The organism is Blattabacterium cuenoti (assembly GCF_014252035.1).
Classification (GTDB): Bacteria; Bacteroidota; Bacteroidia; order Flavobacteriales; family Blattabacteriaceae; genus Blattabacterium; species Blattabacterium cuenoti_Z.
The window spans coordinates 399,578-457,248 of record NZ_CP059207.1; the positions used below are offsets into that span (position 1 = coordinate 399,578).

The 57,671-nt window shown below is 24.2% G+C and carries 63 protein-coding genes, 1 tRNA gene and 1 other RNA gene (1 of these 65 cut by a window edge); 25 read left to right on the forward strand and 40 right to left on the reverse strand.

What is annotated here, in order from left to right; all coding sequences use genetic code 11:
- Window positions 1-64: 64 nt before the first annotated feature.
- From rplP to rplM, 18 genes are all read right to left on the reverse strand, one after another.
- The gene (gene rplP, locus H0H49_RS01910) at window positions 65-487 is read right to left on the reverse strand and encodes a 50S ribosomal protein L16 (RefSeq protein ID WP_185864285.1); all 423 of its coding nucleotides are present in this window, start codon (window positions 485-487) and stop codon (window positions 65-67) included.
- Window positions 488-513: 26 nt separating this feature from the next.
- Complete coding sequence (gene rpsC, locus H0H49_RS01915) at window positions 514-1,215, reverse strand: 30S ribosomal protein S3 (protein ID WP_185864286.1); 702 nt, start codon at window positions 1,213-1,215, stop codon at window positions 514-516.
- Window positions 1,216-1,217: 2 nt separating this feature from the next.
- Window positions 1,218-1,592, reverse strand: a complete 375-nt coding sequence (rplV, locus tag H0H49_RS01920) for a 50S ribosomal protein L22 (protein ID WP_185864287.1) — start codon at window positions 1,590-1,592, stop codon at window positions 1,218-1,220.
- Window positions 1,593-1,599: 7 nt separating this feature from the next.
- Window positions 1,600-1,884, reverse strand: coding sequence for a 30S ribosomal protein S19 (gene rpsS / locus H0H49_RS01925; protein WP_185864288.1), 285 nt, complete (start codon window positions 1,882-1,884; stop codon window positions 1,600-1,602).
- 14 nt (window positions 1,885-1,898) lie between these two features.
- Complete coding sequence (gene rplB, locus H0H49_RS01930; RefSeq protein ID WP_185864289.1) at window positions 1,899-2,723, reverse strand: 50S ribosomal protein L2; 825 nt, start codon at window positions 2,721-2,723, stop codon at window positions 1,899-1,901.
- Window positions 2,689-3,045, reverse strand: a complete 357-nt coding sequence (gene rplW, locus H0H49_RS01935) for a 50S ribosomal protein L23 (protein ID WP_185864290.1) — start codon at window positions 3,043-3,045, stop codon at window positions 2,689-2,691. The genes rplB and rplW overlap by 35 nt, the downstream gene beginning before the upstream one ends.
- A gap of 4 nt (window positions 3,046-3,049) precedes the next feature.
- On the reverse strand, window positions 3,050-3,682 hold the full coding sequence (gene rplD / locus H0H49_RS01940; protein ID WP_185864291.1) for a 50S ribosomal protein L4: 633 nt from the start codon (window positions 3,680-3,682) through the stop codon (window positions 3,050-3,052).
- On the reverse strand, window positions 3,664-4,305 hold the full coding sequence (gene rplC / locus H0H49_RS01945; protein WP_185864292.1) for a 50S ribosomal protein L3: 642 nt from the start codon (window positions 4,303-4,305) through the stop codon (window positions 3,664-3,666). The genes rplD and rplC overlap by 19 nt, the downstream gene beginning before the upstream one ends.
- A 4-nt stretch (window positions 4,306-4,309) precedes the next feature.
- Window positions 4,310-4,615 carry a 30S ribosomal protein S10 gene (gene rpsJ / locus H0H49_RS01950; protein WP_185863634.1) on the reverse strand — a complete coding sequence of 102 codons (306 nt, stop codon included), beginning with the start codon at window positions 4,613-4,615 and terminating at the stop codon, window positions 4,310-4,312.
- A gap of 14 nt (window positions 4,616-4,629) precedes the next feature.
- Window positions 4,630-6,741 (reverse strand): elongation factor G, encoded by a 2,112-nt coding sequence (gene fusA / locus H0H49_RS01955; RefSeq protein ID WP_185864293.1) that lies wholly within the window; start codon window positions 6,739-6,741, stop codon window positions 4,630-4,632.
- Between the two features lie 5 nt (window positions 6,742-6,746).
- The gene (gene rpsG, locus H0H49_RS01960) at window positions 6,747-7,223 is read right to left on the reverse strand and encodes a 30S ribosomal protein S7 (protein WP_185864294.1); all 477 of its coding nucleotides are present in this window, start codon (window positions 7,221-7,223) and stop codon (window positions 6,747-6,749) included.
- A gap of 24 nt (window positions 7,224-7,247) precedes the next feature.
- Window positions 7,248-7,634, reverse strand: a complete 387-nt coding sequence (gene rpsL / locus H0H49_RS01965; RefSeq protein WP_185864295.1) for a 30S ribosomal protein S12 — start codon at window positions 7,632-7,634, stop codon at window positions 7,248-7,250.
- A 76-nt stretch (window positions 7,635-7,710) separates the two neighbouring features.
- Window positions 7,711-8,529, reverse strand: a complete 819-nt coding sequence (gene map / locus H0H49_RS01970; RefSeq protein ID WP_185864296.1) for a type I methionyl aminopeptidase — start codon at window positions 8,527-8,529, stop codon at window positions 7,711-7,713.
- A gap of 20 nt (window positions 8,530-8,549) precedes the next feature.
- On the reverse strand, window positions 8,550-10,097 hold the full coding sequence (gene gpmI / locus H0H49_RS01975; RefSeq protein WP_185864297.1) for a 2,3-bisphosphoglycerate-independent phosphoglycerate mutase: 1,548 nt from the start codon (window positions 10,095-10,097) through the stop codon (window positions 8,550-8,552).
- Window positions 10,097-10,927: a translation elongation factor Ts gene (tsf, locus tag H0H49_RS01980; protein ID WP_185864298.1), complete on the reverse strand. Its 831-nt coding sequence runs from the start codon at window positions 10,925-10,927 to the stop codon at window positions 10,097-10,099. Before tsf ends, gpmI begins: the two co-directional genes overlap by 1 nt.
- A 9-nt stretch (window positions 10,928-10,936) precedes the next feature.
- Window positions 10,937-11,662: a 30S ribosomal protein S2 gene (rpsB, locus tag H0H49_RS01985; protein ID WP_185864299.1), complete on the reverse strand. Its 726-nt coding sequence runs from the start codon at window positions 11,660-11,662 to the stop codon at window positions 10,937-10,939.
- A 29-nt stretch (window positions 11,663-11,691) separates the two neighbouring features.
- The gene (gene rpsI, locus H0H49_RS01990) at window positions 11,692-12,069 is read right to left on the reverse strand and encodes a 30S ribosomal protein S9 (RefSeq protein ID WP_185864300.1); all 378 of its coding nucleotides are present in this window, start codon (window positions 12,067-12,069) and stop codon (window positions 11,692-11,694) included.
- 7 nt (window positions 12,070-12,076) lie between these two features.
- Window positions 12,077-12,520, reverse strand: a complete 444-nt coding sequence (gene rplM / locus H0H49_RS01995) for a 50S ribosomal protein L13 (RefSeq protein WP_185864301.1) — start codon at window positions 12,518-12,520, stop codon at window positions 12,077-12,079.
- A 196-nt stretch (window positions 12,521-12,716) separates the two neighbouring features.
- On the opposite strand from rplM, the gene dnaK reads away from it, so the two are divergent.
- Entirely contained in the window at window positions 12,717-14,609 is a 1,893-nt protein-coding gene (gene dnaK / locus H0H49_RS02000; RefSeq protein ID WP_185864302.1) for a molecular chaperone DnaK, read from the forward strand.
- Between the two features lie 47 nt (window positions 14,610-14,656).
- On the opposite strand, the gene H0H49_RS02005 is transcribed toward dnaK, so the two are convergent.
- From H0H49_RS02005 to rsfS, 4 genes are all read right to left on the reverse strand, one after another.
- Window positions 14,657-15,289 (reverse strand): phosphatidylserine decarboxylase family protein, encoded by a 633-nt coding sequence (locus H0H49_RS02005; protein WP_317168693.1) that lies wholly within the window; start codon window positions 15,287-15,289, stop codon window positions 14,657-14,659.
- 171 nt (window positions 15,290-15,460) lie between these two features.
- Entirely contained in the window at window positions 15,461-16,267 is an 807-nt protein-coding gene (locus H0H49_RS02010; RefSeq protein ID WP_185864303.1) for a phosphatidate cytidylyltransferase, read from the reverse strand.
- 64 nt (window positions 16,268-16,331) lie between these two features.
- Window positions 16,332-18,248, reverse strand: coding sequence for an ATP-dependent zinc metalloprotease FtsH (ftsH, locus tag H0H49_RS02015; protein ID WP_185864304.1), 1,917 nt, complete (start codon window positions 18,246-18,248; stop codon window positions 16,332-16,334).
- 45 nt (window positions 18,249-18,293) lie between these two features.
- Window positions 18,294-18,611: a ribosome silencing factor gene (rsfS, locus tag H0H49_RS02020; protein WP_185864305.1), complete on the reverse strand. Its 318-nt coding sequence runs from the start codon at window positions 18,609-18,611 to the stop codon at window positions 18,294-18,296.
- 144 nt (window positions 18,612-18,755) lie between these two features.
- On the opposite strand from rsfS, the gene H0H49_RS02025 reads away from it, so the two are divergent.
- Entirely contained in the window at window positions 18,756-19,502 is a 747-nt protein-coding gene (locus H0H49_RS02025; RefSeq protein WP_185864306.1) for a biotin--[acetyl-CoA-carboxylase] ligase, read from the forward strand.
- Here H0H49_RS02025 and H0H49_RS02030 read toward each other — a convergent pair.
- The gene (locus tag H0H49_RS02030) at window positions 19,492-21,291 is read right to left on the reverse strand and encodes a YidC/Oxa1 family insertase periplasmic-domain containing protein (protein ID WP_185864307.1); all 1,800 of its coding nucleotides are present in this window, start codon (window positions 21,289-21,291) and stop codon (window positions 19,492-19,494) included. The genes H0H49_RS02025 and H0H49_RS02030 overlap by 11 nt on opposite strands.
- Window positions 21,284-22,918, reverse strand: coding sequence for a CTP synthase (pyrG, locus tag H0H49_RS02035; RefSeq protein WP_185864308.1), 1,635 nt, complete (start codon window positions 22,916-22,918; stop codon window positions 21,284-21,286). Before pyrG ends, H0H49_RS02030 begins: the two co-directional genes overlap by 8 nt.
- A 115-nt stretch (window positions 22,919-23,033) precedes the next feature.
- On the opposite strand from pyrG, the gene ffs reads away from it, so the two are divergent.
- Together ffs and clpX are read left to right on the forward strand one after the other, a co-directional pair.
- Window positions 23,034-23,134: signal recognition particle sRNA small type (gene ffs / locus H0H49_RS02040), an RNA gene on the forward strand.
- Between the two features lie 43 nt (window positions 23,135-23,177).
- A complete protein-coding gene (clpX, locus tag H0H49_RS02045) occupies window positions 23,178-24,389 on the forward strand; it encodes an ATP-dependent Clp protease ATP-binding subunit ClpX (RefSeq protein WP_185864309.1) in 1,212 nt (403 codons plus the stop codon).
- A 56-nt stretch (window positions 24,390-24,445) separates the two neighbouring features.
- On the opposite strand, the gene obgE is transcribed toward clpX, so the two are convergent.
- The 3 genes from obgE to lpdA all read right to left on the reverse strand — a co-directional run bounded on the left by obgE (window position 24,446) and on the right by lpdA (window position 27,557).
- Window positions 24,446-25,447, reverse strand: a complete 1,002-nt coding sequence (gene obgE, locus H0H49_RS02050; protein ID WP_185864310.1) for a GTPase ObgE — start codon at window positions 25,445-25,447, stop codon at window positions 24,446-24,448.
- Window positions 25,448-25,476: 29 nt separating this feature from the next.
- A complete protein-coding gene (locus H0H49_RS02055; protein WP_185864311.1) occupies window positions 25,477-26,058 on the reverse strand; it encodes an adenylate kinase family protein in 582 nt (193 codons plus the stop codon).
- Between the two features lie 98 nt (window positions 26,059-26,156).
- Window positions 26,157-27,557, reverse strand: coding sequence for a dihydrolipoyl dehydrogenase (gene lpdA / locus H0H49_RS02060; RefSeq protein ID WP_185864312.1), 1,401 nt, complete (start codon window positions 27,555-27,557; stop codon window positions 26,157-26,159).
- Window positions 27,558-27,739: 182 nt separating this feature from the next.
- Between lpdA and fsa the strand changes: the two genes are divergently transcribed.
- Window positions 27,740-28,399, forward strand: a complete 660-nt coding sequence (gene fsa / locus H0H49_RS02065) for a fructose-6-phosphate aldolase (RefSeq protein WP_185864313.1) — start codon at window positions 27,740-27,742, stop codon at window positions 28,397-28,399.
- On the opposite strand, the gene H0H49_RS02070 is transcribed toward fsa, so the two are convergent.
- From H0H49_RS02070 to rbp, 5 genes are all read right to left on the reverse strand, one after another.
- Window positions 28,396-28,710, reverse strand: coding sequence for a hypothetical protein (locus tag H0H49_RS02070; RefSeq protein ID WP_185864314.1), 315 nt, complete (start codon window positions 28,708-28,710; stop codon window positions 28,396-28,398). The genes fsa and H0H49_RS02070 overlap by 4 nt on opposite strands.
- Window positions 28,707-29,261, reverse strand: coding sequence for an outer membrane protein assembly factor BamD (locus H0H49_RS02075; RefSeq protein ID WP_185864315.1), 555 nt, complete (start codon window positions 29,259-29,261; stop codon window positions 28,707-28,709). Before H0H49_RS02075 ends, H0H49_RS02070 begins: the two co-directional genes overlap by 4 nt.
- Complete coding sequence (locus tag H0H49_RS02080) at window positions 29,262-29,771, reverse strand: ferritin (protein ID WP_185864316.1); 510 nt, start codon at window positions 29,769-29,771, stop codon at window positions 29,262-29,264. It lies immediately after the preceding gene.
- Window positions 29,772-29,820: 49 nt separating this feature from the next.
- Window positions 29,821-30,705: a 4-hydroxy-tetrahydrodipicolinate synthase gene (dapA, locus tag H0H49_RS02085; RefSeq protein WP_185864317.1), complete on the reverse strand. Its 885-nt coding sequence runs from the start codon at window positions 30,703-30,705 to the stop codon at window positions 29,821-29,823.
- A gap of 163 nt (window positions 30,706-30,868) precedes the next feature.
- Window positions 30,869-31,141: an RNA-binding regulator gene (gene rbp, locus H0H49_RS02090; RefSeq protein ID WP_185864318.1), complete on the reverse strand. Its 273-nt coding sequence runs from the start codon at window positions 31,139-31,141 to the stop codon at window positions 30,869-30,871.
- Between the two features lie 219 nt (window positions 31,142-31,360).
- On the opposite strand from rbp, the gene pncB reads away from it, so the two are divergent.
- The 7 genes from pncB to groL all read left to right on the forward strand — a co-directional run bounded on the left by pncB (window position 31,361) and on the right by groL (window position 38,050).
- Window positions 31,361-32,539: a nicotinate phosphoribosyltransferase gene (gene pncB / locus H0H49_RS02095; protein ID WP_185864757.1), complete on the forward strand. Its 1,179-nt coding sequence runs from the start codon at window positions 31,361-31,363 to the stop codon at window positions 32,537-32,539.
- A 105-nt stretch (window positions 32,540-32,644) separates the two neighbouring features.
- Window positions 32,645-33,949 carry a tRNA (N6-isopentenyl adenosine(37)-C2)-methylthiotransferase MiaB gene (gene miaB, locus H0H49_RS02100; RefSeq protein WP_238784934.1) on the forward strand — a complete coding sequence of 435 codons (1,305 nt, stop codon included), beginning with the start codon at window positions 32,645-32,647 and terminating at the stop codon, window positions 33,947-33,949.
- Window positions 33,950-33,974: 25 nt separating this feature from the next.
- Window positions 33,975-35,258 (forward strand): sigma-54 interaction domain-containing protein, encoded by a 1,284-nt coding sequence (locus H0H49_RS02105; protein WP_185864320.1) that lies wholly within the window; start codon window positions 33,975-33,977, stop codon window positions 35,256-35,258.
- Window positions 35,248-35,718, forward strand: a complete 471-nt coding sequence (locus H0H49_RS02110; protein WP_185864321.1) for a hypothetical protein — start codon at window positions 35,248-35,250, stop codon at window positions 35,716-35,718. The genes H0H49_RS02105 and H0H49_RS02110 overlap by 11 nt, the downstream gene beginning before the upstream one ends.
- Window positions 35,719-35,726: 8 nt before the next feature.
- Complete coding sequence (gene secG / locus H0H49_RS02115) at window positions 35,727-35,972, forward strand: preprotein translocase subunit SecG (RefSeq protein WP_185864322.1); 246 nt, start codon at window positions 35,727-35,729, stop codon at window positions 35,970-35,972.
- Between the two features lie 99 nt (window positions 35,973-36,071).
- Complete coding sequence (locus H0H49_RS02120; RefSeq protein WP_185864323.1) at window positions 36,072-36,350, forward strand: co-chaperone GroES; 279 nt, start codon at window positions 36,072-36,074, stop codon at window positions 36,348-36,350.
- 59 nt (window positions 36,351-36,409) lie between these two features.
- Complete coding sequence (gene groL, locus H0H49_RS02125) at window positions 36,410-38,050, forward strand: chaperonin GroEL (protein ID WP_185864324.1); 1,641 nt, start codon at window positions 36,410-36,412, stop codon at window positions 38,048-38,050.
- A 158-nt stretch (window positions 38,051-38,208) separates the two neighbouring features.
- Here the strand turns inward: groL and H0H49_RS02130 are convergent, their stop codons facing one another.
- The 3 genes from H0H49_RS02130 to H0H49_RS02140 form a co-directional block, all read right to left on the reverse strand.
- Window positions 38,209-38,688 carry a KdsC family phosphatase gene (locus H0H49_RS02130; protein ID WP_238784935.1) on the reverse strand — a complete coding sequence of 160 codons (480 nt, stop codon included), beginning with the start codon at window positions 38,686-38,688 and terminating at the stop codon, window positions 38,209-38,211.
- 143 nt (window positions 38,689-38,831) lie between these two features.
- The gene (locus H0H49_RS02135; RefSeq protein WP_185864326.1) at window positions 38,832-39,251 is read right to left on the reverse strand and encodes a DUF3276 family protein; all 420 of its coding nucleotides are present in this window, start codon (window positions 39,249-39,251) and stop codon (window positions 38,832-38,834) included.
- A gap of 85 nt (window positions 39,252-39,336) precedes the next feature.
- The gene (locus H0H49_RS02140; RefSeq protein ID WP_185864327.1) at window positions 39,337-41,070 is read right to left on the reverse strand and encodes an ABC transporter ATP-binding protein; all 1,734 of its coding nucleotides are present in this window, start codon (window positions 41,068-41,070) and stop codon (window positions 39,337-39,339) included.
- 108 nt (window positions 41,071-41,178) lie between these two features.
- On the opposite strand from H0H49_RS02140, the gene nusB reads away from it, so the two are divergent.
- The 5 genes from nusB (at window position 41,179) to H0H49_RS02165 (ending at window position 44,749) form a co-directional block, all read left to right on the forward strand.
- Complete coding sequence (gene nusB / locus H0H49_RS02145; RefSeq protein ID WP_185864328.1) at window positions 41,179-42,114, forward strand: transcription antitermination factor NusB; 936 nt, start codon at window positions 41,179-41,181, stop codon at window positions 42,112-42,114.
- Window positions 42,115-42,146: 32 nt separating this feature from the next.
- On the forward strand, window positions 42,147-42,458 hold the full coding sequence (gene yajC, locus H0H49_RS02150; RefSeq protein ID WP_185864758.1) for a preprotein translocase subunit YajC: 312 nt from the start codon (window positions 42,147-42,149) through the stop codon (window positions 42,456-42,458).
- The gene (coaE, locus tag H0H49_RS02155; protein ID WP_185864329.1) at window positions 42,459-43,106 is read left to right on the forward strand and encodes a dephospho-CoA kinase; all 648 of its coding nucleotides are present in this window, start codon (window positions 42,459-42,461) and stop codon (window positions 43,104-43,106) included.
- Entirely contained in the window at window positions 43,090-43,230 is a 141-nt protein-coding gene (locus H0H49_RS02160; RefSeq protein ID WP_185864330.1) for a 30S ribosomal protein THX, read from the forward strand. Before coaE ends, H0H49_RS02160 begins: the two co-directional genes overlap by 17 nt.
- 223 nt (window positions 43,231-43,453) lie before the next feature.
- Window positions 43,454-44,749: an NAD(P)/FAD-dependent oxidoreductase gene (locus H0H49_RS02165; RefSeq protein ID WP_185864759.1), complete on the forward strand. Its 1,296-nt coding sequence runs from the start codon at window positions 43,454-43,456 to the stop codon at window positions 44,747-44,749.
- Here H0H49_RS02165 and H0H49_RS02170 read toward each other — a convergent pair.
- Window positions 44,731-45,852, reverse strand: coding sequence for a chorismate-binding protein (locus H0H49_RS02170; protein ID WP_185864331.1), 1,122 nt, complete (start codon window positions 45,850-45,852; stop codon window positions 44,731-44,733). The two genes, H0H49_RS02165 and H0H49_RS02170, sit on opposite strands and share 19 nt — an antisense overlap.
- Window positions 45,810-46,259: a PaaI family thioesterase gene (locus H0H49_RS02175; RefSeq protein WP_185864332.1), complete on the reverse strand. Its 450-nt coding sequence runs from the start codon at window positions 46,257-46,259 to the stop codon at window positions 45,810-45,812. The genes H0H49_RS02170 and H0H49_RS02175 overlap by 43 nt, the downstream gene beginning before the upstream one ends.
- A 131-nt stretch (window positions 46,260-46,390) precedes the next feature.
- Here H0H49_RS02175 and H0H49_RS02180 point away from each other — a divergent pair, with 131 nt between their 5' ends.
- The 7 genes from H0H49_RS02180 (at window position 46,391) to miaA (ending at window position 53,594) form a co-directional block, all read left to right on the forward strand.
- Window positions 46,391-46,942 carry an isopentenyl-diphosphate Delta-isomerase gene (locus H0H49_RS02180; RefSeq protein ID WP_185864333.1) on the forward strand — a complete coding sequence of 184 codons (552 nt, stop codon included), beginning with the start codon at window positions 46,391-46,393 and terminating at the stop codon, window positions 46,940-46,942.
- Window positions 46,920-47,333, forward strand: coding sequence for a 6-pyruvoyl trahydropterin synthase family protein (locus H0H49_RS02185; RefSeq protein WP_185864334.1), 414 nt, complete (start codon window positions 46,920-46,922; stop codon window positions 47,331-47,333). Before H0H49_RS02180 ends, H0H49_RS02185 begins: the two co-directional genes overlap by 23 nt.
- A complete protein-coding gene (gene gcvT / locus H0H49_RS02190; RefSeq protein ID WP_185864335.1) occupies window positions 47,323-48,435 on the forward strand; it encodes a glycine cleavage system aminomethyltransferase GcvT in 1,113 nt (370 codons plus the stop codon). Before H0H49_RS02185 ends, gcvT begins: the two co-directional genes overlap by 11 nt.
- Before the next feature lie 127 nt (window positions 48,436-48,562).
- The gene (locus tag H0H49_RS02195) at window positions 48,563-49,822 is read left to right on the forward strand and encodes an MATE family efflux transporter (protein ID WP_238784936.1); all 1,260 of its coding nucleotides are present in this window, start codon (window positions 48,563-48,565) and stop codon (window positions 49,820-49,822) included.
- A 72-nt stretch (window positions 49,823-49,894) separates the two neighbouring features.
- A complete protein-coding gene (locus H0H49_RS02200; RefSeq protein ID WP_185864336.1) occupies window positions 49,895-51,535 on the forward strand; it encodes a DEAD/DEAH box helicase in 1,641 nt (546 codons plus the stop codon).
- An 11-nt stretch (window positions 51,536-51,546) separates the two neighbouring features.
- The gene (gene aroC, locus H0H49_RS02205) at window positions 51,547-52,635 is read left to right on the forward strand and encodes a chorismate synthase (protein ID WP_185864337.1); all 1,089 of its coding nucleotides are present in this window, start codon (window positions 51,547-51,549) and stop codon (window positions 52,633-52,635) included.
- Window positions 52,632-53,594 (forward strand): tRNA (adenosine(37)-N6)-dimethylallyltransferase MiaA, encoded by a 963-nt coding sequence (gene miaA / locus H0H49_RS02210; RefSeq protein WP_185864761.1) that lies wholly within the window; start codon window positions 52,632-52,634, stop codon window positions 53,592-53,594. Before aroC ends, miaA begins: the two co-directional genes overlap by 4 nt.
- Here the strand turns inward: miaA and H0H49_RS02215 are convergent.
- Both H0H49_RS02215 and H0H49_RS02220 read right to left on the reverse strand, forming a co-directional pair.
- Window positions 53,554-53,629: transfer RNA gene (locus H0H49_RS02215), tRNA-Val, on the reverse strand. The genes miaA and H0H49_RS02215 overlap by 41 nt on opposite strands.
- A 32-nt stretch (window positions 53,630-53,661) precedes the next feature.
- Window positions 53,662-54,903 (reverse strand): bifunctional folylpolyglutamate synthase/dihydrofolate synthase, encoded by a 1,242-nt coding sequence (locus H0H49_RS02220; protein ID WP_185864338.1) that lies wholly within the window; start codon window positions 54,901-54,903, stop codon window positions 53,662-53,664.
- A gap of 128 nt (window positions 54,904-55,031) precedes the next feature.
- On the opposite strand from H0H49_RS02220, the gene glnS reads away from it, so the two are divergent.
- Window positions 55,032-56,699, forward strand: coding sequence for a glutamine--tRNA ligase (gene glnS / locus H0H49_RS02225; protein WP_238784964.1), 1,668 nt, complete (start codon window positions 55,032-55,034; stop codon window positions 56,697-56,699).
- 6 nt (window positions 56,700-56,705) lie between these two features.
- Here the strand turns inward: glnS and rpoC are convergent, their stop codons facing one another.
- A protein-coding gene (gene rpoC, locus H0H49_RS02230; RefSeq protein ID WP_185864339.1) for a DNA-directed RNA polymerase subunit beta' crosses the window boundary here: on the reverse strand, window positions 56,706-57,671 show its 3' portion. Its footprint extends 3,273 nt past the window's final position; the window shows 966 of its 4,239 coding nt (coding positions 3,274-4,239); its start codon lies off the right edge, out of view — the gene reads right to left on this strand; its stop codon occupies window positions 56,706-56,708.

Below are 57,671 nucleotides of genomic sequence, written 5' to 3' on the forward strand. Positions count from 1 at the left end.
GTCTTCTTTCTTATCACTTTTATTCTGATCAGAAACAGATTTCATACCTACGTCTTCTTTCATTTCATAATAAATTAACTTCATTAGAAAAAACAAATTTCATTTTTATTGGAAGTTTTTGAGCCGCTAATCTTAAAGCTTCCATTGCGATTTTCATTTCTACTCCATCTATTTCAAATAAAATCCTACCAGGTTTTACTACTGAAACCCAAAATTCTACAGGTCCTTTTCCTTTTCCCATACGTACTTCTTGAGGTTTTTTTGTAGCAGGTTTATCCGGAAAAATATTGATCCATAATCTTCCCTCTCTTTTCATATATCTAGTTGCAGCTACTCTTGCAGCTTCTAATTGCCTAGAAGTAATCCAAGCAGGCTCCAAAGCTTTTATACCATATAATCCTCTTGAAAGAAGGAATCCTTTTTTGGAATTTCCACGTATTCTACCTTTTTGTTTTTTTTTATATTTTGTTCTTTTTGGTTGTAACATAAATTATAAATTCTAATAAATAATTTTTATTTTTTTTTTCTAGAATATTTATTATATATTCTTTGTTTTCTTTGTATGCTACTTCCTAATAACGGATATAATTCCCTCTTACCATATATTTCTCCTTTCATAATCCAAACTTTAATTCCTATACTTCCATAAACAGTATTAGCTACAGCCATATAATAATCGACATCAGCTCTAAAAGTGCCTAAAGATATCCTTCCTTCTTTATAAGTTTCACATCTAGCCATTTCTGATCCATTTAGTCTTCCAGATATTTGAATTTTTATACCTTGAGCATTCATTCTCATAGCAGATAATATTGATGATTTTATATATTTTTTATAAGACATACGATTTTCTAACTGCCTCATCAAATTCTTTGCTATCAAAGGAGCATCCAACTCTGGACGTTTTACTTCAGATATATTAATCTGAACTTCTTTTTTAGTAAGTTTCTTTAATTCTTTTCTAACAGTATCTACTTCATCTCCTCTTTTTCCTATAACTAAAGCAGGTCTAGAAGTTCTAATAGTAATAGTTATAAACTTTAAAGTTCTTTCTATAAATACACGAGAAACTATTCCTTTTGGAAGTCTTGCTTCTATATACCTTCTTACTTTAAAATCTTCTTGGATTCTATCCTTATAATTATTACACCAACTAGATTGCCAACCTATTATAATTCCAAGACGATTAACTATTGGATTTGTTTTATGTCCCATAATCACATTTTTTTTATTTTATGTAAAAAAATAGTTACATGACTTGATCTTTTTCTTATTCTATGTCCTCTACCTTGAGGAACAGGGCGTAATCTTTTTAATGTTTTACCTTGATCAACTCTTATTTCCTTTATGTATAAAAAGTCATCAATTTCAACAGAATTATACTTTTTTTTCCAATTAGATATTGAAGACAATAGCAGTTTTCTCAAAAAAATAGAAATTTTTTTCTTACTACTATACAAAAGTATATCCAATGCCTTTTTAACTTTTTTATATCGTATCAAATTTGTTACCAATCTTATTTTTCTAGGAGAACTTCTTACTCCATTTAAGGAAGCTGAAACAATATCATTATTATGTGTTAATTGTTCCATTATAATTTCAATTTTTTACCTTAATTTTATTCTTAGAACCAGAATGTCCCTTAAAATTTCTAGTAGGTGCAAATTCTCCAAGCTTATGCCCTATCATATTTTCTGTAACATATACATTAATAAATTGTCTTCCATTATGAACAGCAAAAGTTTGACCTACAAAATCTGGCAAGATTACCGATGGCCTAGACCAAGTTTTAATAATAGTCTTTTTTGAATTTTCTATATTTTTTAGAACTTTTTTATATAATTTTTGAGATACATATGGTCCTTTTTTTAAAGATCTTGGCATATAATTTAATTAATTTATTTTTTTCTTCTTTGTATGATGTATTTGTTAGAATATTTTTTTCTTGAACGAGTTCTAAATCCTTTAGATGGATTTCCTTTTCTATCTCTAGGGATACCTCCAGAAGCCTTGCCTTCACCACCACCCATTGGATGATCTACAGGATTCATAGCTACACCTCTAGTTCTAGGTCTTTTTCCTAAATGCCTATTTTTTCCAGCTTTACCATACTTTTCTAATTGATGATCAACATTAGAAACTATTCCTATTGTTGCCATACAATTTATCATCACCATTCTAGTTTCACCAGAAGGAAATTTTATAGTAGCATATTTTCCATCTTTTGCAAATAATTGAGCAAAAGAACCTGCACTCCTAGCTATTTTAGCACCTTGACCTGGATTAATTTCTATACAACAAATATTAGTTCCAAGAGGGATTTCACTTAAAAAAGTAGAGTTTCCTATACCAAAAGGAATTTTTTTACCAGAAATCACTTTTTGTCCAATTTTAAATCCATTCATTGCAATAATATACCTCTTTTCTCCATCTTTATAATGAATTAAAGAAATAAAAGAAGATCTATTTGGATCATATTCTATAGATTTTATAGTAGCATATATTCCAAATTTTCTTCTTTTAAAATCAATAACTCTATATTTTTTTTTATGACCCCCTCCAGAATATCGTACTGTCATTTTTCCATAATTATTTCTACCACCAGATTTTACCTTCCCTTTTATCAAATTTTTACTAGGTTTAGAAATAGTTATTTCACTAAAATCATTTTTTATTCTAAAACGTTGACTAGGTGTTGTTGGTTTCAGTTTTTTTATTGACATTTAATAATGGATTTATTTTATCTTTTTCTTTTTTTAAATCAAGTAAATTAAGATCAATTTTTTGATTTTCTTTAATTTGAACCATAATTTTTTTCAATTTATTAGTCTTACCATATAAAAAACCTTTTTTCGAAGATCTAGACTTTATTTTTCTAAAATAAATCATAGTTCTAATAGCTATCACAGTACAACCAAAAAATTTATTGATTTCTTCTTTTATTTGAATTTTATTATAAGATGTATTATATATATAGAAAGTATATACTTTTTTTTTACCTTTTTCTGATCCTCTTTTTGTAACAATAGGTCTTATAATAAACATAAACTTATGAAATAATTAAAAATTTATACATTTTTTCTATAGAATCTTCAGACAATATGATATCTGAAAAATTTAATAAAGAAAAACAATCCAGTTCATTAATATTTAATAATCTAAAATTTCTTATATTTCTGGAAGATAAATATAAATTATTATTCATTTTTCCAATAATCATTAATGATTTCTTATTTTTCAATTGCAAAGATTCCAATAATTTTACTATAAATTTAGTTTTTGGAACATCTAATACTATATTTTCTACAATTTTTACTTTATTCTTTTTCAATTTATCTTCAAAAAGATATTTTCTAACCATACTTTTAGTATGTTTATTTATTTTCGTAAAATATTTTCTGGGTTTTGGTCCAAAAATTCTACCTCCTCCTCTAAATATAGGATTTTTTATATCTCCTTTTCTGGAACCTCCGGTACCTTTTTGTCTATGCAATTTTCTCCTACTACCAGATAAATCTCCTCTACTTTTAGATTTATGAGTACCTTGTCTTTGAGCAGATAAATATCTCTTAATTTCTAAATATACAGAATGACTATAAGATTTTCTAGATAAAAATTTATCTTCGAATTGGATTTTTTTATCTGTTTTATTTCCATTTATATCTAAAACTTTGAATTCCATTTTTTTTTCTTAATCATTAAATATGAATTTTTATTTCCTGGAACAGATCCTTTTAAAATAATAAAATATTGATGAATATCCAATTTTAAAATTTTTATATTTTTAATAGTAACACTTTTATACCCCATTCTTCCTGCCATTTTTTTTCCTTTGAAAACACGTGAAGGATCAGACCCAGCCCCTATTGAACCAGGTGCTCTTAAACGATTATGTTGACCATGACTACTTTCCCCTACTCCTGAAAAATTATGTCTTTTTACTACACCCTGAAAACCCTTTCCTTTCGAAATACCTTTGACATCAACTAATTCTCCTTCCTTGAACAAATCTACTTTAATTATAGAACCTGCTTTGAATAAAGGAGTAGATTCACTTCTAAATTCTAATAATTTTCTTTTTGGAGAAATCCCCGCCTTTTTAAAATGACCAACTAAAGACTTAGTCGTTTTTACAATTTTTTTTTCATCTACCCCTAATTGAATAGAAAAATACCCATCATTTTCAATTGTTTTAACTTGTACAACATAACATGGAGGACTATATATAATAGTACATGGAACATTTTCTCCATTATCTAAAAATATACTTGTCATTCCCATATTTTTTCCTATTATTCCACACATATTCTTATACTTTTATTTCAGCTTCAACTCCACTTGGTAATTCCAATTTCATCAATGCATCTACTGTTTTAGATGAAGCATTATGAATTTGCAATAATCTTTTGTGTGTAGGAAGAAAAAATTGTTCTCTTGATTTTTTATTTACATGAGGTGAACGCAACACCGTAAATATTTTTTTTTCTGTGGGCAATGGGACTGGCCCATTTAATATAACACCTGTAGGTAAAACAGAATTTACAATTTTTTCTGCTGATTTATCTAATAAATTATAATCATAAGATTTCAATTTTATTTTTATGTCATGACCCATGGTATAAATTAATTTTAACTATTTCTTTTTGTTTTTTTTCCTGTAATAATGATATCATTTTTAATAATTTCTGGAACAACATCATAATGAGAAAATTCCATAACAGAAGTCCCTCTTCCGGAAGAAAGAGTTCGTAAAACTGTGACATATCCAAACATTTCAGATAACGGAACTATAGCTTGAATAACTTTTACATTATTCCTATTACTCATATTTTGTACTATTCCTCTTCTACGATTTAAATCACCTATTACATCTCCCATATTTTCTTCTGGTATGAGAACTTCTAACTTCATAATTGGTTCTAATAAAACTGGATTAGCTTTTTTTGCAGCTTCTCTAAATCCAAATTTACCCGCAATTTCAAAGGAAATCTGATCAGAATCAACTGGATGATATGATCCATCTAAAATCGTTATTTTAGCATTATCTATTTCATATCCAGAAAGAGGTCCATTTTTCATCATTTCTTTACATCCTTTTTCTATAGAAGGAATATATTCTTTTGGAATGTTTCCTCCCTTTACTTTATTAACAAAATCCAATCCAGATTTTCCTTTTTCTCCAGGTTCTAATCTAAATAAAATATCAGCGTATTTTCCTCTCCCTCCAGTTTGTTTTTTATAAACTTCCCTATGTTCAACTGATCTTGTTAAAGCTTCTTTATATTCTACTTGTGGTTTACCATGATTAACTTCTACTTTAAATTCTCTTTTCATTCTATCTATAATTATTTCTAAATGTAATTCCCCCATTCCAGAAATAATAATTTGTCCAGTATAATTATCTGTTCTTACCTGAAAAGTTGGATCTTCCTCCATTAATTTAGATAAAGCTAAACTCATTTTATCAATATCAGATTTGTATTTAGGTTCAATAGCTAATCCTATTACAGGATCTGGAAATGATATATTTTCCAATAAAATTGGAAATTTTTGATCACATAATGTATCTCCTGTTTTAATATCTTTAAATCCAACAACAGCCGCTATATCTCCTGCTACAATTTCTTCTATTGGATTTTGTTTATTAGCATGCATTTGATATATTCTAGAAATCCGTTCTTTATTACCAGATCTTGTATTATAACTATAAGATCCGGATTTTATCTTTCCAGAATATACTCTAAAAAAAGCTAAACGACCTACAAATGGATCACTCGCTATTTTAAAAGCTAAAGCAGAAAAAGGTTCTTTTTCGTCTGGTTTTCTTATTTCTTTTGTTTGGTACATAGGATGAATCCCTACTATATTTTTAACATCGAGAGGAGACGGTAGATAAGAGCATATAGCATCTAACATTGCTTGTACTCCTTTATTTTTAAATGAAGAACCACAAATAATAGGAATTATCTTCATTTTTATTGTATTTCTTTGTAGAGAATCAATTATATCTTTTTCAGATATAGAAGAAGAGTGATCATCATATAAAAATTTTTCCATTATTATATCATCTATCTCAGATAAAGTTTCAATTAACTTATTTTTATGATCATATACAACATCTTTCATATCTAATGGGATAGAAGTTTCTTTATATGTCATTCCATAATTATTTTCATCCCATATTATTGCTTTATCAGATATTAAATCTACAACTCCAACAAAATCGTCACCACTTCCAATAGGAATTTGTAATGGTATAGAATTAGCTCCTAACATTTTTTTGATTTGAGAACAAACATTAAAAAAATCAGCCCCTTGTCTATCCATTTTATTAACAAAAGCAATTCTAGGTATTTCATATTTGTCAGCTTGTCTCCAAACTGTCTCTGATTGAGGTTCTACGCCATCTACAGCACTAAATAATACTACCATCCCATCTAAAACCCTCATAGATCTTTCTACTTCAACTGTAAAATCTACATGACCAGGAGTATCTATAATATTTATTTGATATTTTTTACCTTTATGAATCCATTCACAACATGTAGCTGCAGAAGTAATAGTAATTCCACGTTCTTGTTCCTGTAACATCCAATCCATAGTAGCAGCGCCATCATGAACTTCCCCAATTTTATGATTTATTCCTGTATAAAATAATATTCTTTCAGTTGTAGTAGTTTTTCCTGCATCAATATGTGCTGCTATTCCTATATTCCTTGTATATTTTAAATCTTTCCCCATAATAATTAAAATCTAAAATGTGAGAATGCTTTATTAGCTTCTGCCATTTTATGAATATTTTCTTTTCTTTTAACAGCTTCTCCTTGTTCTTTAAAAGCATCCCATATTTCAGATGCCAATTTATCCGACATAGTTTTTTCTTTTCTAATAATAGCACAATCTATTAATAGCTTCATAGCTTTTGTTATTTTATTATTAGAAGAAATTGGAATAGGTACTTGTATGTTTGCTCCGCCCATTCTACGACTTTTTACCTCTATATGAGGCATAACATTTTTTAATCCTTCTTTCCAAATTTCTAATGAAGTTTTCTCCTCTCTCTCTTTTATTAAATCTATTTTTTTCATAGCATTATAAAATATTCTATATGCTACGCTTTTCTTTCCATTTTTCATTAAATGATTTACAAATCTACTAACAAGAGAATCATTAAATTTTGGATCAGGCAAATATATTTTATTTTTTTTTTTTGTTTTTCTCATGTAGATGTTATAATAATTTAATCATTATTTCGCTTTTTTTTCTTTATTCATTTTTGCCCCATATTTACTTCTACTTTTTTTTCTTCCATTTACACCAGCAGTATCACGGGCTCCTCTGACTATTTTATATTTTACTCCAGGTAAGTCTTTTACTCTGCCTCCTTTAACCAGTACTATTGAATGTTCTTGTAAATTATGACCTTCTCCTGTTATATAACTAATAACTTCTCTTCCATTCGTAAAACGAACACGCGCTACTTTTCGCATAGCAGAATTTGGCTTTTTTGGCGTTGTTGTGTAAACTCTAGTGCATACTCCTCTTTTTTGAGGACACAATTCCAATGCAATAGATTTTCTTTTTTTATATGGAGAAGACCGTCCTTTTCTAATTAGTTGTTGTATAGTAGGCATATTATATATTTAGAATGAGAATAATATATACTATTTAATAAAAATTCCAAAATTAAAAATGAATTTTCATAAAATTTTATATATGAATTTTTTCATTTTGAAAAATATCTTCTTCTAAAGAATTAATATTAAGTTCTTTATAAATATAACTAAAAGTAGAAAGTAAACAAGGTTTTCCATCTACAATAGCTACATTATGTTCGTAGTGAGAAGAAATTTTTTTATCAAAAGTAGTGATAGTCCATCCATCTTTGTGAAAGATTACTTTTGAAGAACCTTTATTTACCATTGGTTCTATAGAAAGAACCATACCTTCTTTTAATTTCAAACCTTTTCCTTTTTTTCCAAAATTTGGGACATGTGGTTCTTCATGCATTTTTCTTCCTATACCATGTCCTACAAGATCTTTTACTACACTATATTTATTTTTTTCAATAAAAGATTGTATTGAAAATCCTATATCTCCAATATGATTATTTTTTTTACATTTAGAAATACCTAGATATAAAGATTTTTTTGAACAATAAAGAAATTTTTTGATTTCATCAGAAACTTCACCTACTTCAAAAGTATAAGCATGCTCTCCATAAAATCCATTCATATAAACTCCACAATCTATAGATATTATGTCACCTTCACATAAAGGTTCATAATTAGGAAGACCATGAACTACCTGGTTATTTGGAGAAACACATAAAGTATTAGGAAAATTATATAAACCAAGAAATGCAGGAATTCCTCCATGATCACGAATAAAAGATTCCGCTAATTTATCTAAATAAATAGTATTTACACCAGGTTTTATTTCTTTAGATAACATTCCTAATGTTTTTGAAGCTAAAATTGCACTTTTTTTTATTAAAATTATTTCATCAATACTTTTCAAAAATACCAAAATCGTAGTTATTTATTTTATTAATTATTTATTATAGTTATAATAGAAGATCCACTCATAACATGAGGAATAGGTAAATCCATTAGTTGTAGTATGGTAGGTGCAACATCTGATAATGTTGCTGTTTTTTTTAGTATCATATTTTTTTTGTTAATATTTTTATCTACTATTATAAATGGAACAAGAGATGTACTATGAGTAGTATTTGGGGATCCATCAAGATTAATCATTAAATCTGCATTTCCATGATCTCCAACTATAACAACTGTATATGAATTTTCTAATGCTTTTTCAGAACAAATTTTTGAATAATAATCAACAAATTCACAAGCTATAATAGTTTCCTTCATTTTTCCAGTATGACCTACCATATCTGGATTAGCAAAATTTAAACAAATAAAGTCTGCTGTTTTATTATTTAATTCTGGAATAATTTTTTTAACAATATTTTTTGCACTCATTTCCGGTTTCATATCATAAGTAACAACTTTAGGAGAATTACATAATATTCTAGTTTCTTTTTCAAAAGGATTTTCACGTCCTCCTGAAAAAAAATAAGTTACATGTGGATATTTTTCTGTTTCAGCAATACGAATTTGTTTTTTATTTTCTGCTTCTAAAACTTCTCCCAAAGTATTTTTTATATATTCTTGATCAAAAACAGAATAAATATTCTGATATCTTTTTTTTTCATAAGAAGTCATTGTTATGTAAGAATCTAATTTTATAAATTTAGTATTACTACTCATTCCTTCTTTTATTAATAACTTTTTTATTTGCTTGGTTCTATCTGAACGGAAGTTAAAACAAAATACAACATCTCCATTCTTAATTCTAGTTATATCTTTATCATGGTTAACTATTAATGGTGGTAAAAATTCGTCTGTTATTCCTTTATTATATAGTTCTTTCATGGAAGAAATAATATTGTCACTACCATATCCTATACCAAATACCATGGCATCATATGCTTTTCTAGTTCTTTCCCATTTGTTATCACGATCCATAGAATAATATCTACCAATAACAGAAGATAATTTGCCAGTATTTTCTTCGATAACTTTCAAAAGTTTTTTCATATATGTAACTCCCATTATTGGAGAAGAATCTCTTCCATCTGTAAAAACATGTATAAATACATTTTTTATTTTCTTTTCATATGCTATTTTTAATAAATGAAAAAGATGATCCATATGTGAATGAACTCCTCCATCAGATAGTAATCCTATAAAGTGAATTCTCTTTTCAAAAATTGAAATTTTATTAAATAAAAAATTTATTTTTTTATAGAAAGAATTATTTTTAATAGAAATATTTATTTTTTCCAAATTTTGAATTATTCTTCTACCGGATCCTAAATTAATATGACCTACTTCAGAATTACCCATTTGTCCTTTAGGTAGTCCTACAAAAGTACCTGAAGCATGTAAAGTACTAAAAGGATAATTATTTAAACAATAATCTATAAAGGGTGTAGATGCATTTTGAATAGCAGAAGAATATTTATTATTAGATAAACCCCATCCATCAAGAATTATCAACATCAATTTTTTATTATTCTTATTCATTAAATGCTAATTCTTTTAAAATTATTTATTTTTAATTTTTTATCAAATTTATTTAAATATTCACGTACAGTAATTTTATTATTTTTTATGAATTTTTGATTAAGAACTGTATTTTCAGATATGAATTTATCAAGTTTTCCTTTTATTATTTTTTCCATTATGTTTTTTGATTTACTATCAAAAAATTTTTTTTCTGTTTCTAACTGATTTTTAATAATTTCTATTTCTTTTTTTATTAAAAAATTAGGAAAATCTTTCCTATCTATTGATATAGGATTCATTGCTGCTATTTGCATAGCAACATCCTTTGCATAAAAAAGATCTACCTTTTTAGAAAAACCAACTAAAACTGAAATTCTATTATTATGTGTATAATCCACTACAAATGGTGATTCTAATCTCTCAAATATTTTCAATTCTATATTTTCTTTTGCCACTGATATTTTTTGATCAATCATTTCTTTAATACTTGTATTATCATTATACAATCCCATCAAAAAATTATTTTTTGATAGATATAAAATAGATTTTTTTGATAATACTGATAAAAAATTTAAAAAAATATCACTTTTAGAAAGAAAATCAGTTTCACAACTGATACCTATAATTGTACCAAAAGAATAATCAGAATTAACAGTAGAAATAATCGCACCTTCTTTCATTTCTGATGAAGAATGATTTATAGAAATTTTTTTTCCTATTTTTTTTAAAAAAGAAATGGCATTTTCTATATTACCATCAGTTTTTTCCAATGCTTTTTTGCAATCCATTATTCCAATTCCCGTAACTTTCCTAAGTTTATTAATTTGATGTAAAAGTATTTTGTTCATTTTTTGTATTTAATTAACTTTTTTTTCCTTATTATCTACATCATTTTTTTCATTTTTTAAAGAATATCCTTTTTGAATAGCTTCTGTTACATATTTTAAAATTATATCTATAGATTTTGATGAATCATCATTAGATGGTATAGGGTATTCTATTTCATTAGGATTAGTGTTAGTATCTACCATAGCAAAAATGGGAATTTTCAACTTTTTAGCTTCAGTAAATGCTATTTTTTCTTTATTTGGATCTACTAAAAAAATGCCTCCTGGTATATGATTCATATTTGAAATACTTCCTAAATTTTTATATAATTTTGTATAAACTCTATCAATTAATAACCTTTCTTTCTTTAATAAAGTGTTAAAAGTCCCATTTTTTTTCATCTTATCTATATTATTCATTTTTTTTATAGATTTTCGAATGGTGCTAAAATTAGTGAGTAACCCACCTAACCATCTTTCCGTAACACATGGCATACTAACTTTTTTTGCATATAAAAAAACTTTTTCTTTTGCTTGATCTTTTGTTCCTACTAGTAGTATTTTTTTTCCAGAAACCACTATATTTTTTAATGCATCACACGCTTGATTTAATTTAATTACCGTCTTATGTAAATCTATGATGTGAATGCCACCTTTTTTCATAAATATAAAAGGTCGCATATTAGGATTCCACTTTCTTGCAATATGTCCAAAATGGACACCAGCTTTTAATAAATCCTGAGTATTAATTTTCATTTATTCTTCATTTTTTTATTTAGTAATTTTTAACGTTTTGAAAATTGATATTTTTTTCTAGCTTTTTTTTGTCCAAATTTTTTTCTTTCTACTTCTCTAGAATCACGTGTTAATAAACCTTCAAATTTTAATTTTTTTCTATTTTTTTCATTTAAAATACAAAGTGCACGAGAAATAGCAAGACGAATAGCTTCTGCTTGACCATTAATTCCCCCTCCAATAACTTTTATAGTTATATCCAATTGATTCAATTTATCTGTAATTTTAATAGGATATAAAATTTTTTGATGAATGTAGTTAGGAAAATATTCTTCTATTTTTTTTGTATTAACAGTTATTAAACCGTTTCCCAATTTTAGATATATACGTGCAAGAGATCTTTTTCTTCTTCCTATGGAATGAATCATTTTTTAATTAATTTTTTAATAAAATAGGTTTTTGGGATTGATGTTTATGATTTTCTTCAGGATATACATAAAGTTTTTTCAACATTAAACGTCCTAAACGACTTTTCGGTAACATACCTCTAACAGATTTATATATTAAAATTCTAGAATCCTTATTTAATAAATCTTTAAATAAAATAATTTTTTTTCCTCCTGGATATCCGGTATATCGAATATATTTTTTGTTATTCCACTTATTTCCTGTTACTAATATATTATTAGAATTTATAACTATAACATAATCTCCGCAATCTATATGTGGTGAATAAAATATTTTATATTTCCCCATTATAACATTTGCAATGTTTGAAGAAAATCTTCCAAGAACTTGATTTTTAGCATCCATAATAAACCATGATCTTATTATAGATTTTTTGTTAAATGAAAGAGTTTTAAAACTTAACGTATTCATAAAAATATAATTCTTTGTTATTATTAATATAAGTATTTTTAAAAATATTACCATTTAATGACTTTTTGTCATATTTATTTGATAAAATTATTGTTATACATCATATTCCTTTATTTCTTTTAATAAAAAGATTTATTTTCATTATGGCATAATGATTGTTGGATATTTATTCATATAACTAGAAATACCTGATAAAATGAGTAAAATTATAGGAATAGATTTAGGAACTACAAATTCTTGTGTCGCTGTAATGGAGATTAATGATCCTGTTGTTATACCAAATTCTGAAGGAAAAAGAACGACTCCATCCATAGTTGCTTTTGTAGAAGGTGGAGAAAGAAAAATAGGAGATCCAGCAAAAAGACAAGCAGTTACTAATCCTAGTAAAACCATTTTTTCTATTAAAAGATTCATGGGAAGAATGTATTCAGAAGTGACAGAAGAACTAAAACATGTTCCTTATAAAGTAATAAAAGGAGGAAATAATACGCCTCGTGTAGACATAGAAGGAAGATTATATGCGCCTCAAGAAATATCTGCAATGATTTTGCAAAAAATGAAAAAAACAGCTGAAGATTATTTAGGAACAGAAATAAATAGAGCTGTAATTACAGTTCCAGCATATTTTAATGATGCACAGAGACAAGCTACAAAAGAAGCTGGAGAAATAGCAGGGTTAAAGGTAGAAAGAATTATTAATGAACCTACTGCTGCTGCTTTAGCTTATGGAATGGATAAAAATAAACAAAACAAAAAAATAGTAGTATACGATTTAGGAGGAGGAACTTTTGATGTTTCCATTTTAGAATTAGGTGATGGAGTTTTTGAAGTTCTTTCAACCAATGGTGATACTCACTTAGGAGGAGATGATTTTGATCAAGTTATCATTAATTATCTCGCTGATGAGTTTAAATATAAAGAAGGATTAGATTTAAGGAAAGACCCTATGGCATTACAACGTTTAAAAGAAGCTTCAGAAAAAGCGAAAATAGAATTATCCTCTTCTAATCAAACGGAAATTAACCTTCCGTATATTACAGCTACAGATTCTGGGCCTAAACATTTAGTCATAACTTTAACTCGTTCTAAATTTGAACAACTATCAGAAAATTTGATTAAAAGATCAATAAATCCATGTTCTAAGGCATTAAAAGATGCAAATTTGACTACTAAAAATATTGATGAGGTTATTTTGGTAGGTGGATCTACTCGTATACCTAAAGTACAAGAAGAAGTAGAAAAATTTTTTAATAAAAAACCATCTAAAGGAGTTAATCCAGATGAAGTAGTAGCTATTGGTGCTGCAATACAGGGAGGAGTTTTAACAGGAGATGTACAAGACGTATTGTTATTAGATGTTACACCTTTATCTTTAGGAATTGAAACTTTAGGTGGTGTATTTACAAAATTAATTGGTTCAAATACAACTATACCAACTAAAAAATCAGAAACATTTTCCACAGCTTCTGATAATCAATCAGCTGTTACTATAAGAGTTGGACAAGGAGAAAGACCTATTTTTAAAGATAATAAAGAAATAGGTAGATTTGATTTAGTAGATATTCCTCCTGCTCCTAGAGGGGTTCCTCAAATAGAAGTAACTTTCGATATAGATGCTAATGGTATACTTAACGTTTCTGCAAAAGATAAAGGTACCGGGAAAGAACAATCAATACGAATTGAAACATCTTCTGGATTAAATCAAGAAGAAATAGAAAAAATGAAAATGGAAGCAAAAGAAAATGCTAAAATGGATGAAAAAATAAAAGAAGAAATCAATAAGTTAAATACTGCAGATAATCAAATATTTCAAACAGAAAAACAATTAAAAGATAATGAAAATAAATTATCTGAAGATAACAAAAAAAATATAAAAAAACATTTAGAAGAATTAAAAAAAGTTCATTCAAAAAAAGATTTTTCCGCTATTGATAATTGTATTAAAAATTTAAATGAAGCTTGGGCAAAAGCATCCCAAGATTTATATAAAACGAAAAACGATAAATCAAATGAAAAAAATACTAATAATAGTCAAAAAGAAAAAGGAAATGAAAATATACAAGATGTTGATTATGAAGAAGTAAAATAAAAATATAATGAAAATGGGAGATGTTATACTATTAAAAAAAACAAAAGTTAAGGAAGTATAGATATGATGGTTATTCCTCCGATAACCTTTTCTCCCTTTTTCACTTTAATTATAGATGTATTAGGAATAAAAATATCAACTCTGGATCCAAATTTAATAAATCCAAATTCTTCTCCCTTTTTTGCAACATCATTAATTTTTGAATATAGCACAATGCGACGTGCTATAAATCCTGCTATTTGCCTAAATAGTATATTTTCTCCTGTTTTTGTCCGTATAACTACAGTTGTATGTTCATTATTTAATGATGACTTTTTTAACCAGGCAATCATATATTTTCCAATATGATATTTTGCATAGACAACTTTTCCAGAAATAGGATATCTGTTAACATGTATATCTAGTGGAGACATGAAAATAGATATGCAAATACAGTTTTTATTTAAAAATTCATTTTCAAACACTTTTTTTATTTCTATTATTTTACCATTGGCAGGAGATACTACTAATTTAGTATATTCTTTTTTATTTATTTCTTTTAAATCTATTTTTGGATTTCTAAAGAAAAAAATAAAAAAAACATAAAACGTGATTAAAAATATAGAAAACAAAAAGTGTAATAATCTAGAAGAAAATAAGAAAAAAAATAAAATTATTAATAATATTAGTATTATTAACATATATATTAATAACGGAAAACCTTCTCTATGAATAATCATAATAAATTATTGAATAACTAACTACTTACTCATTACTATTATAAATAAAATAATTACTAATATAAATAGTAACTTATTATTTAACAACATAATAAATTAATATTAGTATTTATGATAGTTTTTTATTATTTACTATTTAATAATATTTATTATTGTTGTTATAATGGGTATAACAAAAATAAAACTATCTAATCTATCTAAAAAACCTCCATGACCAGGAAACCATATTCCTGAATTTTTTACATGATAATATCTTTTTATAGTAGATTCTACAAAATCTCCAATAGTGGCAAAAAAAGGAATAATAAATGATAAAAAAAGCCAATACTTTTTTCCCCATATATTGAATAGTAAAAAACCTAATACTGAACAAAAAAATAATCCTCCAAAAAAACCTTCTACAGATTTTTTTGGAGAAATAGATATAGATATTTTTATTTTTCCCCATTTTTTTCCTATTAAATAGGATAAAGAATCATTTGTCCATATTAAAATAAAAGTACCCAAAACTAGTCTTTTCCCAATTGTTATGTATATATAATTGACTAAATAAAAAGGAATTATAATATAAACTAAACCAAAAATTAAACGACTTACTTGTTCTATTTTTTCTTTATGAGAAGAATTTTTAGAGAATAACTGAATCATGAAAAAAATTGTAGAATAAGGAATAAAACACATTACATATGAAGTTAATCCTTTTTCAAAAAAAAAATCAATAACAATAGAAAGTACAAAAAAAAATGGGACTATTTGAATTAAAAATTTTTTAGTTTTGGATATCACTAAATATTCAAATAAACAAAAAAAGGATAATAACATCATAATTATTCTAAAAAAAATTCCACCTTGTTCAATAGAAAATAAAATTATAATAACATAAAAAAAACCAGTAATAGATCTTATTAAAAAATTTGAATTTAAATAGTATTTATTCATTAATAATCAATTTTATCAATAAATATATTTTTTATTAATCATGAATTAATATTACTGTATGATATTAATTGAATACTTCATTCATTTCATCAGGGAAAGGTCTTTCTCCAAATATTTGTTTCAAATCTTCTCTGAAAAGAACTTCTTTTTCTAATAATTGATTAGCAAGAATAGATAATTTTTTTTCATTATTTTTCAATATATCTTTTGCTCTTTGAGATTGTTCTTTTATAATTTTTGATATTTCTTCATCTATAATTTGAGCTGTTTTCTCACTATAAGGTTTAGAAAAATTAAATTCATCTTCTCCTGTAGAATCATAATAAGATACATTTCCTATTCTATCATTAAGACCGAAAATAGTTACCATAGATTGAGCTTGTTTAGTAACTCTTTCTAAATCATTTAAAGCTCCTGTAGATATATTTTTAAATATAATTTCTTCAGCAGACCTACCTGCTAACAATGTACATATTTCATCTTTCATTTGTTCAACAGTAGTTAATTGTCTTTCTTCTGGCAAATACCATGCAGCACCTAAAGTTCTTCCTCTTGGAACTATAGTGACCTTAACAAAAGGAGATGAATGTTCTAATAACCAACTTATAGTTGCATGACCAGCTTCATGATAAGCAATTCTTTTTTTTTCATTTGGTTTTATAATCTTATTTTTTTTCTCCAAACCACATACAATACGATCTATAGCATCTATAAAATCTTGATTATCTATTTTTGATCTATTTTTTCTTGCTGCAATAAGAGCTGATTCGTTACAAATATTCGCTATATCAGCTCCACTAAATCCTGGAGTTTGTTTAGCTAAAAAATCTATATCTACGTTATTTGACAATATTAATCTCTTTAAATGAACAAGAAATATTTCTTTTCTCTCATTTAATTCAGGAAGATCTACTATTATTGTTCGATCAAAACGTCCAGGTCGAAGTAATGCTTTGTCCAAAATATCAGATCTATTAGTAGCAGCTAATACAATAACATTAGTATTAGTTTCAAAACCATCCATTTCTGTCAATAGTTGATTTAAAGTATTTTCTCTCTCATCATTTGAACCTGCAATACTACTTTTACCTCTAGATCTTCCTATAGCATCTATTTCATCAATAAAAATTATGCAAGGAGATTTATCTTTAGCTTTTTCAAATAAATCTCTGACCCTAGAAGCTCCTACACCAACAAACATTTCTACAAAATCAGAACCTGATAAAGAAAAAAACGGGACTTTAGCTTCTCCAGCTACAGCTTTTGCTAATAATGTTTTTCCTGTACCAGGAAGACCAATCAATAAAGCTCCTTTTGGTATTTTACCTCCTAATTTAGTATATCTATTTGGACTTTTTAAAAAGTCTACTATTTCTTGAACTTCTTCTTTTGCGCCTTCTAGTCCAGCTACGTCTTTAAATGTAATTTTTACATTATCATTTTCATCAAATAATTTAGCTTTGGATTTTCCTATATTAAATATTTGACTTCCTGGCCCACCACCTGTTGCGCTTATCCTTCGGAAAATGAAAATCCAAAAAATAATTAGAAGTATAAAAAAAATTCCATAATCAAAAAAAAATTTTGTTATAGTGTACTCTTGTTGATTTTTAAAATCTATTGTAGTATTTAAATTATATTTTTTCTTATAATCTTCAAATTTTTTTTGAAAAAATTGTAAATCTCCTATTTCAAATTCATATTTTAATAGAGAAGACGTTAATTTTTTTTCATTATTATATGTATTTGGATTTTTTTGAAAGAAAACGTTTTTTTTTAAATAAACAAGTACAGTTTCTTTATGTTTTACTACAATTTTTTGTACTTCTCCTTTTGATAAAATATCAAAAAAAGTGTCCTGATCTATTTTTTTAGGATTAGAAAGAGAAGATTTAAAAAAAAATATTCCCAAAAATATCGCAAATATAACCGCATATATCCAAAAAAAATTACTCTTACTTTTTATTTTTTTATTTATCATATGACAGGTTTCTTCATTATTGTTTTAAAAAACTAAATTTAATCATCAAATATCTTTCCAAAGGCTTTCTATGTTATAAAAATATCTTTTTTCTTTTTGAAAAATGTGAACAACAATAGAAATATAATCAATTAAAATCCATTCCTTACTTCTTAAACCTTCTATGTGATAAGGTTTTTTATTCATTTTTTCAATTGTAAATTTTTCTATAGATTGATATATAGCAAAAATTTGATTTTTTGAATTACCATTGCAAATCACAAAATAATCACAAATGAAATTTACTTTTTTCCGTAAATTTATTACAGATATATTCTCTCCTTTTACCATTTGAATTCCTTCTATAATATTATATAATAACATAATAACAAAATAAAATTATTTTTTATATTTTTATGTTATATATTAAGTTCAATTAATTTTTATTATTTTTTAACATATAAAACTAAAAAAGATAAATCAATATCGATTTTTTAAATCGATATTCGATAATAAAAATTTATAATTTTGAAAAAATTAATTTGGCCTATACATTTAATTTTATTGAAAAAAATTAATTCTACTAATCAATATGCAAAAAAATACATAAACATTTGGAATAATTGGACTGTTATTTGGACAATGAATCAAACTAACGGAAATGGTGTTGGAAAAAATATATGGCATTCAGAAAAATATAAAAATTTAACATTCAGTATCATATTAAAACCTATTGTGCCATTATCTATAGAAAAAAAATATATCATAAATATTATTATTAGTAATGCTATTCAAAAAATTTTATCTTATCATTATTCTAATGATTTATTTTCAATTAAATGGCCAAATGATATTATACTAGATAATAAAAAAATAGGAGGTATTTTGATAGAAAATAACGTTTTTTCAAAAAAAATTTACTTATCTATTATAGGAATAGGATTAAATATTAATCAGACAGAATTTGATGAAAAATGGAAAGCTACTTCTTTAAAAAAGAATTTAAAAGTAAATTCTAAACTAGATTACTTATTTTATGAAATGATATTATCTATACAAAAAGAATATTTTTTATATATAAAGTTTGGAGAAGTTTTTATAAGAAAATATTATATAAATAATTTATTTTTAAAAAATAAAAGTTCTCTTTTTTACTATAAAAAAAAAATATTTTTAGGAATTATTAAATCTATAACAAATAAAGGTCTTTTAATTATTGAATATAATAAAAAATATTGTTTTTTTTTTGAAAAAGAAATAAAAATTATAATGTAGTGGTATTTTTATTAATTAATTTTTTAATTAAGTTTTTCAAACTGATATGTTTTTTTAATTTTTTTTCTCTAATTCTCATAAGAATTTTATCATCATTTAACATAATCCCTTTAATAAAAAATAAGAATCCAATATTGATTACATTAGAAGTAAAATAATATAAAGAAAGAGCTGATGCATAACTATTTATAAATAATAACATAATAATAGGCATTAAATATAACATGAAATTCATATTTGGAATAATTTCTCCTTTCCCATTATTTTTTTGTATTATGTCATTATCATTTATTCCTATTCCATTATTATTAGTTTTTGTATAAATTAAAAGAGCAATAGAGTATAATAAAGTTAATAAACTTACATGATCTCCATAAAATGGAATATAAAAAGGTAATTTCAAAATAGAATCATATGAAGTGAGGTCTTCTACCCATAAAAAAGATTTACCTCTTAAATTTATTACAGTAGGAAAAAATTTAAATAAAGAATAAAATATAGGAATTTGAAATAGTGCTGACATACATCCAGACATTGGGTTTATTCCAACTTTTTGATACAGCTCCATCAAAGCTTTTTGCTTTATTAATGGTGGATCATTATGATATTTTTTATTTATTTTATCTATTTCTGGACGTATCAATTTCATTATAGCGTTCAGTTTATATTGTCTATACGTAATTGGTGATAGTATAAGTTTAACAACTATAGTCATTAAAATAATAATGATACCATAATTCAAATTTGTTTTTTCTAAAAATTGGAAAATTAATAGAAAAAAATATTTATTAATCCATTTTAAAAAACCCCATCCAAATGGAACAATATTTTCGTAATTATTTTTATATTTTTTTAAAATATTAAAATCTAACGGACCAAAATATAATCTGAAAGAAAAATTTATTTCTTCATTATTTTTTTTATTTATAAATGTTTTCCATTGTATTTTTTTCAAGCATTTTCCTGAAAAAAAGTTTTCAGAACGAACAAAAATATCATCCAAAGGTTTTTTTGGAACAAATATAGAAGTAAAAAACTGTTGTTTGTGAGCTATCCAATTTAAATTGGATATTTTTTTCTCATCTATATTTTTTTCAGAAAGATTTTTTATAAATGTATTAGAAGAGTTATTTTTTTTACTAATAGAATAAGTAACATAAGTGTAGGAATTCTCCCAATTTCTATCTTTCTCAAAAGAAAATATTTTTTGTTCTAAATTAAAAGGAACTCCTTTTTTTATTAGAAAAAGTGAATTTTTTATTCGTATAAAAAAATCAACATGATATTCAGTATTTTTTCCTATAACATAAATATATTCTATAAAGTTTTTTTCATCACCATCAGGTAGGGGTGCTTTCATTATAAGAATTTTTTTACTCTTATCTGAAAATAAAAAAGGACGAAAAATTAAATTTGTTGAATCAATATTATATCCCTTTATATTAGGAATAAATACTTTGTAGTTTAAACTATAATTAGTTATCAAATGAAGATCTTGAGAATGATTTAAAGAAATTGGATCATATTTTTTGTATTTTTTCAATAAAACATCATCTATTTCTCCTCCTTTATTAGATACTTTTATTCTTAAAACTTTATTTTCAATAAAAGTAAATCCCAAATTATGTTTATTATTTTTTTTGAAAAAAAAATCTTTATTTTTTTCTTGTAATTCTTTTTTTAATTCATTTTTTTTATTCCCATTAAAAAAGTATGTAAAAAATATTATTATAAATAATATGAGAAATAATCCTATTATAGAACTACGATCTACATTTTTATTATTCATAAAAAAATGAATTTTTTAATTCCATAATTTTTTTAGATGCTTGAACAAAATGAGTAAATAAAGGATGTGGATTAGTTACTCTACTTTTATATTCTGGATGATATTGTACACCTAAAAAAAATATGTGATTTTCTAATTCTATAGCTTCTACTAAACCTGTATCTGGATTTACTCCTACAACCTTCATACCTGCTTCAGAAAACTTTTTTAAGTAATAATTATTAAATTCATATCTATGCCTATGTCTTTCAATAATTTCTTTTTTTCCTCCATAAATAGAAAATATTTTAGATCCTTCTATAAGAGAACATTTTAAGTCTCCTAATCGCATTGTACCTCCTTTACAAGACAAATTTTTTTGCTTATCAATTAAATTTATAATTGGATCAGAAACATATGGATTATTTTCATAACTACCTGCTTTTTTTAATCCTAAAACATTTCTAGCAAATTCTATAGCAGCTATTTGCATTCCTAAACATATTCCAAGAAAAGGAATTTTATTTTCTCTAGCATATCTTGCAGCTAATATTTTTCCTTCTATTCCTCTATTTCCAAATCCCGGTGCTACTAAAATTCCTGAAATATCTTTGAAAGATGTTTTTATATTTTCTTCTTTTATCATCATGGAACAAATCCATTTTATATCAACATATATTTCATTTTCAGTTCCAGCATGAATCAAAGCCTCTATAATAGATTTATAAGAATCATGTAAATCTACATATTTTCCTACCAATGCTATTTTAATTTCATATTTTGGATTTTTATATTTTTTTATAAAATTTTTCCAATATTTTAAATCAGGAGATCTGACAGTAGATAAATTTAAATGATTAAGTACTACTTTATCAAAATTTTGAAAATGTAATAAACATGGTATATCATAGATTACTTTTGTATCAATTGACTCAATAACATATTCCGGTTTTACATTGCAAAATAACGCTATTTTGTTTCTGATTTCATTAGAAATATGTTTTTCTGTTCTACAAATAATAATATCTGCTTGTATTCCATTTTCCATTAAACTACGTACAGAATGTTGTGTTGGTTTTGTTTTTATTTCTCCAGTTGCTGGTATATATGGAAGTAATGTTAGATGAATTACTAATCCATTAAATTTTCCTAATTCCAGTATTAATTGACGTACTGATTCAATATAGGGAAGGCTTTCTATATCACCAACAGTACCTCCTATTTCAGTAATAATAATATCATAATTTTTACTATTTCCAATTATTTTAATTCTTCTTTTAATTTCATTGGTTATATGAGGAATAACTTGAACAGTTTTTCCTAAATAACTTCCTTTTCTTTCATTATCTATAACAGTTTTATAAATCATTCCCGATGTAACATTATTTTCTTTTGTAGTATTTTGATTTAAAAATCTTTCGTAATGTCCAAGATCTAAATCTGTTTCAGCTCCATCTTTAGTCACAAAACATTCTCCATGTTCATAGGGATTTAATGTTCCAGGATCTATATTAAAATAAGGATCTAATTTTTGTATGGAAACTTTGTATCCTCTAGATTTTAATAACATTCCTAAAGATGCGGATATAATACCTTTTCCTAGTGAAGAAGTGACTCCACCTGTGACAAAAATATATTTTACTACCATTAAAAATAAATCAAAAATGAAATGAAAACTAAAAATTTAATATGAAAATAATTTTCATAAGTAAACAATGAAAAAATAAGAATTTATGATTTTTTTTTTATATTTGCCAAACTAGGGGCAAGTTCTACACAATCAGCTCCCTATTAATTCCTCCAGGGTGGGAACACAGCAAAGGTAATTAGGTTGAGCGATGTGATGTAGTTCAGCTTGCTCCTTATATTATAATAATAAGGAGTATTCCCGAAGTAAATTCATTTTTATGGAAAATTCGTTAATATGTAATTTTTGTGGAAGAAAAAAAAATGAAATCACATTTCTTGTATCGGGTATTGATAGTCATATTTGTAATTATTGTATAGAAAAAACATATTCTATTATTCATAATAGAAAAATTTTAGAGAGAAATAATAAAGAAAGAGTAGTAAGAAATAAGCCTGTACAAATACAAATAAAAAAACCTAAAGAAATAAAATCTTTTTTAGATGAGTATATTATAGGTCAAAATGAAGCAAAAAAAATTATTTCTGTTGCTGTTTATAATCATTATAAAAGAATATCGTTTAATAAAAAAGAAGAAATTGAAATTGAAAAATCAAATGTATTATTAATAGGAAGCACAGGGACAGGTAAAACTTTACTAGCAAAAAGTATTTCAAAATTATTAAAAGTACCTTTTGCTATAGTTGACGCTACTGCTTTAACTGAGGCAGGGTATGTAGGAGAAGATGTAGAATCTATTTTAACAAGATTATTACAATCCGTTAATTATGATATAAATTCTGCAGAAAAAGGAATTATTTTCATAGATGAAATAGATAAAATTTCTAGAAAAAATGATAATCCTTCTATAACAAGAGATGTATCTGGAGAAGGAGTACAACAAGCTTTACTTAAGATACTAGAAGGATCAATTGTCAATGTACCTCCTCAAGGTGGAAGAAAACATCCAGAACAAAAAATGATACAAATGAATACTGAAAATATTTTGTTTATAGCAGGTGGATCTTTTGATGGTATTGATCAAATAATTTTGAATAGAACTAACCAAAATTCAATAGGATATTTTACAAAAAATAAAAAGAATAATTTGAAAAAAAATACTGATCAAAATATTATAGCTGAAGATTTAATAAAATTTGGATTAATACCAGAACTTATAGGAAGATTGCCTATTATTACCTATTTAAATCCATTAGACAAAAATACAATGAAAAAAATTTTGATAGAGCCTAAAAACGCTATAATTAAACAATATAAAAAATTGTTTGAAATGGATAATATATCTATGAATATAACGGATGAAGCTTTAGATATCATTGTAGAAAAAACATTGCAATTAGGATTAGGTGCAAGAGGTTTAAGAACTTTTTGTGAAAAAATATTTCTAGAATATCTATTTAATATAGATGAAACAGATAGTGTTATAAATATAGATAAAAATACTGTTATCAATAAATTATCATCTTATTGATTGATGACAATAACACATCATATATCTCATCATATATAATCATATTTTTTTTCTTATTATTCACTATTTTTTTTTAATGCCTCAAACAGTTTTTCCTTAAGGTAATTTAAACCATCTCCTGTAAAAGAAGAAATAAAAATAATATTTTCTCCTATATCAAAAAATATTTTTTTTATTTTATTTTTTGTTTTATTGTTAATAATTAAATCAGATTTAGAGATAGCTATTAGTCTTTTTTTAGATAATAATTTAGAATTAAATTTTTTTAGTTCATTTAATAAAATGTAATACTCATTTTTCTTATTTTTTGTTTCTGAGGAAATCAATATTAATAGAATAGAATTACGTTCAATATGTCTTAAAAATTGATATCCTAATCCTTTTCCACGAGATGCGTCTTTTATAATTCCAGGAATATCTGCGATTAAAAATGATTCAAAATTAAATTGAACAACACCTAAATTTGGTTTTTTCGTAGTAAATGAAAAATTTCCTATTCTTGGTTTTGCTTTAGTAATGGAAGATAATAAACTAGATTTACCTGCATTAGGAAATCCTATTATACCTACATCTGCTAGAGTTTTTAATTCTAACGTAATCCAACGTCCTTTTGTCTTTATTCCATATTGAGCAGCTTTATAAGGATATTTTTTTGTTAAATTTTTAAAAAAAGCATTTCCTTTTCCTCCCATTCCTCCATAAAATAATATTTTTTTTTGATTATTTTCAATTATTTCTGTTATTATCTTATTATTTTCATCTACTACAACAGTTCCTACTGGAACTTGTATTAGTAAATCTTCTCCATTTGATCCAGTTATATTATTACCTTTTCCTGGATTTCCTGATTTTGCAATCCAGTGTTTATTATATCTTAAATGAAAAAAAGTATTTATATGAGAATTTCCACAAATGATGATGTCCCCACCTTTACCTCCTGTTCCACCGTCAGGAATTCGTTTAATTACATTTTTTGTTTTATGAAAATGAATAGATCCTGCTCCTCCATCTCCACTTTTACAAAAAATTTTTATTAAATCAATGAAATTTTCTTTCATTATTTTTTTTATAACTGTAATTTAATTTTTTATGAAATTTCCTTTATTTTTTTCCCTATAACATGGGATATTTCGTTTATAGATAATGATCCATTTATTTTTGTTAATATATTATTATTCCATTTAGATGAATTCCAAATTAATGATGTTTCTTTCTCATATTCTTTGATTCTTCTTTTAATTGTTATAATGTTTACATCATCATTACGATTACTCGTTTCTCCTCTTTTTAATAATCTGTTAATGATCATGTCTTTTTTTATATAAAAATAAAAAATTTGGTCTATTTTCCCTAAATCGAATTGTTCTAAAATTTTCTCTAAAAAAATAATTTGATTTTTTGTTCTAGGATATCCATCATAAACTATTCCTTTAGCATTAATATGTTTTTCTATTTCAATTTTCAACATATTTGTAGTAATTTTATCAGGAACAAGAACTCCTTTTCTAATATAAAAGCTTGATAAATCTCCCAAATTAGTTTTATTTTTTATATGATTTCTGAATATTATACCAGTAGATAAATGAATAAATCCAAATTTTTTTACTATAATTTTAGCTTGAGTCCCTTTTCCACATCCTGGTGGACCAAATAGTATAATGTGTATCATAAAAAATTTAAAATTTTGAATAATAAATACAGAATTAAATATTCTGATGTTTGGACAGTAGTAAGTAGTATTTTAAAAAAATTTGTAATGATTATTTATTACAAATGAATAGCTTTTCCGTATACATTAGCTATAGCTTCTACAATAGATTCACTTAATGAAGGGTGAGGATGAATGCTATTTAATATTTCATAACTTGTACATTCTAGTTTTCTTGCTACTACTACTTCTGAAATAATATCTGTAACGTTATCTCCTATCATATGACATCCTAGCCATTCATCATATTTATCATCAAAAATTACTTTAACAAACCCCATAGTATTTCCATCAGAAATTGATTTTCCAAGAGAACTAAAAGGAAATTTTCCTACTTTAAATTGAAATCCTTTTTTCTTTAATTCTTTTTCAGTATAACCAACTGATGCTATTTCTGGTGATGAATAGACACATATTGGTATATTATTATAATCTATTTTTTGGTGATTGTTTAATCCTTTTATATTTTCAACACAATTTATTGCTTCATATGAAGCTACATGAGCTAGTGAAGGAGTTTTAATAACGTCACCAATAGCATAATATCCATCTATATTTGTACAATAATTATCATCTACTTCTATGAATCCATTTTCAGTTTGAATTCCAACTTCTTCTATTCCTATGGATTCGATATTTGGAATAATTCCAATGGCAGAAAAAATAATGTCAGAATCTATTGTAATATTTTTTGTAGGTGTTTTTATTTCAATCATAATAGAATTACTAGATGAATGATGAACATTAGTAATAAAAGAAGATGTATAAATGTTAATTCCAATTTTTTTCATTGATAATTTCATATAATCGGATATTTCATCATCTCCATTTGGAAAAATTTTTTCGCATATTTCTATTATAGTTACTTTTGATCCCATAGAATGATAAAAATAAGCAAATTCTAATCCTATAGAACCTGATCCAATAATTGTAATTTTTTTTGGTAATGATAGTATAGATAAAGCTTCTTTATAAGAAATTATTTTTCCAGAAATTTCGTTTTCTATTTCTATTTTTTTAGGTTTGGATCCAGTAGCAATAATAATATGTGAAGCAGATAATTCACTTATTTTTTTATTTTCTTTATTAAAAACACAAACTTTTTTTTTATTCTTTAATACACCATTACCATGGATAAAATGAATTCCATTTTTTTTTAACAGAAAAAGAATACCCTTCTTTATCTTATCTACTGAATTTCTACTTTTAGAAATGATATTTGGTAAATTAATTTTAATATTCTCATTTTTTATTCCAAATAAATCTTTATTTTTTTTGATTAAATGCAATGTTTTTGCACTATTTAAAATAGATTTAGTTGGAATACATCCCCAATTTAGACAAATTCCACCAACAGATTCTTTTTCTATAATAGCAACTTTCATTCCAAGTTGAGCTGCACGTATAGATGCTACATAACCTCCAGGTCCACTTCCCAAAATGATAACATCAAAATGCATAATAATAAATAAAATGAATAAATAACATGTTTTTATTTAATAAAATAAACAGTATAAAATTACGGATTTTTATTACAATAAAAATATCGTATAAATTTTTATAAAAAAGGATTTTTAATATTTTTTGATATTAAGTATATACAATAAAAATATAAATTTGTATTAACAATAATAATATAATTATGAAATTTTTTTTGGATACAGTAAAATTAGATGAAATTAAAAAAGCCAAAGAATTAGGTTTTCTTGATGGAGTAACTACTAATCCATCTTTAATATCAAAAGGGTATTTTTCTAGCAAAAATGAAATATTTAACCATTATATTTCTATATGTAATATTTTAGAAAATGGAGATATCAGTGCAGAAGTAATTGGAAATAATTATGATGATATCATTCAAGAAGGAGAAGAGCTTTCTTCATTAAATCATAAAATTGTAGTAAAAGTTCCAATGACTAAAAATGGTATTAGAGCAATTAAATTTTTTTCAAAAAAAAACATTAGTACCAATTGCACTCTTGTTTTTTCTTTAGGTCAAGCTATTTTAGCAGCAAAAGTTGGAGCAAAATATGTATCTCCATTTGTTGGTAGATTGGATGATATATCCTATAATGGATTGAATCTTATCAAAGAAATAAAAAATGTATACAATAATTATGGTTTTCAAACAAAAATATTAGCTGCTTCTATACGAAATCCTTTACATATTTTAGAATGTTCCAAAATAGGAATATATGCTGTAACATCTCCTATCAATATTATATTATCCTTATTTCATCATCCTATGACAGAAATAGGATTAGATAAATTTATAAAAGATTATAACAAAAAAATAAATTAGATTTTTATCTTTCCATCTAATAAACATTGTATAGATATGGAAGTAGATTTTGGTAATTTTTCATAAAATTTGGACAATTCTATTTGTTCTTTATTTTCAAAAATTTCTTCTAAATTATTTTTATTAACAAAATTAAATTCTTCTAATTTTTTATCCATATCTTCTTTTATTTTTTTATTTATTTCCTGACTTACTTTATCCAAAATACATATAGTTTCATATATATTTCTTCCAGTTTTTTTTTCTAATTCAATACAATTTATTGTTTCTGTATTAATTGGTACGTTATTAATATATTTAAAAAAGTTCATACTTTTTTTGTCAATTCCTTATATAAAATTTTTAATTTCTTTGCATTAGAATATTTAGAATAATATTTCATATATTTTTCATAAGATTTGAAAAAATCTTTTTTCATAGAAATTTTATACTGTGCTACACAAATTTTATACAAAACTTTTTCTTTAAAATGACTATTTGGAAAAACATTTATAAAATCTTTAAAGTATTGTAAAGATACTTTATATCTATGCATTAAAAAATAAGATTCAGCTATGTGATAATTTTTTATTTCTATTTTGAGTAATAAATCATTTAATAATTTCAAAACTTCTTTAAGTTTTATACTATTAGGATGATTTTTAATAAACTGATGAAGTTCTTCAATTGTATAAAAAACTAATTGATTATCTAAATTATCATTTGATGATTTTTCATAATATTTTTTTACATTTTCATTCAGTAAAATAGCTTTATGTAACTGAGATTTTTTTTCATCAGATATATCAATATTTTTTTTTGATAAAAAACAACTGCTGAAAGTGATTAAAAATATTATTAATACAATTCTTCTATAAATCATTTAATTCACATTTTTTGCATAATATTTTTTAATATCTTTATCAAATAAATATAATCCAACATTATTTTCTCCTATCAATTTTATTTTATCCAAAAACATTTTACTTAGTGTTTCTTCTTCAATTTGTTCTTCAATAAACCACTGTAAAAAATGATATGTAAAATAATCTTTTTCTTTCAATGATAATTCTACCAATAAATTTATTTCTTTAGAAATACTTTTTTCATGTTCAAATAATTTTTGAAATAAGTTTTTTAGAGAACTATACGTTTTTTTTAAATTATTACTATTCACTGAAATACTAAATTCTCCATTTCTTTTATTAATGTATCTAATTATTTTAAACATATGATCTCTTTCTTCATCAGAATGATCATATAAAAATTCGCTTATTCCTTTAAGTCCAATTTTATTATCAACCCAAGAAGCCATAGATAAATATAATAAAGAAGATTCTAACTCTTTATTTAATTGATTTACTAATGCTAATTGTATTGTATTGCTAAACATAGTTAATAAAAATTATTATAGTTATAATTGAGTTTTTCTTTGTTAATTATTATTTTTTCATTTTCATTAATGAATCTCTTATCTTCTGTCTTAATGAAAAAGTAGCAGGTAATAAAGGTAACCTTACATAAGGATCACATATTTCAATCAAATTAAGAAAAGTTTTTATTCCAGTAGGATTTCCCTCTTCATAAATAAGATCTGTCATTTTAATAATCTCATAGAAAATAGAAAATGCTATTTTTTCTTCATTATTTCTTGCTAAAGAAACCATTTTTGATATTTTTTTTGGCAGTCCTTGAGCTATAACCGATATTACTCCATCTCCTCCTCCCAGAATAATAGGAAGTGTAATAAAATCATCACCTGATATCACACTAAAATTTTCCGGTTTTTTTTCAATAATCCTGTAAGATTGTAATAAATCTCCAGATGCTTCTTTAATTCCAATTATTTTAGTAAAATCATTTGCCAAACGTAAAACAGTCTCTGGAATAATATTAGTACCTGTTCTTTTAGGAACATTGTAAATGATTATATTAACATCTGTATGATTTACGATAGATTTGAAATGTTCATAAATACCATTTTGAGATGGTCTGTTATAATATGGAGAAACAGAAAGAATAGCATAAAAATCAGATAAATTTTTTATGCTATTTATTTTTTCTATAACATTTTTTGTATCATTTCCTCCTATTCCTAGTACTAATGGTAATTTTTTATAATTTACATTTTGAATACATTTAATAATATTTTTTTTCTCTTCTTCTCTTAAAGTTGCTGTTTCGGCTGTAGTTCCTAATAAAACTAAATAGTCTACTCCATTATCTATTACATATTTTACAAGTTTTTCAAGTCCATTAAAATCAACACTATTATCCTTTTTAAAAGGAGTAACTAACGCTACACCCGTCCCATATAATTTTTTCATATATAACTACATTTAGTTTTCAATGATAATAATAAATATCGTTGTTATTTCAATATTTAATTTATTATAAATATTACTCAGTTATTTTTTGAACTCAGATGTAAACGCATTGTGTTATGAAATGAAAATGATAGTTAAATTAATTAATAAAAACTTAAAAAAACTAATAGTTTCTTTTTGCTCTTGGTTTAGCTGCAGAAACAATAATATTTCTACCCATTAACTCTGTTCCATTTAGTTTTTCTATAGCTTGTTTAGCATTTTCTTCATTAGACATTTCTATGAAACCAAACCCTTTACTCCTTTTATTCGATGTAGATTCATCGAAAATTATTTTTACATGAGTAACTTCTCCTATAGATTCAAAATGTTTTTTTAATTCTTGTTCTGTTATATCGTAAGATAAATTACCTACGTATAATTTCGTATTGTCCATATATAATATTTGTTTTATAAAGCAAATTTAGACAAATATTTTTTCTAAAAATGTATTAATTAATATAGTCCAATAAATTTCAGCAAATAAATTATGTTTTTTTTAAATAAAAATTACATAAAGAATATAATTTATGATTAATAAATCACCATATCTAAACATATCTTAATAAATAAATGATAAGACAAATTTTATATTATAAAAGAATATCTAATGAAAATGAATAATTTTTCCATTATTTCTTCTATACTAGACAATGATTTTTATAAGTTTACTATGCAAAATGCTGTAATAAAATTATTTCCTTCAGTAAAAACTAGATATGAATTAATAAATCGTGGAAATCATTTTTTTCCAAAAAATTTTGCAAATTCTATAAGAGAAAATATTGATAAAATGTCAAATCTTAAACTTTCAAATGAAGAAAAAATATATCTTAAAAAATATTGTACTTGTTTAGATTCTTCATATATAGATTTTTTGGAAAAATATCGATACAATCCAAAAGAAGTTTTTATTTCGCAAAAGGGTGGTAATATAAAAATATATATAGAGGGATTATGGAGTAGAACTATATTATGGGAAGTTCCTATAATGGCAATTATATCAGAATTATATTACAAATTGACAAATTCTAATAATATTTCAAATATCAAAATAATATCTTCTACTAAAAAAAAATTAAATATTTATAAAAAACTAAAAGTTAGAATTGGTGAATATGGTACTAGAAGAAGGTTTTCATATAATGTTCAAAAATTAGTACTAAAAATTATAAAAAAAGAAAAATACCCTTTTTTTACAGGAAGTAGCAATGTACATTTTTCCCATATCTTTTCAAGATCTCCAATAGGTACTCAAGGACATGAATGGATAATGTTACATGCGGCTAAATATGGATTAAACATAGCAGACCGTATAGCAATGGAAAATTGGCTAAATATTTATCAAGGTGAATTAGGAATTGCTTTATCTGATACATACACTTCTTCAATTTTTTTTAAAAATTTTAATAAAAAACTAGCTAATGCTTTTAAAGGGGTAAGACATGATAGTGGAGATCCAGTAATTTTCATTAAAGAAGTAATAAAACATTATAAAAAATTCAATATAAATCCACTAAAAAAAATAATTGTATTTTCAGATAATCTAAATCCAAAAAAAATATCAAATATTACTGCTTTTTGTAAAAAAAAAATTATTCCCTTTTTTGGAATAGGAACAAATTTTACAAATGATGTAGGATTATCTCCTATGAATATTGTTATTAAAATGGTTTCTGCTCTTTTTAAAAAAAAGTGGATTTCTGTAATAAAATTATCTAATGTAAAAGAAAAATCAACAGGAAAAAAAAATATGCTAATTTTAGCTAGAAAAAATATTCATTATATAAAATAAAAAAATCTTTTTAATTAAATAATTATCAAATATAATAATGCAAATTTCATGAAATCCAAAAATAATTTGTACAAATATTTTTACATAGAAAATTATGGTTGTCAAATGAATGTTTCAGATAGTGAAATAATTACTTCTATTTTATTAAATCACGGATTTTTTCTTTCAGAAAAAATTGAAACAACAGACATTGTATTATTAAATGCTTGTTCTATAAGAGAAAAAGCAGAATTAAGTTTAACTAGAAAGTTAGAACAATTAAAATTTTTAAAGAAAAAAAATAAAATTTTATTTGGAATAACAGGTTGTTTTTCTAAAAAACTAAAAGAATTTTTTCTAAAAGAAAAAAAAGTAGATTTTTTTGTTGAACCAGATTTTTATAAAAAAATACCTAATATTATTCAATATATTTCAAATGATAAAATAATACCCCCATCTTTTTTTTCAAAAAACAGAAAAGAAACATATGAAGATATTATTCCATTTTCTGATAATAAAAAAAAGATTACAAAATTTTTAAGCATAACAAGAGGTTGTAATAATATGTGTACATTTTGTATAGTGCCATTTACTAGAGGAAGAGAGAAGAGCAGTAATCCTTATTCTATAATAAAAGAATGTAAACGATTATATAAAATCGGATATAAAGAAATAACTCTTTTAGGACAAAATGTTGATTCATATCAGTATATAATAAAAAATAAATCTATAAAAAAAGATATGATGGTTAAATTTTCTGATCTTTTAAGCTTATTAGCTACAGAAGTTCCTTTTATGAGAATACGATTTTCTACATCCAATCCACATGATATGTCCGAAAGTGTTTTAAACGTTATCTCAAAATATCCTAATATATGCAAACATATACATTTGCCAGTTCAATCTGGAAGTAATAAAATATTAAAATTAATGAATAGAAAATATTCACGTGAAAAATATATTAATTTAATAGAAAAAATTAGAAATATTATTCCTGAATGCTCTATTTCTCATGATATTATGACTGGATTTTGTGGAGAAAATGAAAAAGATCATCAAGATACTATTAGTTTAATGAATGAAATTAAATATAATTATGGTTACATGTTTTCCTATTCTCCAAGACCAGGTACATTTTCTTACAAAAAATTAAAAGATGATGTTCCAAAACATATAAAAAAAGAAAGACTAAAAGAAATTATAGATTTGCAAAGAGAACATTCGTTATTTCGTATGAAAGAATTTATAGGAAAAACGCAAGAAATATTGATAGAAGGAATTTCAAAAAGAAATAACAAAAACTGGTATGGTAGAAATACTCAAAATATAATTGTAGTTTTCCCCAAAAAAAACTTTTTGTCAATAGGTGATACTATTAACGTAAAAATACTAAACAATACATCTGCAACTTTAATAGGTGAAATTGATTAATTTTTTTAATATCAAAAGTCCTAATATGGAATTTATCCAAAGTATCAAACAAAAATTTGGAATTATAGGATACGATTACGCTTTACATAGAGCTATAGAAAAATCAATACAAGTCGCACCTACTGATATTTCGGTATTAGTTCTTGGAGAAAGTGGAGTTGGAAAAGAATTTATTCCAAAAATAATACATCAATTTTCTTCTAGAAAACATAATTCTTATATTGCTGTAAATTGTGGAGCTATACCTGAAGGAACAATTGATAGTGAACTTTTTGGTCATGAAAAAGGGTCTTTTACAGGAGCTACAAGTATGAGAAAGGGTTATTTTGAAGTAGCAAATGGAGGTACAATATTTCTCGATGAAGTAGGAGAACTTCCTTTAACAACTCAAGTACGTTTACTTAGAGTTTTAGAATCTGGGGAATTTATTAAAGTAGGATCTTCAAAAATACAAAAAGTAAATATAAGAATAGTTGCAGCTACTAATTTAAATATGATAGAATCTATACAAAAAGGAAAATTTAGAGAAGATTTGTATTATCGTTTAAATACAGTACAAATAAATGTTCCTACTTTACGTTCTCGTAAAAATGACATAAAATTATTATTTAAAAAATTTTCTAATGATTTTGCTGATAAATATCACATGCCACCAGTAAAATTAACAGAAGAATCTTTAAAATATCTAGAAAATTACTCTTGGCCAGGAAATATAAGACAATTAAAAAATGTTACAGAACAAATTTCTGTAGTAGAAGCAGAAAGAGAAATTTCAATTGAAAAATTGAAAGAATATATTCCAGATAATATTCCTTCAATATCTTCTTTGTCTCGTAATGATTTTAACAATACTTTTATACATGATTTTTCTAAAGAAAGAGACTTTCTTTACAAAATATTATTTGATATGAAAAAAAGTTTAAATGATTTAAAAAATATGGTATTTCAACTAATAAAAGATTATCCGAATAATAAGTTTTTAGAAAAAAATCAACACCTTATAAATAAAATATATGGTCCAATTATTCATCATCAAAGTGCAGAAAGAAAGGATAATTTTTTTCAAATAGAACATTCTTCTGATTCTGAAAAAAGATATTATAATAAAAATTCTAATTGTAATAATAAAGAAATTCATAAAGATTTTATCAAGAAAGAAGAAATACCTTCTTTTTCCTTACGGAAGAAAGAAATAGAGTTTATTCAAAAAGCTTTGAAAAAAAATAATGGAAAAAGAAGCAAAGCTGCTAAAGAACTAGGAATTTCTGAAAGGACATTATATAGAAAAATTAAACAATATGGGTTATAAATACATTTTATTCATTTTTTCTTTTGTATTATCCTCTTGCAATTCACCTTTATTTCCACTTCTTTATAAAAGAAAAACAATAGAGATTGGTAATTTTATAAATACAATGTGTCTTCCTAAAATATGCATTTCTTCTGATTTTAGAAAAAATTTTGAAGAATATATAGAAAGACATAGTCCTTTACAAATAGTTTCTCAAAATGGAGAAATTTTTATAGAAGGAGCTTTTTTAGATTATGTATTAATGTCACAAGTAAATTCTCCAATAAAAAAAATTAAACTAATAATGAAAATATATTATAAAGATAAAATGCATCCTCAAAATAATTCGGTAAAATATTTATCTTCAACAGAATATTTTTCATATAAAAAAGATCCATTTTTAAGAAAATCTGTAAATAAGATTATGAGAAATTTAACAGTAAAAATATTTAATATTATCAGTGATATAAATCAATAAAAATATATATGTATTTAACGATTAGTATATTCGGTTTTTTTATTATTATAGCATGCATTTTATTGATATTAATAATATTAATACAAAATCCAAATAAAGATAGTATATCTCAATCTTTTTTAGATAATAATTTTAAATTTCTTGGTGTAAAAAGAACTAATTCTTTCTTGGAAGGAGTTACATGGTTTTTATCTATTGTTATATTTTTTTTAACTATAGTTTTTAATATTTTTTTGAAATTAAAACAACAGTAAAGTATGTCATTATGACGTTTTATTATAAATTATTATGTCTTTTTCATTGTGGCATGTTTTTGGCTTCTTAGTAATTTAGAATCGTAAAAATTATAAAATATGGTGGAAGTAAAGATAAAACCTTTAGCAGATCGTGTCCTTGTACAACCTGATCCTGCTGAAACAAAAACTTCATCAGGCATTATTATCCCTGATACTGCGAAAGAAAAACCGCAAAAGGGAACTGTAATTGCGGTAGGAAAAGGAAAAAAAAATGAGCCTATGATTTTAAAGGAAGGAGATAGAGTGTTATATGGTAAGTATTCCGGTACAGAATTAAAATGGGAAGGAGAGGAATATCTTATTATGAGAGAATCTGATGTAATAGCTATTATATAATGTAATTTTTCTATATCATATAGAAGAAATATATTCATTCATTAAAATCTAAAAAAATTATGGCAAAAGATATTAAATTTGATATTGAAGCAAGAGATAAATTAAAAAAAGGTGTTGATGCATTAGCTAATGCAGTTAAAGTTACTTTAGGTCCAAAAGGACGTAATGTTGTTTTGCAAAAATCTTTTGGAGGACCACAAGTAACAAAAGACGGTGTTACTGTTGCTAAAGAAATTGAATTAGAAGATCCTATAGAAAATCTTGGTGCACAAATGGTAAAAGAAGTTGCTTCAAAAACTAATGATGTAGCTGGAGATGGAACTACGACTGCGACTGTACTAGCTCAGGCAATTGTTAGAGAAGGATTAAAAAATGTAGCAGCTGGTGCTAATCCAATGGATTTAAAAAGAGGTATAGATAAAGCTTTAGAAACTGTTATACTAGATTTAAAAAAACAATCTAGGGAAGTAGGAGGCAATACAGAAAAAATAAAACAAGTAGCTTCTATTTCCGCAAATAATGACGAAAAAACTGGAGCGTTAATAGCTGATGCATTTGAAAAGGTAGGAAAAGAAGGAGTTATTACGGTAGAAGAAGCAAAAGGTACAGATACATCTGTAGATGTAGTTGAAGGTATGCAATTTGATAGAGGTTATCAATCTCCTTATTTTGTAACAAATACGGAAAAAATGATAACAGAATTTGATCAACCTCAAATTCTATTGTCTGATAAAAAAATAGCGGCAATGAAAGATTTGTTGCCTATATTAGAACCTGTTGCTCAATCAGGAAAACCATTACTTATTATTTCAGAAGAAGTAGAAGGTGAAGCGTTAGCTACATTAGTAGTTAATAAAATACGTGGAACATTAAAAGTAGCCGCTATAAAAGCACCAGGATTTGGGGATAGAAGAAAAGCTATGTTAGAAGATATAGCAATATTAACAGGCGGTACAGTTATTTCTGAAGAAACAGGTAGTAAGTTAGAAGACGTAAAATTGAATATGCTTGGAAAAGCTGAAAGAGTTATCATAGATAAAGATAACACAACAATTGTCAATGGAGGAGGTAGTAAAAGAGATATAAGAGCACGTGTAGATCAAATTAAAGCTCAAATAGAATCTACTACTTCAGATTATGATAAGGAGAAATTACAAGAACGTCTTGCAAAACTAGCAGGTGGTGTCGCAGTGCTTTATGTTGGAGCAGCTTCTGAAGTAGAAATGAAGGAAAAAAAAGACCGTGTAGATGACGCTTTAAATGCTACTAGAGCAGCTGTAGAAGAAGGAATAGTAGCAGGTGGAGGAGTAGCTTTAGTACGTGCGATCAAATCATTAGATAACGTAAGAGGAGATAATTCAGATCAAGATACCGGAATACAAATAGTTAGAAGATCTTTAGAGGAACCTTTACGTCAAATAGTTGCTAATGCTGGAGAAGAAGGATCTGTTGTTGTAGCAAAAGTTGCTGAAGGAAAAGGAGATTTTGGATATGATGCTAAAATCGGAGAATACAAAAATATGATAGTAGAAGGTATTATAGATCCTACTAAAGTAGCTAGAGTAGCATTAGAAAATGCAGCTTCTGTATCTGGTATGTTATTGACTACAGAATGTGTTGTTACAGAAATAAAAAAAGATGAACCTGTTGGAGCACCTCCAATGCCTGGAGCCGGTGGTGGTATGGGAGGTATGATGTAAAATGAATAAATGTAGTAAAGTAGATAAGATTATAATCTTATCTTTTCTTTCTGAACAAAAAAAAATAGTGTCTATGGTTTTTCCATAAGACACTATTTTTTTATAACGAATTTTTTAAACTTTAATGCATTCTATAACATCCTTCTTTTTATATATATTTAAAACCAATTTTTTTGAACTTTCAGAGTTTGTTCTATAACATCTCTTACACATCCTCTACCACCTTTTTTTGGAGAAATATATTTAGATACATTCTTTACTTCTTGAACAGCGTCTATTGGTGAACAAGGTAAGGCTACAGATTTCATAATTTCAATATCTGGAATATCGTCGCCCATATAAAGCACATTTTTTTTGCTTATTTTCAATATTTTACAATACTCATCTAGATATTTTTTTTTATTATTAACTCCTTGATAAATGTAAGGAATATCTAAACTTCTCAAACGACGAAATACCATTAAATCTGAACCTCTTGTTATAACACATATATTATAACCTTTACTTTTTGCTATTTGAATAGCATATCCATCTTTAGCAAACATTTGACGAACCAAATTACCATCTGGAAAAAGATTCAAGTTACAATTTGTTAAAACTCCATCAACATCAAATACAAAAGTATTAATGTTATTCATTATATTTCTATAATTCTCCATAAAAAATAAATCAATACTCTACTATTTTTTACATTTTTTTATTCACATAATTAAAAAAAATAACATTTTTTTTGATTGTTATGTAAATAAAAAAATTCAAATTCAATTAATTATTAAATTAATTAAATATCTTCGAAATTGATATTTGTAAAATTTTTTACTCCCGATGTTTTTTTAATTTTAACTTCTTTAACATCTTGATTTTGATTATGATGATGTGTTTGATAATGAGTTTTAAAATCTTTTTGATGACGTTCTGATATTACTTCACTACCTTTTTCATTGATAATAAATTTAATCATGTCATCAAGTATACTCTGAAATTTAGAAAAATCTTCTTTATACAAATATATTTTATGTTTTTTATACGATATTTCACCTGTTTCAGAATAATTTTTCTTACTTTCAGTAATCGTTAAATAATAATCACCAGCTCTTGTTTCTCTTGCGTCAAAAAAATATGTACGACTACCTGTTTTTAGAGTTTTTGAACAAATTTCGTTTCTATCGTTCCTCTCTTTGATATTTTCTTTTTCATCCATTTCAAAAAAATATTATAATACTGAACAAATCTAAATAAAAAAAATGGTCTATACTATTTTTCTTAAAAAATTATTCGAAATAATTTTAAGAAAAAATGTTTTTTTCTTCTATTATAGAAATTTTTCCATTTTTTAACGAAATAAATAAATCGTAATCTTGAATATAAGAAGTATCATGTGTAATAATAATTATAGTACTATTTTTTAATCCTTTTTTTATATGATAAATCATCAGTTTTCTTGTTTTTTGATCTATAGCAGAAAAACTATCATCAAAAATAATAATTTTTGGTTTTCTGATAATAGCTCTTGCTATACATATTCTTTGTTTTTGACCTCCAGATAAAGTAATACCCCTTTCTCCTATTATTGTATCATATCCATTTTTAAAATTAAGAATATCATTTTCAATCATGGCCATTTTAGCTGCAGAATGCACTTTGTAATGTGTTACACGGCCTATACAACCCAAAGCTATATTATTATAAATTGAATCTGAAAAAAGAAAAGATTCTTGAGGTGCATAACCTATATTCTTTCTAAAAGAAAAAAGATTATGATTTTTTAAATTGACATTATCTACAATGATTTCTCCATGAATAGGATCGTATAAACGTGATATTAATTTTCCAATAGTAGTTTTTCCAGAACCAGTTTCTCCTGTTAAAACTAATGTTTTCCCACTTTTTAATGAAAAAGATATTTTATTTATTGTATAGTTTTTTTTTTCATAAAAAATTTTTTTATCGTAGAAAAAACTAACATTTTTGAAATCTATATTACCAAATATTTTTGTTTTTGTTAAAATATTGTTGTTATATATATTTGGTTTTTCATTCAAAAATTCTTTTATACGAACTTGTGAGACCTTTGCTTTTTCTACAATAGAAACAACCCATCCTAATATGATGAATGGGAAAACTAATACGTTTATATATGTAAAAAATTCTGCAATAATCCCTATTTCTTTTATTTCTCCTAAATAATATTTTTTTCCTCCGAAAAAAATAATCATTAAATAACTTATTCCAATAAAAAATATTATAACGGAAGATAATAAAGTATCAATTTTTGATAATTCTATATTTTTTTTTCGATAATTTTGTACAATTTTTTTGTATTTTTTTTGAAAAATAGATTCGGCTACAAACGATTTTATGATATGTATTCCAGAAAAAGTTTCTTGTATAAAAGAAGACGTAAATGATTGGTAATTTTGAATTTTTTTACTTTTTTTGGAAATAAATATACTTATATAGTAAATCAAAATAAATAAAATAGGGATAGGTGCAATGACATAAAAAGTTAATGTTTTACCTATTTTTAACATTTGTACTATAACCATAAAAAAAAGAATTATTAGGTTAACAAAGTACATTATACCTGGTCCTATGTATTGTCTAATAAAAGAAACGTCTTCTGTAAGACGATTCATGAGATCTCCTGTAGAATTTTTTTTATAGAAAGACAAACTCAATTTTTGATAATGTGTAAAAATTTGATTTTTTATATCAAATTCTATCATTCTAGATGTAGAAATAATACATTTTCTCATATGGTATTTTATTATACCACCTATAATAGGGCCCATTAGTATAATTCCAGTATAAATAAGAATTTTCTTTTTAATATTATAAGAATCCGTTGCATTTGTTGAAAGATTCATGAATAAATTCTTAATGGCATTAATTGATTTTCCTACATAAGGAATAGGAATTAAAGTTAAAATATTGGATATTATAATTAATAAAAAACCTATGCACAGACGTAATTTATATCTTAAGTAATATTTTTTGCTGAAAGCAAATAAACCGTTCATATAACATACAAAAATACAAACTTTTTAAGTTTTGATTTTTTATTTATATAATTGTATGTATAATATATTATTTATATAGATATTAATAATGTTAAATGTTCTAATAAAATGTCCATAAGAAGACACTTTAGAATAAAAAGTTTACAATTTTTATACGCTCAATATTTATCAAAAATAGATTCTAGAGAAGTTGAAAAAAATATGTTGAAAAGTATTGAATATTTACATAGTATGTATATATCACTTCTATATTTAATATTAGAAATAAGAAAAAAAGCTTTAAATTTTGAAAGCATTTATTATAACAATAAACATAAAGAAAAGGATATTAGTTTTATAAGAAAAATTGCATATAATCCTATCATTAAAATTCTTTCAAAGAATAAATATTTAATGAAGTATAATTTTTCTGATAAAAAATTTTTTTGGAAAACTTTAAAGAAAAATGAACATATTTTTATTTCTCTTTTATTAGATAATAAAAAAATTTTTTATCAGAAAACATGTGAATCATTTGAAGAAAAAAAATATTTTTTGATAAAATATTATAAAGAATTTATTATCCCAAACAAAAATATAATAGAATGCATAGAAGATATTCATATAATAAATGGAAAAGAAGATTTAAATATAGCTCATTCAATGGTTTGCAAAACTTTAAAATTTATTAAATATTCTACTCCTTTTGATTTTAAATTATATGATATTTATAAAAATAATGAAAATAAAAAATTTATTATTAATTTGTATAGAAACACTATCTTTTATAAAGATCAACTTAACTATTTAATTAGTAATACATCAAATAATTGGGATATAAACAGAATATCAAAAATAGATTTAATTATATTACAAATGGCTATTTGTGAATTTTTATATTTTCCAAATATACCTCCAAAAGCTACCATTAATGAATATATAGAAATAACAAAAATATTTTGTATGGAAAAAAGCAAAATGTTTATTAATGGGATATTAGATAATATATTTAAACTTTTAAATAAACAGAATAAAATATTTAAAGTTGGAAAAGGTCTTATGTAATAAAGAAAATATATCTTAATTATAAAAAAATAATTTTTATGTTATTACAACAAAATTCTATTGCAAGTACTATTTGTATGTTTGCATTAATTTTTATTATATTTTATTTTTTTATGATACGACCTCAAATACAAAAACAAAAAATTGAAAAAAAATTTCAAGAAGAGTTAAAAATAGGAAATTACATAGTTACAAATTCAGGTATACATGGTAAAATTATCGAACTTAAAAACGATTTTTGTATACTTGAAACTATTATAGGAAAAATAAAACTAGAAAAAAATACAGTTTCTAAGGAATTGACTCAATTACGTTATGGAGAAAAAAACATAAATATATTATAAATGAATCTTATATTGATAGGTTTAACAGGAAAAATGGGGTCTGGTAAAAGTGTATTTTCTTCTTTTTTTAAAAAAAAAGGAATTCCTATTTATTATTCAGATAAAAGAGGAAAAATATTAATGAATAATATTAAAACTATACAAAATAGTATCATTAAAAATTTTGGAAAAAAATCTTATGTAAATAACAAAGTAAATAAGAATTATTTATCTAATATAGTATTCAAAAATCCAGTTGCGTTGAAAATTTTGTGTTCTATTATCCATCCGTGGATATCTTTTGATTTTAAAAAATGGATTATTTCTTTAAAAAAGAAAAAGAATAAAAATGAAAATTTTTATGTAATTAAAGAATCTGCTATTTTATTTGAAAGTGGAAGTTATCAAGAATGTAATAATATTATTACCATAACTTCTCCTTTAAAAAAAATAATAGAAAGAATAATAAAAAGAGATAATTTAAGTGAAAAAGAAATTTTTTATAGATTAAAAAATCAAATTTCTAATAAAAAAAGAAAAAAAATATCTAATATTATTGTAGATAATTCTACGTCTTTTAAGGATTTAAAAGAACAAGCTAATAACATTTATAATAATACTTTTTTGACTATAAATAAAAAAATTTTTTCAAATGGGAAAAGGAGATAAAAAAACTAGAAGAGGAAAAATAATAAGAAAAACTTATGGAAATCTTAGATTAAATCCAAGAAATATTAAAAGAAAAAAAAAAATGAAAATCACAAATAGTAGTAGTAATACTATCAAAAAATAAACTTAACTTCTCATTTATAAAATAAAATTAATTTTACTGTTAATGAATATAATGAATATTATTTTTTATTATCAAATTATCAACATAAAAATTATATACTTACTAATAAAAAATATTCATTAACAAATATTTTTGTTTTCTTAATAAAAAACCAAAATTTTAATTTTTACAATAAAATAAATAATAATAAATTATTAGTTTATTAATGAAAAAAGTTGTTACGATGAATATTCCAACAGTGAAAGATCTAAAAAGAGTTGTTATTATTGGAGCTGGATTTGCTGGATTACAAGTAGCAAAAAAATTAAGAAGGGATAAATTTCAAGTCGTTCTTATTGATAAAAACAATTATCATACTTTTCAACCTTTATTATATCAAGTAGCTACAGCAGGTTTGGAACCAGATTCTATAGCACATTCTATCAGAAATATTATAAAAGACAGAAAAAATTTCTTTTTTAGATTAGCAAATGTTTATTATATAAATATAAATCAACAGAAAATATATACTAATATAGGAGAATTAAATTATGATTACTTAATTATAGCTACAGGTTCTGTTACTAATTTTTTTGGTAAAAAAAATATTGAATATTTTTCTTTACCAATGAAATCTATTCCAGAAGCTTTAGATTTAAGAAGTTTAATATTACAAGATTTTGAATCTGCTTTATTAACAAATGATATAAAAGAAAAAAAAAGACTTATGACTTTTGTTATTGTTGGAGGTGGTCCTACTGGAGTAGAACTTGCAGGTGCATTAGCAGAAATGAAAAGGTATGTATTACCTAATGATTATCCTGATTTAGATATTAAATATATGAATATTCATTTACTACAAGCTTCTTCCAGATTATTAGATGGAATGTCAGAACAATCAGCGAAAGAAGCTTATAAAAATTTGGAAGAATTAGGTGTTATTATTTGGTTAAATTGTTTAGTACAAGATTATGATGGAAAAATAGTATTTACAGAAAATAATAAAAAAATAGAATCTGCTAATGTAATATGGGCAGCTGGCGTAAAAGGAGCAATCATCAAAGGATTTGCAAATGAAGATATCAAACGACAAAGAATTTTAGTTGATGATTATCTTAAAGTTATAAAATATGATAATATTTTTGCCATTGGAGATGTAGCGTACAATGATCAAAATAAATCCTATCCAAACGGATATCCTATGACCGCTCAACCAGCTATACAACAAGGAAATTATCTTGTAAAAAACTTTAATTATTTATTAGATAAAAATGTTATAAAACCTTTCGTATATCTAAATCTAGGATCAATGGCGACAATTGGTAGAAATAAAGCAGTTTGTGATTTTCCTTTTTTTAAATTAAAAGGATTTTTAGCTTGGATAATTTGGATGTTTGTTCATTTAATTAGCTTAGTAGGTTTTAGAAATAGAGTTATAGCTTTAACTAATTGGATTATTCAATATTTGCAATATAATAAAAGCGTTCGTTTGATTATAAGACCTTTTAATAGAAAAAAAAATCATTTAAAAATAAATTGAGAAAGAATATTTTTCATTTTATTTTCTGTTTCTATTAATTCCTGATCTATATCACTATCTATTGTTATCCCACTACCAGCATATAAAGTGATCTCCTTTTTTTCTTTTTTTATTCTTGCACATCTCAAATTCAAATATAATTCCATATATTTTTCATTTACAATCCCAATATATCCTGTATAGAAATTTCTTTTATATCCCTCATTTTTTTTTATAAAATCAAAGGATTGTTCTTTTGGAAATCCACATATAGATGGAGTAGGATATATATGGTTTAATACTTCATTATAATTTGGAGTTTTTAAAAAAGAAAATGAAATTAAAGTTTCTAAATGTTGCAAATGACCCATTCTTTTTATTCCAGTTTTTTTTAAGGTAACAAATCCATTATAGGATCTTAATATTTTTTCAACATATTTAACTACAATATTATGTTCTTTTATTTCTTTTGATGTCCATATTGCATAATCACTCCAAATAGTTCCTGCTAATATAGATATTAATAATTTTTTATTTTGAAATTTTATTAGTAATTCCGGTGTACATCCAATCCAAAAACCATGATGAATATCATACCAAATACTAATTAAAGCATTAGGATAAGATATCATCAACTTTTGAAAAGTTTTTTCCAAAGATATATTATGAAAAGGGATTTTAACATATTTAGATAATACAACTTTTTGAAAAGTTCCTTTTTTTATTTCTCCAATAGCTTTTTTAATTAAATTCTTATACTTTTCTTTATTATAGAATTCATTGAGTAAGAATGAATTATTATTCCAAATAGTATCATTTTTTAATCCCATTTTACTAACAACAGGTAAATTTTTTGGAATGTTTGTGCAATAAATTATATTTGGATTTATTTTTATAGTTTTAGTGTTGTCAAAACTTTTAATTAAGAAATATTTTTCGTTTTTTTTGGGAGAAAATGGTATACTATTATTGTGGTAAAAAAAAATCTTTTTTTCATAAGGTTTTCTAAAAATAACAAAATTTATATTACCATAATAACTTTTTATAATTTTTTTATATAGTTTTATAATACTTATTATTTTCAATTTTTTTTCTTCATTATTATAATATTTGTCATTTTGCATAAACTGATAAGTTTTTTTTCTTCATTGAAGATATTTGCTTGTATAAAATGTATAGTTTTTCCTTTATGAATAATTTTTGCTTTTGCAAGTAAAAATCCTTTTTTTACACATTTTATGTGATTTGCTGAAATTTCAATATTAAAAATATTATATTTGTTATTATCATTAATATTTTTTTTAATATTAATAAGTGATAATGAACTACCAACACTTTCTGCTAGGGTGATTATGGCACCTCCATGAATGAAACCAAATGGTTGAATATTTTTTTTATTTATAGGCATTTTTGCTATTAAACTATCTATACATGGAGATAAGTATATAAATTTAATTTGCATCATATCTATAAACGTATTTTTTTTTAAATGATTTAATTTATTTAGTAATTTTTTTACTTTTTTCTCCATTACATTATTTTAAATTTTAATAAGTTTTAATTATTCAATGCAAAAAATTTATAAAATATAAAAAATAATTTTTATTATACGTCAACGAATCAAAATGATAACATATAAATAAAGAATAATATAATAGTATTATGAATGAAAAAATAAATGATAATGATTTTATTCCTTTAATAGGAAACAATTCAAAAATTATTGGATTTGAAAAAAAACAAAAAATTCATACAGATGGATTGTTACATAGTGCAGTATCAGTATTTATATTTAATAATAAAAATTATTTGATGATGCAAAAAAGATCATATAATAAATATCATTCATCATTATTATGGACAAATACATCTTGTAGTCATCCTAAAAAAAATGAATCATTGTTAATGGCAGCACATCGCTGTTTAATAGTAGAAATGGGTTTTGATTGTTTGTTAAAAGAAAAATTTTGTTTTTCATATTATGAATCATTTAAAAATGGTATAATAGAAAATGAGTTAGATCATGTTTTTGTAGGATATTATGATAAAAATCCAATAATAAATTCTAAAGAAGTTGAAAATTGGAAATGGATGTCTTTAGACAAATTAATTAGTAATATTAATTTTTATCCTAATTTATATACTATATGGTTAAAAATTATTATGAAAAATTATTTAAATAAATTATTATATGACAATAGCCACTATAAGTAAAAAAGGAAGTTTTAGCGCTGCTCATAGACTTTATAATAAACAATGGAATTACGATAAAAATATTGAGGTTTTTGGAAAATGTGCATATTTAAATTATCATGGACATAATTATGAATATGTAGTAAGTCTAACAGGAGAGGTTGATAAAAAAACTGGATTTGTTTTTAATTTAAATGATTTAAGTAAAATATTGCATCATTTAGTTATTAACTTATTTGACCATAAGAATATAAATATTGACATAAAAGAATTTAACTCAATTAATCCTACAATAGAAAATATTTCTATTTTCATATGGAATTTGATAAGAAATCAAATTCGTTTAGATATAGATATTAAAATTACTTTGTACGAAACACAAAACAATTTTGTTGAATATTATGGAAAATAATAATGTTGTAAAGAAAACATATTTGTATAAAAAACATATTGCTTTAGGATCAAAAATGGTTACATATTCTGGGTTCATTATGCCTCTTCAATATAAATCATCTATAGTAGAACATATGCATGTAAGGAATCATTCCGGTATTTTTGATATTAGTCATATGGGAAAAATATTTTTAAAAGGAAAAGATTCAAAAAAAATTATTCAATTTTTAACTACAAATGATATTAATCATATAAAAATAGGACAGGCTCAATATAATTGTATGGTTAATCATAAAGGTGGAATTATTGATGATTTAGTTATTTATAAAATATCAGAAACAGAATTTTTACTGATAGTAAATGCTATTAATACAGAAAAAAACAAAAAATGGATAAATCATTATATACATATAAAAAAATATAAAAATATAAATATAATAGATTACTCTAATGATTATTCTATTTTATCTGTACAAGGACCTAGGTCATTAGATTTAATTCAAAATTTAACCAATATATCGTTAAATATGATAAATTTTTATCATTTTAAAATAGGAAAATTTTCAGGAATAGAAAATTTATTAATATCTAGAACAGGTTATACAGGTTCTAAAGGAGTAGAAATTATAATTCCTAATGAATATGTAGAAATAGTATGGGATAATATTTTGAAAATATCAAATAATATTATTCCTTGTGGAATAGCTAGTAGGGATTCATTAAGGCTAGAAATGGGATATCGTCTATATGGAAATGATATTTCTGATGATATAACTCCTATAGAAGCCGGATTATCTTGGATTATAAAATTTGATAAAGAATTTATTGCAAAAGAAATACTAAAAAAACAAAAAATAGAAGGAGTACAAAAAAAATTACTATCTTTCATAGTAAATAAAACAGGTAAAATTCCTAGAAGTGGATATCCAATAGTGTTATGCAATAATTATATTATTGGAAATGTAACATCTGGCGGTTTTTCTCCTATTTTAAAAAAAGGTATAGGATTAGGTTATGTAAATAAAAATAAATTAACAAAAAATAGCTCTATTTATATATTAATAAGAAATGAAAAAATTCCTATTTCTAAAGTAAAATTACCTTTCATTAACAATCCTTAAAAAAAATTTTTTTATCCAAAAAAATAGCATAACATATATAAAACATATTAAAAATAATTTTTTACTGGCAATACCTGTATGTTTTACTCAATTAGCTATTATATGTATAGGTTTTTTTGACAATATAATGGTTGGTTTTTTAGGAAAAAATGCGTTAGCATCAATATCACTAGCCAATGCTGTATTCTTTATAATAATTATTTTTGGATTCGGAATATCATCAGCAATTTCGACATTAATTGCATCAATAGATGGAAAAAATGAATATAAAAAAGGAGCTACTATATTTTACCATGGATTAATTTTAAATTTTTTTTTATCTATATTTATGTATGTATTAGTACATATTTTTTTTTATATTCTTCCATATTTGGGTCAACCAAAAGAAATATTAAATGATACAATATCCTTTTTAAGAATCACATCTATTTCTTTAATACCATGGATGATATTTGAAATTTTAAGAAAATTTTCTGAAGGATTATCTTTAGTATTTCCTAGTTTATTATCTACTTGGACTTCTGTTATTGTTAATATAACATTGAACTATATATTTCTTCATGGAATATTTGGATTTCCAAAATTGGGAATTACTGGAGTGGCTTACGCTACTTTGATTTCTCGTATAATTATGTTAATATGTATTTCTATTTTACTACTTAAATACGAAAAAATACGAAAATATTACAATAATTTAAAATTTTCAATAAAATTTCAAAAAAAATATTTCAAAAAAATCCTAAACATAGGAATTCCTTCTGGATTACATATGTTATTTGAAATGAGTGCTTTTGCTATTTCTTCTTTTATATCAGGAAGATGTGGAATAAAAGTTTTAGCAGCACACCAAATAGTTATTAGTTTAGTTTCTTCTACTTTCCTTCTAAGTGCAGGATTATCTGTTGCTGCTACTGTTAGAATAGGGAATCAATTAGCTTTGAAAAATTATTATGAATTAAGAAAAGTAGGAAAATCTATATTTTTTATGGGATTTATTTTTATGTTAATATGCAATTTTATATTTATTTTTTTTAGAAAAAATATACCATATATGTATATCAATGATGAAAAAGTAGCCTTTTTTGCAGAAAAAATGATCGTTATTGCTAGTATTTTTCAACTATCAGATGGAATACAAGGAATTATATTAGGAGCTTTAAGAGGATTACAAGATGTTCACATTCCTATGTGGATTAGTCTATTTTCTTATTGGATTGTAGCTATTCCTATGGCTTGGTTTTTATCTATAAAAATGGGAGGAGAAGGAGTATGGATAGGATTAGGAATTGGTCTTACTATATCTGCTATTTTATTCTTTATAAGATACGAGTCTATAACTAAAAAACTTATTAAAAAAAGCAATAATAAATATCTGTTTATCAGATAAAAATGATAATTAAATTTATATTTGTCATATCTATGCATGAAAATACTACTAAAGTAATGTATATTCTTTAATATGAAAACATTTAAAGAATATAATTTTTTTGAAAAAAAAATTATCCAAACTTTGGAAAAAATTGGATTTAAATATCCAACTCCTGTACAAGAAAAAGTAATTCCTTTTTTATTAAAATCAGAAAAAGATGTGATAGCATTAGCTCAAACAGGTACAGGAAAAACAGCAGCTTTTGGACTACCAATTATTCAAAAAATAAATTTAAAAATAAATTTACCACAAGCTTTGATTTTATGTCCTACAAGAGAATTATGTATACAAATAACTCGTGATATTTGTCGTTTTTCACAACATAATCCGTTAATTAATATTATACCTCTATATGGAGGAGTTAATATAGAAAATCAAATAAGATCTTTAAAAAAGGCAAACCATATTATAGTAGGAACTCCAGGAAGAATTATTGATTTATTAATAAAAAAGAAAAAATTGAATTTTCATCATATGAAATATTTGATTCTTGATGAAGCAGATGAAATGCTTAATATGGGATTTAAAGATGAATTAGATACAATAATAGAGAAATTACCAAAAAAAAGACAAAGTTTACTATTCTCAGCAACAATGTCTAAATATATGAGTGTAATAGCTCATAACTACTTAGTAAATCCAGTAGAAATCACTATCGGTAAAAAAAACATTGGTTCTGAAAATGTAAAACATATTTACTATGTTGTAGATAATGTGAAAAAAAAATATTTAGTTTTAAAAAGAATCATAGACATCAATCCGGAGATTTATGGAATAATATTTTGTAGCACTAAGAAAGAAACTCAAAAAATAGCAGATTGTCTTATAAAAGATAGTTATCATGCTGATGCCTTACATGGAGATTTATCTCAGATACAACGTGAATCTGTTATGAAAAAATTTAGAAATAAAAATTTGCAATTTCTTGTAGCCACAGATGTAGCATCACGTGGTTTAGATGTTAATAATATCACTCATATTATAAATTATAGTATTCCAAAAGAAAGTGAAATTTATGTACATAGAAGTGGACGTACTGGTAGAGCAGGTAATCAAGGTATATCTATTTGTATTATACAACCAAAAGAAGGTAAAAATTTGAAAGAATTTGAAAAAAAAATTGGGAACTATTTTAGTCGTATTATGATTCCTAGTAGGAAAGAAATATGCGAAAAACAATTATTTCATTTTATTGAAAAGGTTAAAAAAATTGTTGTAGACGAAAAATATATGAATAAATTTCTTCCTAAAATTCAGAAAAAACTAGAATTATTTGATAAAGAAGAATTAATAAAACGTTTTTCCTGGATTGAATTTAATCGTTTTATCATTAATTATTATAAAAATTCTGAAGAATCTATAACAAATCAACTAAATAAAATTAATGATTATCATTTTAATACCAAAAAATATTTTACAAAACAGAAAAAAGAAAATTTTTCTAAACTATTTCTCAATATAGGATATAAAGATAATCTAACAAAAATTGGATTAATAAATTTAATTAATAAAGCTATGAACCATTCAAAAATTAATATTGGTCATATAGAAATTTCATCTAATTTTTCTTTATTTGAAATAGAAAAACGTTATAGAAATAAAATATTGATAGGAATGAATAAAGTAAAAAATCATTTTGGAAAAACTATTTCTATAAAAATAAAAAATTAAATTTTTTAATTATGTCTGGAAATATTTTTGGAAATATATTTAAAGTTAGCACTTTTGGAGAAAGTCATGGAAAAGCAGTCGGTGGTATTATTGATGGATGTCCTTCTGGAGTAGAATTAAATTTAGAAAAAATTCAATATGAATTAAATCGTAGAAAACCTGGTCAATCATCAATTGTTACTCAACGAAATGAATCTGATACAGTAAATTTTCTTTCTGGAATTTTTAATAAAAAAACAACAGGAACTCCTATTGGTTTTGTTATTTATAACAATGATCAAAAATCTGATGATTACGAACACATAAAAAATGTATATAGACCTTCTCATTCTGATTTTACATATGAAAAAAAATATGGAATAAGAGATTATAGAGGTGGAGGACGATCTTCCGCTAGAGAAACAATTTGTAGAGTAGTAGCTGGATCCATAGCTAAACAAATAATAAAAGATATTAAAATTATAGCTTATGTATCTTCTGTTGGAAATATTTGTATAGATAAATCTTATGAAGACTTAAATTTATCAGAAAAGATCATAGAGAGTAATCCTATAAGATGTCCCGATATACATTACGCAAAAAAAATGATATCAAAAATTAAAGAAATAAAAAGCATGGGAGATACAGTAGGAGGAACTATTACTTGTGTAGTAAAAAATATTCCAATAGGAATAGGAGAACCTATTTTTAATAAATTACATGCAGAATTAGCAAAAGCAATGCTTTCAATTAATGCAGTAAAAGGATTTGAATACGGAAGCGGATTTGATGGTACTAAATTGACTGGTTCGCAACATAATGATTTATTTGAAAAAAATGGAAAAACTCAAACAAACTTATCAGGTGGCATTCAAGGAGGAATATCAAATGGAATGGATATCTATTTTAAAATTGCTTTAAAACCTGTAGCTACAATTATGCAAGAACAAAAAACTATAGATAAATACGGAAATTCCATATATATAAAAGGAAAAGGAAGACATGATCCTTGTGTTCTTCCTCGTGCTGTTCCTATTGTTGAGTCTATGACTGCTTTAGTTTTAGTAGATTATTTTATGTATAATAAATTATCTAAATATTCTTCCATTTTTAACAATTGAAAAAAAAATTTCTTATTTCTATTTTAGGACCAACTTGTATTGGTAAAACGGATTTATCTATTTTTCTAGCTAAAAAATTTCAAACTGAAATTTTATCTTGTGATTCTAGACAATTTTACAAAGAAATAAAAATAGGGACATCTATGCCAGATAGGGAACAATTATTTCATGTTAATCATCATTTTATAGGACATTTAAGTATCCATCAAAATTATAATGCAAAATTATTTGAGATAGATTTTTTAAATAAAGTGAGAAAATTATTCTATCGATATGATATGTTAATTATGGTAGGAGGTTCCAGTTTATATGAAAAAGCAGCAACAGAAGGACTATCTGATATTCCTGAAATAAATAAAAAAATTAGAGATAATTTAATTTTCAATTTTAAAAAAAAAGGAATTTCATTTTTAAAAAATGAATTTAAAAAATTTAGAACAAAAGAAAAATATACAATAGATATTAATAATCCAGTACGTTTAATAAGATTCCTAGAAATAATAAAATCTACAGGAAATCCTCCTTCATTTTTTTTCAAAAAAAAAAATGAAAATAGATATTTTTTTTCCGTCATCAAAATAGGATTGATAAAATCTAGGGACGAAATATATTATGACATAAATAATAGAGTAGAAAAAATGATAAAAATTGGTTTATTAGAAGAAGCTAAACTATATTATAAATATAGAAATTTAAATAGTTTACAAACCATAGGTTATAAAGAAATATATAATAATTTTTTTGAAAAAAAAAATAGCCTAATCGATACTATAGAAAAGATAAAAATAAATACTAGAAAATATGCAAAAAAACAATTATCTTGGTATAGAAGAGACTCAAACATTACTTGGTTTCATCCAAAAGAAAAAAATAAAATAATATCATTTATCATTAATAAAATAAATAACAATAAAAAAGTGGGCAATACTGGATTTGAACCAGTGACCTCCTGCTTGTAAAACAGATGCTCTAAACCAAACTGAGCTAATTGCCCTTATTATTATCCCAAATGTAATAAAAAAAATATTATGAAAGTACTTCAGAAACAACAAAAGTACTTCCACTAATTAAAATTAAATCATCTTTATCTGATTCCTTGATAGCAGAAAAATAAGCTTCTTTTACAGAAAAAAAGAACTTTATTTTCTCTCGACTATGAAATATATGATCAACTAATTTTTTCAAATCATTAATATGAAACTTTCTATCTACATTAGGTTGACAAAAATAATAAAAAGAATTAATAGGAAAATATTTTAACAAGGATACTACTTTTTTTTCTTTAACAAAACCTAAAATTAGATGTAATTTATTATAGGATTCTTTTCTTAGTTGACGAGAAATCATAGAAATTCCTGCCTCATTATGAGCTATATCACAAATAATTCTTGGATTATATCTTTTTATAATTTGCCATCTTCCTTTAAACTTAGTATTTTCTATTACATTTTTTAATCCATTTTTTATGGATCTGCATGAAATAGATATATTTTTTTTTTTGTGTAAAATGTTTATTATTTTTAATACTAAAAATTTATTAAATTTTTGATAATCAGCATCAAATGGAATATTAAATTTTGAATATTTTTCATTATATGTAGAAAAATAAATAGGAGAATTTTTCTTAAATGCTTCTTTTAAAAAAATAAATCTTATATATTTTGGAATATTACACCCAAGTATTACTGATATATTATTTTTTATTATTCCTGACTTTTCTATAGCTATTTTTTCTTTATTATGACCAAGTATTTCTACATGATCTATACTAATGTTAGTTAGTACTGAAATTTCTGGAATTATTAAATTAGTAGAATCCAACCTTCCTCCCAACCCAACTTCAATAATCGCGAAATTAACTTTATTTTCTTTAAAATATTGAAAAGCTAAAGCTGTATTCATTTCAAAAAATGAGATTTTTTCTTTTTCTATAAATTTTTTATTTTTTTTTACAAAATTTATAATAAAATTTTTTTCTATTAAAATTCCGTTACAAGTTATTCTTTCTCTAAAATCTATTAAATGAGGAGATGTAAATACTCCTACTTTGTATTGACTTTCTTGAAGAATAGAAGATAACATATGAACAGTAGAACCTTTTCCGTTTGTTCCACCAATATGAATACTTTTAAAATATTTTTGAGGATTTCCTAAATAAGAACAAAAATTATTTATTCTTTTTAATCCTGGTTTATAAGATTTTATACCAATTTCTTGATAAGAAGGGATACGTTTTAATATCCATTGAATTGTTTCAGAATAATTCAAATTACAACTATTATTATATAATTAATATAGCAAAAATATATTTTTTATAAAAAATTGATTAAATTCACATTCTGTTTGAATTTGTATAATCATTAATTTTTAAAAAAATAGAATCACATTTACATTTTATTGAAAAAATAATAAAAGAAGATATAGAAAATGGGTTTCCTATAGAAAAAATTAAATTTCGTTTTCCTCCTGAACCCAATGGTTATCTTCATATTGGTCATATTAAAGCTATATGTTTAAACTTTGAACTTGGAAAAAAGTATGATTCCAAAGTAATATTGAGATTTGATGACACTAATCCTATTGTAGAGAGCAAAAAATTTATAGAATCAATAAAAAAAGATATACTTTTTTTGGGATTTAAATGGGATGAAATTACTTATGCATCAGACTATTTCCATAAATTATATGAATTAGCTATAGAACTCATTAAAAAAAATAAAGCTTACGTAGATACACAATCTCAAAATGAAATAAAATTACAAAGAAAAACACCTTTTGAACCTGGAATAAAAAGTTATTATAGAAATAGATCAATCCATGAAAATCTATATTTATTAGATAAAATGAAAAATGGATTTTTTAAAGAGGGATATTGTGTTCTTAGGGCAAAAATAGATATGGAATCTTCAAATATGAATATGAGAGATCCAATCATGTATAGAATTATAAAAAAAAAACATCATAGGACTATGGATAAATGGTGTATATATCCTACTTATGATTGGACTCATGGACAATGTGATTATTTTGAACAAATATCTCATTCTTTATGTTCATTGGAATTTGAAAATAGAAAACCTTTATATAACTGGTATATAGATCAAATTTATAATAATGATAATAAAAAAATAAAACCTAAACAAATAGAATTTTCAAGACTAAATTTAAGTCACACTATAACCAGTAAAAGAAAAATACAATATCTCATTGAGAATAAAATAATTCATTCTTGGAATGATCCTCGTATACTAACAATATCTGGATTACGTTGTAAAGGATATACTTCCGATTCTTTAATAAATTTTATTCATAAAATAGGAATTTCTAAAAGAAATAATATTATTGATATATCTCTTTTAGAATTTTTCATTAGAGAACATTTAAACAAAATTTCTACTAGAGTAATGGTAATATTACGACCAATAAAAATAATGATTGATAATTATTCTACAAATGATACTGAATGGATAGAAATTGAAAATAACCCTGAAGATCTTAAATTTGGAACTAGAAAAGTTCCATTTTCAAAATTATTATATATTGAAAAAGACGATTTTTTAGAAAAAGAAAAAAATGGATTTTTTCGTCTTTGTATTGGTAAAGAAGTAAGACTTAAAAATGCTTATATTATCAAAGCTAATTCAGTAATAAAAAATACAAAAGGAGAAATAGAAATAATACATTGTACTTACGATAAAAAAAGTAAATATCATAAAAAAAATAATAATTATACAAAAATTAAAAAAAGAGTAAAAAGTACTTTACACTGGGTTTCCGTAAAACATTCTTTTCCAGTTGAAATTCATTTATATAATCATTTATTTTTAAAAAGAAATCCAGATATACCAAATTTTAAAAAAAATATCAATCCAAAATCAAAAGAAAAAATTATAGGATATGCAGAACCTTTTTTAAAAAGGGCAAAAAAAGGAGATCATTTTCAATTCCAACGAATTGGATACTTTTATGTTGTAGAAGAAACAAAAGAGAATGAACATATAATTTTTAATAAAACAGTTTCTATTAAAGATAAATGGAAAAAAATAAGAAAAAAAAATATATAAAAACTATTATAATAAAAGTTCAGGTGATAGAGAATCATACTCTCTTAATCCAGTTCCTGCAGGAATTTTGTGTCCAACTATCACATTTTCTTTTAATCCATGCAAATAATCAGTTTTGCTACTTATCGCTGCCTCACTTAAAACTTTTGTTGTTTCTTGAAATGAAGCCGCAGATATAAATGATTTAGTTTGTAAAGCTGCTCTTGTTATCCCTTGTAGTATAGGTCTTGCTGTCGCAGGTATAGCATTTCTTGTTTTCATTAACTTTTTATTTTTATAGTTTAGAACTGCATTTTCATTTCTTAAATCTCTATAACTAATAATATCTCCATTTTGGAAAAAATCAGAATTTCCGCAATCTTCCACTACCATCATTTGAGATATTTTATCATTTTCTTCTATAAAATCATCTTTATATTCAATACTACCTTCCAAAAACTTTGTATCTCCAACATCTATTACCTCTACTTTTCTCATCATTTGTAAAACAATTACCTCAAAATGTTTATCATTTATTTTAACTCCTTGTAATCTATATACTTCTTGTATTTCCTGTATTAAATATTCTTGTACAGCTCTAACTCCTCTAATATTCAAAATATCATTAGGGGTAACAGCTCCATCTGATAAAGGCATTCCTGCTTTTACATAATCATTTTCTTGAACTAATATTTGATTAGATAATTTAACAAGATATTTTCTAATTTCTCCTGTTTTAGATTCTACAATAATTTCTCTACTTCCTCTTTTTATTTTTCCATGACTAACTATTCCATCCATTTCAGAAACTACAGCAGGATTTGAAGGATTTCTTGCTTCAAATAATTCTGATAAACGAGGAAGTCCACCCGTAATATCACCAGATTTAGCAGATTTTCTAGGAACTTTAACTAAAATTTTACCCACTTCTATTTTTTCTTCATCTTGCACCATTAAATGTGCTCCAACTGGTAAATTATATGTTTTTAATTC

Bases quoted from the DNA above. Each gene is read 5' to 3' on its own strand.
- rpsG (WP_185864294.1), bottom strand. From the start codon at position 7,223: ATGAGAAAAACAAAAAAAAAAAATAAAATATATTTGCCTGATCCAAAA.
- fsa (WP_185864313.1), top strand. From the start codon at position 27,740: ATGAAATTTTTTTTGGATACAGTAAAATTAGATGAAATTAAAAAAGCC.
- secG (WP_185864322.1), top strand. From the start codon at position 35,727: ATGTATTTAACGATTAGTATATTCGGTTTTTTTATTATTATAGCATGC.
- pncB (WP_185864757.1), top strand. From the start codon at position 31,361: ATGAATAATTTTTCCATTATTTCTTCTATACTAGACAATGATTTTTAT.
- rbp (WP_185864318.1), bottom strand. From the start codon at position 31,141: ATGGACAATACGAAATTATACGTAGGTAATTTATCTTACGATATAACA.
- rplB (WP_185864289.1), bottom strand. From the start codon at position 2,723: ATGTCAATAAAAAAACTGAAACCAACAACACCTAGTCAACGTTTTAGA.
- rsfS (WP_185864305.1), bottom strand. From the start codon at position 18,611: ATGTTATTATATAATATTATAGAAGGAATTCAAATGGTAAAAGGAGAG.
- H0H49_RS02105 (WP_185864320.1), top strand. From the start codon at position 33,975: ATGGAATTTATCCAAAGTATCAAACAAAAATTTGGAATTATAGGATAC.
- H0H49_RS02185 (WP_185864334.1), top strand. From the start codon at position 46,920: ATGACAATAGCCACTATAAGTAAAAAAGGAAGTTTTAGCGCTGCTCAT.
- gcvT (WP_185864335.1), top strand. From the start codon at position 47,323: ATGGAAAATAATAATGTTGTAAAGAAAACATATTTGTATAAAAAACAT.
- H0H49_RS02160 (WP_185864330.1), top strand. From the start codon at position 43,090: ATGGGAAAAGGAGATAAAAAAACTAGAAGAGGAAAAATAATAAGAAAA.
- rpsI (WP_185864300.1), bottom strand. From the start codon at position 12,069: ATGATTCATTCCATAGGAAGAAGAAAAAGATCTCTTGCACGTATATAT.
- H0H49_RS02075 (WP_185864315.1), bottom strand. From the start codon at position 29,261: ATGATTTATAGAAGAATTGTATTAATAATATTTTTAATCACTTTCAGC.
- rplP (WP_185864285.1), bottom strand. From the start codon at position 487: ATGTTACAACCAAAAAGAACAAAATATAAAAAAAAACAAAAAGGTAGA.
- H0H49_RS02140 (WP_185864327.1), bottom strand. From the start codon at position 41,070: ATGAACGGTTTATTTGCTTTCAGCAAAAAATATTACTTAAGATATAAA.
- H0H49_RS02195 (WP_238784936.1), top strand. From the start codon at position 48,563: ATGGTTGGTTTTTTAGGAAAAAATGCGTTAGCATCAATATCACTAGCC.
- rplD (WP_185864291.1), bottom strand. From the start codon at position 3,682: ATGGAATTCAAAGTTTTAGATATAAATGGAAATAAAACAGATAAAAAA.
- coaE (WP_185864329.1), top strand. From the start codon at position 42,459: ATGAATCTTATATTGATAGGTTTAACAGGAAAAATGGGGTCTGGTAAA.
- H0H49_RS02175 (WP_185864332.1), bottom strand. From the start codon at position 46,259: ATGGAGAAAAAAGTAAAAAAATTACTAAATAAATTAAATCATTTAAAA.
- lpdA (WP_185864312.1), bottom strand. From the start codon at position 27,557: ATGCATTTTGATGTTATCATTTTGGGAAGTGGACCTGGAGGTTATGTA.
- H0H49_RS02135 (WP_185864326.1), bottom strand. From the start codon at position 39,251: ATGGATGAAAAAGAAAATATCAAAGAGAGGAACGATAGAAACGAAATT.
- miaB (WP_238784934.1), top strand. From the start codon at position 32,645: ATGAATGTTTCAGATAGTGAAATAATTACTTCTATTTTATTAAATCAC.
- rpsL (WP_185864295.1), bottom strand. From the start codon at position 7,634: ATGCCTACTATACAACAACTAATTAGAAAAGGACGGTCTTCTCCATAT.
- rplW (WP_185864290.1), bottom strand. From the start codon at position 3,045: ATGTTTATTATAAGACCTATTGTTACAAAAAGAGGATCAGAAAAAGGT.
- obgE (WP_185864310.1), bottom strand. From the start codon at position 25,447: ATGAAAGAAAATTTCATTGATTTAATAAAAATTTTTTGTAAAAGTGGA.
- clpX (WP_185864309.1), top strand. From the start codon at position 23,178: ATGGAAAATTCGTTAATATGTAATTTTTGTGGAAGAAAAAAAAATGAA.
- pyrG (WP_185864308.1), bottom strand. From the start codon at position 22,918: ATGGTAGTAAAATATATTTTTGTCACAGGTGGAGTCACTTCTTCACTA.
- fusA (WP_185864293.1), bottom strand. From the start codon at position 6,741: ATGGGGAAAGATTTAAAATATACAAGGAATATAGGAATAGCAGCACAT.
- H0H49_RS02030 (WP_185864307.1), bottom strand. From the start codon at position 21,291: ATGAATAATAAAAATGTAGATCGTAGTTCTATAATAGGATTATTTCTC.
- ftsH (WP_185864304.1), bottom strand. From the start codon at position 18,248: ATGATAAATAAAAAAATAAAAAGTAAGAGTAATTTTTTTTGGATATAT.
- H0H49_RS02165 (WP_185864759.1), top strand. From the start codon at position 43,454: ATGAATATTCCAACAGTGAAAGATCTAAAAAGAGTTGTTATTATTGGA.
- dapA (WP_185864317.1), bottom strand. From the start codon at position 30,705: ATGAAAAAATTATATGGGACGGGTGTAGCGTTAGTTACTCCTTTTAAA.
- H0H49_RS02120 (WP_185864323.1), top strand. From the start codon at position 36,072: ATGGTGGAAGTAAAGATAAAACCTTTAGCAGATCGTGTCCTTGTACAA.
- H0H49_RS02170 (WP_185864331.1), bottom strand. From the start codon at position 45,852: ATGCAAAATGACAAATATTATAATAATGAAGAAAAAAAATTGAAAATA.
- H0H49_RS02010 (WP_185864303.1), bottom strand. From the start codon at position 16,267: ATGAATAAATACTATTTAAATTCAAATTTTTTAATAAGATCTATTACT.
- rplV (WP_185864287.1), bottom strand. From the start codon at position 1,592: ATGGAACAATTAACACATAATAATGATATTGTTTCAGCTTCCTTAAAT.
- groL (WP_185864324.1), top strand. From the start codon at position 36,410: ATGGCAAAAGATATTAAATTTGATATTGAAGCAAGAGATAAATTAAAA.
- H0H49_RS02055 (WP_185864311.1), bottom strand. From the start codon at position 26,058: ATGATACACATTATACTATTTGGTCCACCAGGATGTGGAAAAGGGACT.
- gpmI (WP_185864297.1), bottom strand. From the start codon at position 10,097: ATGAATAAGAATAATAAAAAATTGATGTTGATAATTCTTGATGGATGG.
- H0H49_RS02200 (WP_185864336.1), top strand. From the start codon at position 49,895: ATGAAAACATTTAAAGAATATAATTTTTTTGAAAAAAAAATTATCCAA.
- H0H49_RS02180 (WP_185864333.1), top strand. From the start codon at position 46,391: ATGAATGAAAAAATAAATGATAATGATTTTATTCCTTTAATAGGAAAC.
- H0H49_RS02070 (WP_185864314.1), bottom strand. From the start codon at position 28,710: ATGAACTTTTTTAAATATATTAATAACGTACCAATTAATACAGAAACA.
- dnaK (WP_185864302.1), top strand. From the start codon at position 12,717: ATGAGTAAAATTATAGGAATAGATTTAGGAACTACAAATTCTTGTGTC.
- H0H49_RS02080 (WP_185864316.1), bottom strand. From the start codon at position 29,771: ATGTTTAGCAATACAATACAATTAGCATTAGTAAATCAATTAAATAAA.
- tsf (WP_185864298.1), bottom strand. From the start codon at position 10,927: ATGAACAAAATACTTTTACATCAAATTAATAAACTTAGGAAAGTTACG.
- rpsB (WP_185864299.1), bottom strand. From the start codon at position 11,662: ATGAAAATTAATACTCAGGATTTATTAAAAGCTGGTGTCCATTTTGGA.
- rplC (WP_185864292.1), bottom strand. From the start codon at position 4,305: ATGTGTGGAATAATAGGAAAAAATATGGGAATGACAAGTATATTTTTA.
- H0H49_RS02005 (WP_317168693.1), bottom strand. From the start codon at position 15,289: ATGTTAATAATACTAATATTATTAATAATTTTATTTTTTTTCTTATTT.
- aroC (WP_185864337.1), top strand. From the start codon at position 51,547: ATGTCTGGAAATATTTTTGGAAATATATTTAAAGTTAGCACTTTTGGA.
- H0H49_RS02130 (WP_238784935.1), bottom strand. From the start codon at position 38,688: ATGAATAACATTAATACTTTTGTATTTGATGTTGATGGAGTTTTAACA.
- rpsS (WP_185864288.1), bottom strand. From the start codon at position 1,884: ATGCCAAGATCTTTAAAAAAAGGACCATATGTATCTCAAAAATTATAT.
- H0H49_RS02110 (WP_185864321.1), top strand. From the start codon at position 35,248: ATGGGTTATAAATACATTTTATTCATTTTTTCTTTTGTATTATCCTCT.
- nusB (WP_185864328.1), top strand. From the start codon at position 41,179: ATGTCCATAAGAAGACACTTTAGAATAAAAAGTTTACAATTTTTATAC.
- rpsJ (WP_185863634.1), bottom strand. From the start codon at position 4,615: ATGGGTCATGACATAAAAATAAAATTGAAATCTTATGATTATAATTTA.
- rplM (WP_185864301.1), bottom strand. From the start codon at position 12,520: ATGAATACGTTAAGTTTTAAAACTCTTTCATTTAACAAAAAATCTATA.
- rpsC (WP_185864286.1), bottom strand. From the start codon at position 1,215: ATGGGACATAAAACAAATCCAATAGTTAATCGTCTTGGAATTATAATA.